At 54.9% G+C, this 57,331-nt stretch carries 53 protein-coding genes (1 of these 53 cut by a window edge); 23 read left to right on the forward strand and 30 right to left on the reverse strand.

Annotated elements, in window-relative coordinates; translation table 11 throughout:
• On the forward strand, window positions 1-256 hold a 256-nt coding region (locus BM174_RS16545), incomplete at its 5' end, for an ATP-binding protein (protein WP_245766411.1).
• Between the two features lie 27 nt (window positions 257-283).
• On the opposite strand, the gene BM174_RS16550 is transcribed toward BM174_RS16545, so the two are convergent.
• Genes BM174_RS16550 through BM174_RS16615 form a run of 14 tightly spaced genes read right to left on the reverse strand, consistent with a single transcriptional unit; the run spans window position 284 to window position 11,393 of the window.
• Window positions 284-1,066 carry an ATPase, T2SS/T4P/T4SS family gene (locus BM174_RS16550; protein WP_425442383.1) on the reverse strand — a complete coding sequence of 261 codons (783 nt, stop codon included), beginning with the start codon at window positions 1,064-1,066 and terminating at the stop codon, window positions 284-286.
• A gap of 59 nt (window positions 1,067-1,125) precedes the next feature.
• Entirely contained in the window at window positions 1,126-2,559 is a 1,434-nt protein-coding gene (locus tag BM174_RS16555; protein ID WP_093924975.1) for a TraB/TrbI/VirB10 family type IV secretion system protein, read from the reverse strand.
• 2 nt (window positions 2,560-2,561) lie between these two features.
• Window positions 2,562-3,293, reverse strand: coding sequence for a TrbG/VirB9 family P-type conjugative transfer protein (locus BM174_RS16560; RefSeq protein WP_093924976.1), 732 nt, complete (start codon window positions 3,291-3,293; stop codon window positions 2,562-2,564).
• A 4-nt stretch (window positions 3,294-3,297) separates the two neighbouring features.
• A complete protein-coding gene (locus BM174_RS16565) occupies window positions 3,298-3,969 on the reverse strand; it encodes a VirB8 family type IV secretion system protein (RefSeq protein ID WP_093924977.1) in 672 nt (223 codons plus the stop codon).
• Between the two features lie 19 nt (window positions 3,970-3,988).
• Window positions 3,989-5,002, reverse strand: coding sequence for a TrbL/VirB6 family protein (locus BM174_RS16570; protein WP_093924978.1), 1,014 nt, complete (start codon window positions 5,000-5,002; stop codon window positions 3,989-3,991).
• Window positions 5,003-5,425, reverse strand: coding sequence for a hypothetical protein (locus tag BM174_RS16575; protein WP_245766413.1), 423 nt, complete (start codon window positions 5,423-5,425; stop codon window positions 5,003-5,005).
• A complete protein-coding gene (locus BM174_RS16580) occupies window positions 5,422-6,189 on the reverse strand; it encodes a type IV secretion system protein (protein WP_093924979.1) in 768 nt (255 codons plus the stop codon). Before BM174_RS16580 ends, BM174_RS16575 begins: the two co-directional genes overlap by 4 nt.
• On the reverse strand, window positions 6,186-7,298 hold the full coding sequence (locus tag BM174_RS16585; protein WP_093924980.1) for a transglycosylase SLT domain-containing protein: 1,113 nt from the start codon (window positions 7,296-7,298) through the stop codon (window positions 6,186-6,188). The genes BM174_RS16580 and BM174_RS16585 overlap by 4 nt, the downstream gene beginning before the upstream one ends.
• Window positions 7,295-7,501, reverse strand: a complete 207-nt coding sequence (locus tag BM174_RS16590; protein WP_093924981.1) for a hypothetical protein — start codon at window positions 7,499-7,501, stop codon at window positions 7,295-7,297. The genes BM174_RS16585 and BM174_RS16590 overlap by 4 nt, the downstream gene beginning before the upstream one ends.
• Window positions 7,498-9,888, reverse strand: coding sequence for a VirB4 family type IV secretion/conjugal transfer ATPase (locus BM174_RS16595; protein ID WP_093924982.1), 2,391 nt, complete (start codon window positions 9,886-9,888; stop codon window positions 7,498-7,500). Before BM174_RS16595 ends, BM174_RS16590 begins: the two co-directional genes overlap by 4 nt.
• Window positions 9,863-10,159 carry a VirB3 family type IV secretion system protein gene (locus BM174_RS16600; protein ID WP_342742074.1) on the reverse strand — a complete coding sequence of 99 codons (297 nt, stop codon included), beginning with the start codon at window positions 10,157-10,159 and terminating at the stop codon, window positions 9,863-9,865. The genes BM174_RS16595 and BM174_RS16600 overlap by 26 nt, the downstream gene beginning before the upstream one ends.
• A complete protein-coding gene (locus tag BM174_RS16605; protein WP_093924984.1) occupies window positions 10,146-10,427 on the reverse strand; it encodes a TrbC/VirB2 family protein in 282 nt (93 codons plus the stop codon). Before BM174_RS16605 ends, BM174_RS16600 begins: the two co-directional genes overlap by 14 nt.
• Window positions 10,428-10,441: 14 nt before the next feature.
• Complete coding sequence (locus BM174_RS16610; RefSeq protein WP_093924985.1) at window positions 10,442-11,116, reverse strand: lytic transglycosylase domain-containing protein; 675 nt, start codon at window positions 11,114-11,116, stop codon at window positions 10,442-10,444.
• The gene (locus BM174_RS16615) at window positions 11,079-11,393 is read right to left on the reverse strand and encodes a hypothetical protein (RefSeq protein WP_093924986.1); all 315 of its coding nucleotides are present in this window, start codon (window positions 11,391-11,393) and stop codon (window positions 11,079-11,081) included. The genes BM174_RS16610 and BM174_RS16615 overlap by 38 nt, the downstream gene beginning before the upstream one ends.
• A 131-nt stretch (window positions 11,394-11,524) precedes the next feature.
• Between BM174_RS16615 and BM174_RS16620 the strand changes: the two genes are divergently transcribed.
• Complete coding sequence (locus BM174_RS16620; RefSeq protein ID WP_093924987.1) at window positions 11,525-12,103, forward strand: hypothetical protein; 579 nt, start codon at window positions 11,525-11,527, stop codon at window positions 12,101-12,103.
• An 11-nt stretch (window positions 12,104-12,114) separates the two neighbouring features.
• Here BM174_RS16620 and BM174_RS16625 read toward each other — a convergent pair whose 3' ends face one another.
• Window positions 12,115-12,567, reverse strand: a complete 453-nt coding sequence (locus BM174_RS16625) for a helix-turn-helix domain-containing protein (RefSeq protein WP_093924988.1) — start codon at window positions 12,565-12,567, stop codon at window positions 12,115-12,117.
• Window positions 12,568-12,721: 154 nt separating this feature from the next.
• Here BM174_RS16625 and BM174_RS16630 point away from each other — a divergent pair, with 154 nt between their 5' ends.
• Both BM174_RS16630 and BM174_RS16635 read left to right on the forward strand, forming a co-directional pair.
• Window positions 12,722-12,976, forward strand: coding sequence for a type II toxin-antitoxin system HicA family toxin (locus tag BM174_RS16630; protein WP_093925042.1), 255 nt, complete (start codon window positions 12,722-12,724; stop codon window positions 12,974-12,976).
• Window positions 12,973-13,305 (forward strand): type II toxin-antitoxin system HicB family antitoxin, encoded by a 333-nt coding sequence (locus tag BM174_RS16635; RefSeq protein ID WP_093924989.1) that lies wholly within the window; start codon window positions 12,973-12,975, stop codon window positions 13,303-13,305. Before BM174_RS16630 ends, BM174_RS16635 begins: the two co-directional genes overlap by 4 nt.
• Window positions 13,306-13,763: 458 nt before the next feature.
• On the opposite strand, the gene choV is transcribed toward BM174_RS16635, so the two are convergent.
• Genes choV through choX form a run of 4 tightly spaced genes read right to left on the reverse strand, consistent with a single transcriptional unit; the run spans window position 13,764 to window position 17,487 of the window.
• Window positions 13,764-14,804, reverse strand: a complete 1,041-nt coding sequence (choV, locus tag BM174_RS16640) for a choline ABC transporter ATP-binding protein (RefSeq protein ID WP_093924990.1) — start codon at window positions 14,802-14,804, stop codon at window positions 13,764-13,766.
• A gap of 2 nt (window positions 14,805-14,806) precedes the next feature.
• Window positions 14,807-15,640 carry a choline ABC transporter permease subunit gene (gene choW / locus BM174_RS16645; RefSeq protein WP_093924991.1) on the reverse strand — a complete coding sequence of 278 codons (834 nt, stop codon included), beginning with the start codon at window positions 15,638-15,640 and terminating at the stop codon, window positions 14,807-14,809.
• A complete protein-coding gene (locus BM174_RS16650) occupies window positions 15,627-16,550 on the reverse strand; it encodes an alpha/beta fold hydrolase (protein WP_093924992.1) in 924 nt (307 codons plus the stop codon). Before BM174_RS16650 ends, choW begins: the two co-directional genes overlap by 14 nt.
• 16 nt (window positions 16,551-16,566) lie before the next feature.
• Window positions 16,567-17,487: a choline ABC transporter substrate-binding protein gene (choX, locus tag BM174_RS16655; protein ID WP_093924993.1), complete on the reverse strand. Its 921-nt coding sequence runs from the start codon at window positions 17,485-17,487 to the stop codon at window positions 16,567-16,569.
• A gap of 112 nt (window positions 17,488-17,599) precedes the next feature.
• Here choX and betI point away from each other — a divergent pair, with 112 nt between their 5' ends.
• A complete protein-coding gene (gene betI, locus BM174_RS16660) occupies window positions 17,600-18,250 on the forward strand; it encodes a transcriptional regulator BetI (RefSeq protein ID WP_093924994.1) in 651 nt (216 codons plus the stop codon).
• A 529-nt stretch (window positions 18,251-18,779) separates the two neighbouring features.
• Complete coding sequence (locus BM174_RS16665) at window positions 18,780-20,132, forward strand: DUF6880 family protein (RefSeq protein ID WP_093924995.1); 1,353 nt, start codon at window positions 18,780-18,782, stop codon at window positions 20,130-20,132.
• Between the two features lie 212 nt (window positions 20,133-20,344).
• Here the strand turns inward: BM174_RS16665 and BM174_RS16670 are convergent, their stop codons facing one another.
• The 3 genes from BM174_RS16670 to BM174_RS16680 are packed head-to-tail and all read right to left on the reverse strand — an operon-like array spanning window position 20,345 to window position 24,782.
• Window positions 20,345-20,935, reverse strand: coding sequence for a poly-gamma-glutamate hydrolase family protein (locus tag BM174_RS16670; protein WP_093924996.1), 591 nt, complete (start codon window positions 20,933-20,935; stop codon window positions 20,345-20,347).
• Between the two features lie 33 nt (window positions 20,936-20,968).
• Window positions 20,969-24,175 carry an AAA family ATPase gene (locus tag BM174_RS16675; protein WP_177209507.1) on the reverse strand — a complete coding sequence of 1,069 codons (3,207 nt, stop codon included), beginning with the start codon at window positions 24,173-24,175 and terminating at the stop codon, window positions 20,969-20,971.
• The gene (locus BM174_RS16680) at window positions 24,132-24,782 is read right to left on the reverse strand and encodes a hypothetical protein (protein ID WP_093924998.1); all 651 of its coding nucleotides are present in this window, start codon (window positions 24,780-24,782) and stop codon (window positions 24,132-24,134) included. Before BM174_RS16680 ends, BM174_RS16675 begins: the two co-directional genes overlap by 44 nt.
• Before the next feature lie 308 nt (window positions 24,783-25,090).
• Between BM174_RS16680 and BM174_RS16685 the strand changes: the two genes are divergently transcribed.
• The 7 genes from BM174_RS16685 to BM174_RS16715 all read left to right on the forward strand — a co-directional run bounded on the left by BM174_RS16685 (window position 25,091) and on the right by BM174_RS16715 (window position 37,195).
• Window positions 25,091-29,494, forward strand: coding sequence for a strawberry notch-like NTP hydrolase domain-containing protein (locus tag BM174_RS16685; RefSeq protein WP_093924999.1), 4,404 nt, complete (start codon window positions 25,091-25,093; stop codon window positions 29,492-29,494).
• Complete coding sequence (locus tag BM174_RS16690) at window positions 29,491-30,507, forward strand: DUF7146 domain-containing protein (protein WP_093925000.1); 1,017 nt, start codon at window positions 29,491-29,493, stop codon at window positions 30,505-30,507. The genes BM174_RS16685 and BM174_RS16690 overlap by 4 nt, the downstream gene beginning before the upstream one ends.
• A gap of 337 nt (window positions 30,508-30,844) precedes the next feature.
• Window positions 30,845-31,759, forward strand: coding sequence for a DUF2493 domain-containing protein (locus BM174_RS16695; protein WP_093925001.1), 915 nt, complete (start codon window positions 30,845-30,847; stop codon window positions 31,757-31,759).
• Between the two features lie 501 nt (window positions 31,760-32,260).
• Window positions 32,261-33,445: a plasmid partitioning protein RepA gene (repA, locus tag BM174_RS16700; protein ID WP_093925002.1), complete on the forward strand. Its 1,185-nt coding sequence runs from the start codon at window positions 32,261-32,263 to the stop codon at window positions 33,443-33,445.
• Window positions 33,445-34,416, forward strand: a complete 972-nt coding sequence (gene repB, locus BM174_RS16705) for a plasmid partitioning protein RepB (protein WP_093925003.1) — start codon at window positions 33,445-33,447, stop codon at window positions 34,414-34,416. The genes repA and repB overlap by 1 nt, the downstream gene beginning before the upstream one ends.
• A gap of 135 nt (window positions 34,417-34,551) precedes the next feature.
• On the forward strand, window positions 34,552-35,640 hold the full coding sequence (locus BM174_RS16710; RefSeq protein ID WP_245766414.1) for a helix-turn-helix domain-containing protein: 1,089 nt from the start codon (window positions 34,552-34,554) through the stop codon (window positions 35,638-35,640).
• Between the two features lie 202 nt (window positions 35,641-35,842).
• Window positions 35,843-37,195: a Fic family protein gene (locus BM174_RS16715; RefSeq protein ID WP_143092473.1), complete on the forward strand. Its 1,353-nt coding sequence runs from the start codon at window positions 35,843-35,845 to the stop codon at window positions 37,193-37,195.
• A gap of 601 nt (window positions 37,196-37,796) precedes the next feature.
• Here the strand turns inward: BM174_RS16715 and BM174_RS16720 are convergent.
• The 3 genes from BM174_RS16720 to BM174_RS16730 form a co-directional block, all read right to left on the reverse strand.
• Complete coding sequence (locus BM174_RS16720) at window positions 37,797-38,471, reverse strand: hypothetical protein (RefSeq protein ID WP_218152937.1); 675 nt, start codon at window positions 38,469-38,471, stop codon at window positions 37,797-37,799.
• 12 nt (window positions 38,472-38,483) lie between these two features.
• Window positions 38,484-39,890: a selenium-binding protein SBP56-related protein gene (locus BM174_RS16725; protein WP_093925007.1), complete on the reverse strand. Its 1,407-nt coding sequence runs from the start codon at window positions 39,888-39,890 to the stop codon at window positions 38,484-38,486.
• A 65-nt stretch (window positions 39,891-39,955) separates the two neighbouring features.
• Complete coding sequence (locus tag BM174_RS16730) at window positions 39,956-40,714, reverse strand: IclR family transcriptional regulator (protein ID WP_093925008.1); 759 nt, start codon at window positions 40,712-40,714, stop codon at window positions 39,956-39,958.
• 89 nt (window positions 40,715-40,803) lie between these two features.
• Here BM174_RS16730 and BM174_RS16735 point away from each other — a divergent pair, with 89 nt between their 5' ends.
• The 3 genes from BM174_RS16735 to BM174_RS16745 are packed head-to-tail and all read left to right on the forward strand — an operon-like array spanning window position 40,804 to window position 44,044.
• Window positions 40,804-41,916 (forward strand): S-(hydroxymethyl)glutathione dehydrogenase/class III alcohol dehydrogenase, encoded by a 1,113-nt coding sequence (locus BM174_RS16735; RefSeq protein WP_093925009.1) that lies wholly within the window; start codon window positions 40,804-40,806, stop codon window positions 41,914-41,916.
• Between the two features lie 3 nt (window positions 41,917-41,919).
• Window positions 41,920-42,792, forward strand: coding sequence for an MBL fold metallo-hydrolase (locus BM174_RS16740; protein ID WP_093925010.1), 873 nt, complete (start codon window positions 41,920-41,922; stop codon window positions 42,790-42,792).
• A gap of 37 nt (window positions 42,793-42,829) precedes the next feature.
• Window positions 42,830-44,044 carry an NAD(P)/FAD-dependent oxidoreductase gene (locus BM174_RS16745; RefSeq protein ID WP_093925011.1) on the forward strand — a complete coding sequence of 405 codons (1,215 nt, stop codon included), beginning with the start codon at window positions 42,830-42,832 and terminating at the stop codon, window positions 44,042-44,044.
• Window positions 44,045-44,501: 457 nt separating this feature from the next.
• Here BM174_RS16745 and BM174_RS16750 read toward each other — a convergent pair whose 3' ends face one another.
• Both BM174_RS16750 and BM174_RS16755 read right to left on the reverse strand, forming a co-directional pair.
• Window positions 44,502-45,818, reverse strand: a complete 1,317-nt coding sequence (locus BM174_RS16750; RefSeq protein ID WP_093925012.1) for a type II toxin-antitoxin system HipA family toxin — start codon at window positions 45,816-45,818, stop codon at window positions 44,502-44,504.
• Window positions 45,808-46,140 (reverse strand): helix-turn-helix transcriptional regulator, encoded by a 333-nt coding sequence (locus BM174_RS16755; protein ID WP_093925013.1) that lies wholly within the window; start codon window positions 46,138-46,140, stop codon window positions 45,808-45,810. Before BM174_RS16755 ends, BM174_RS16750 begins: the two co-directional genes overlap by 11 nt.
• 714 nt (window positions 46,141-46,854) lie before the next feature.
• On the opposite strand from BM174_RS16755, the gene BM174_RS16760 reads away from it, so the two are divergent.
• From BM174_RS16760 to BM174_RS21755, 7 genes are all read left to right on the forward strand, one after another.
• The gene (locus BM174_RS16760) at window positions 46,855-47,193 is read left to right on the forward strand and encodes a DUF736 family protein (protein WP_093925014.1); all 339 of its coding nucleotides are present in this window, start codon (window positions 46,855-46,857) and stop codon (window positions 47,191-47,193) included.
• A gap of 507 nt (window positions 47,194-47,700) precedes the next feature.
• Window positions 47,701-48,321: a DUF6088 family protein gene (locus tag BM174_RS16765; protein WP_245766415.1), complete on the forward strand. Its 621-nt coding sequence runs from the start codon at window positions 47,701-47,703 to the stop codon at window positions 48,319-48,321.
• A 548-nt stretch (window positions 48,322-48,869) separates the two neighbouring features.
• Window positions 48,870-49,046, forward strand: coding sequence for a hypothetical protein (locus BM174_RS21130; RefSeq protein WP_245766416.1), 177 nt, complete (start codon window positions 48,870-48,872; stop codon window positions 49,044-49,046).
• 513 nt (window positions 49,047-49,559) lie between these two features.
• The gene (locus tag BM174_RS16770; RefSeq protein WP_093925016.1) at window positions 49,560-50,282 is read left to right on the forward strand and encodes a helix-turn-helix domain-containing protein; all 723 of its coding nucleotides are present in this window, start codon (window positions 49,560-49,562) and stop codon (window positions 50,280-50,282) included.
• The gene (locus BM174_RS16775) at window positions 50,275-52,203 is read left to right on the forward strand and encodes a relaxase/mobilization nuclease domain-containing protein (RefSeq protein ID WP_093925017.1); all 1,929 of its coding nucleotides are present in this window, start codon (window positions 50,275-50,277) and stop codon (window positions 52,201-52,203) included. Before BM174_RS16770 ends, BM174_RS16775 begins: the two co-directional genes overlap by 8 nt.
• A 15-nt stretch (window positions 52,204-52,218) precedes the next feature.
• Window positions 52,219-54,015 (forward strand): type IV secretory system conjugative DNA transfer family protein, encoded by a 1,797-nt coding sequence (locus tag BM174_RS16780; RefSeq protein WP_245766417.1) that lies wholly within the window; start codon window positions 52,219-52,221, stop codon window positions 54,013-54,015.
• Window positions 54,008-54,139 (forward strand): hypothetical protein, encoded by a 132-nt coding sequence (locus tag BM174_RS21755; RefSeq protein WP_281244864.1) that lies wholly within the window; start codon window positions 54,008-54,010, stop codon window positions 54,137-54,139. The genes BM174_RS16780 and BM174_RS21755 overlap by 8 nt, the downstream gene beginning before the upstream one ends.
• A gap of 266 nt (window positions 54,140-54,405) precedes the next feature.
• Here BM174_RS21755 and BM174_RS16785 read toward each other — a convergent pair whose 3' ends face one another.
• The 3 genes in view from BM174_RS16785 to BM174_RS16795 are tightly spaced (at most 12 nt apart) and all read right to left on the reverse strand, a layout consistent with a single transcriptional unit that may run on beyond the window.
• Entirely contained in the window at window positions 54,406-55,008 is a 603-nt protein-coding gene (locus tag BM174_RS16785; RefSeq protein ID WP_093925018.1) for an amino acid synthesis family protein, read from the reverse strand.
• Window positions 55,009-55,020: 12 nt separating this feature from the next.
• Entirely contained in the window at window positions 55,021-57,132 is a 2,112-nt protein-coding gene (locus BM174_RS16790; protein WP_093925019.1) for a CoA transferase, read from the reverse strand.
• On the reverse strand, window positions 57,129-57,331 hold the end of the coding sequence (locus tag BM174_RS16795; protein ID WP_093925020.1) for an alpha/beta fold hydrolase. The gene runs 598 nt beyond the window's last position; 203 of the gene's 801 nt are visible here — the last part of the coding sequence; the start codon falls outside the window, past its right edge; its stop codon occupies window positions 57,129-57,131. The genes BM174_RS16790 and BM174_RS16795 overlap by 4 nt, the downstream gene beginning before the upstream one ends.

Here is a 57,331-nt window from a genome sequence, read left to right on the forward strand (position 1 = left end):
GAACAGGGTCTTCCCCGATCCCGCCATGACACTCGCGGCCGTCGACAGGCTTGTTCATCATGCGACCATCTTCGAAATGAATGTCGAGAGCTACCGGCGGCGATCCGCGCTCGAAGCCAAACGCAAGCGAGGCAGGCCTGCCACATACGCGACAATCAACAACACACCGCTGATTGACGCGGAGCGACAAACAACAGACGAAGAAAATCTTGCCGACGGCAATAACGATGATATCGTCACAGATGCCGCGACATAGAATCTCATCATGATTGTCGCCGCCGTCTCACCCAGATTGTCGCGCTATAAACTCCGCAGTTTCCGCATGGATGGTTGAAACCGACCCTCCATGGCCGGTGTTAATTGCTTCAAGATAGGTCAAGGCTTCGTCCCCGCGCAGTTCCCCAACGACGATCCGATCCGGGCGCATCCGCAACGACGCTTGCAGAAGCGCTTGAGAGTTTCTCTGTGATCCAGTGCTGCGACTTGCCAATAGGGCTACCGTATTGGGTTGGCTAGGGAACAGTTCAAACGCATCTTCAATCGTGATCAGTCGTTCGCCATCATCGACATGAGTAAGCAGATGTCGGGCAAATGTGGTCTTCCCTGTCGACGTGCCACCACTGATCAATACATTGAGCCGTTGATGAACTAAGGCCTCTAACGAGGCTTCAAGATTCTCTTCAGCTTGGCTGGCAATGTCCTTCATCTTTTCAGCCCTCAGTTGATCCAGCGAGACAGCTTTGCCAAAAAGATATGACGGTTTGTACCCCTGCACGCCCGCCGTGGCGAACAGACGGATCGTAATCGAAGCGCCCTGTTCGATGGCAGGTGGAACTGCGACCTGAACTCTCAGCGGCCGGCCTGCATATTCAACTTTGCCAGACACCAGCGGGTTTTTCTCTGACACGCGGGCATTGGCATCACCGACGATTGTCTGTGCCATATTAAATGCCGTGGCGCGATCAATGGTTTGACCTTCATGTCGCATTGCCGCGTCACCTGCGGCTTCGATCCACACTTTGCCATCGGGATTGATTGCGATTTCGACGACATCGTCGCGTATCAGCAAATCGCGAAACGGCTCAAGATATCGCTCTAGGTAAGACGCAGGCAGTGGAGGTTGGCTCAATAGATCACCACATCGCGGTCGACGAGGACGGTCACGGATGCACCTTGATCGATATAAATAGTGGGCGAGATCGAGACCTGCTCAGCGATAACAGATCCTACAGCGTCTTCCAGATCTCCGGAAACCCCCTGAAGGACTTCGCTGGCTGTCTCATTGTCGGTACTGTTTGCGGCGATAGCGGGTGCAGCACCAATGAGCGAGATGAGCGCCGCGCCTCCAAAGCGTTCAGTGAACTTGGTGTCGACGATCCCAGTTAACCCAGAGCGTCCAAGCTGGTCACCGCCGACGGACGCGATTTCAATGGACGTCCCGTCTGGGGTCAGAACGCGTGTCCAAAGGATCAGGATGCGTTTTTGGTTCAATTCAATGCCAGAACGATATTGGCCAAAAAGGCGCGAGCCACGCGGGATCAATATCTGATCGCCAGAAAACGCAGGCACCGGTTCAGACACAACCGCCACAACAGAGCCCGGCAGGTCGCTGTTGATTGCTGTTTGCAGGGCGGCTTGGATGACAGAGCCTTGTGACAGCGTTCGCTCTGGGAAGGCCAGCTGGGATGCTTCTTGGACTTCTAAAGGTCGCGCACCTTGTCGTAAGTATTGCTCGTTTTCAGAAAGGGCTGGCCCATCCGCTCCTGCCACAGCAGCATTTGGATTTGTACCGCCAGTGGATGTGGCCCGCGGACCGTCTGTATAGACTACAGAAGGCGAAACGATCTGTGCGGTCAGTAATTCTTGCGCCACCCGTTCCACTTCACGCTGACGTTGTTCGTCCTCCTGACGCTGGCGTTCTTCGAGCAACCTTTGATCAGCTATCAATCCATCGCGCGCCATTTCTGCCTCAAGCCCTTCGCGCTGCGCGCGTTCGGCGTCCAACATCGCTTGTAGTCCAGACAACCGTGCATCGTTCTGCCGCTGCGCGTTTTGCAACTCGGTGTCTTTGGCCGCAATCGACGCTTCAAGCGCATCGGTCTGAACTTGAAACGCTTCTCGCAGATCAGACACGGCTTCTTGGATTTCAGCGTTGCGGGCAGACTGGCTTGCAGCCAGCGCTTCTCTCAGCTTTGCGATCTCTTCAAGCACCGCGGCGCTGGGTTCTGCTGTTGTTGGGGCAGGGGCTGGCACATCGAGGGCCTCTTCAACCGCGATCAATGCATCATTGACCCGCTGTTCCACTTCATCCGGCGGGAATTCCAACCGACCACCATTTCCGGTACGTTGGTCCTGGAAGGTCTCAACATCAGACGTTTCTAGGCCGTCTGTTCCTTCTTGCAGATTAGTTGCCAGAAAGAAGGCCGCACCACCGCCGCCAAGCGCAAGGGCGATCGCCAAAGCCCCAACACCGATATTACCGCCACGGCGTTTGGGTTTGCCCTTCTGGCTGAATGTGCTGAGGCGGTCCTGCAGGTCGGGTGTGTTTTCATCAGCCATGATCAGTTGCTCACATAAATTGCGCTGTCATCGCGCAAAGCGCAGATGGCCTCTTCGCCAATACGCAGAGTCCAGAACTGGTTCACGCCAAGTACGCGCACAATTTTGCCTTGTTGTGTCCAGTTTACGGTGCGCTCGCGGCCTTGATCATCAGCCTTGAAGACTGCGGGTTGGCGTCCGTTTTCAGGGAAGGCGAAGTAAGTGTACCGCCCGTCGTCGTAGATATGGGTTGGACGGAAATCCGCTTCACCCGCAACGCGGTAGCTGTAGTTGCGCGGCGCCTCAAAGCCCTTGGGTTGGGTGTTGGCCGCTGCCGCGCGACGTTCATCCTCTGGATAGCGAAACCGCACCTCGAAAAACATGCCTGAGCGACCCGGAATGGCCCCTTCGCGCAGATGGAAGGAATAGGTCCGGCGGTTGGTGATTACTGTCATGTTGGTTGAGGCACCTTGCACATGCGGCTTGATGGTCAGGACATTGCCAAGCTCTGGGATCGGATCGACTTGGAAACTCTCGGTGTCGCCGACAATGACGGCGTCAAACCGTTCGCCTTGCCCAAGGTGGATGGTCGTTGAATGGCGCAGGTCCGTTTCAATCACGAAGACTTGGTTTTCAACATAAGTCGCGGTGCGCACGCGGTTGTCGAGCGACCCACTGCGTGGCACGGCTTCGGATAGAGCAGGGGATGCCGATAGCAAAGCGGCAGCACAAATCAAACGGGCAGCGATATTCAAGGGATCAGTTCTCCAAAGTCTCGGCGTCGACGCGGTATGAGGTGACCACGAAGCCCAAGGGGTTGGCCCAGACGTCTTGCAGGCGCTGGCGTGTTTCAGGTTCAAAGGCATAGCCAACAGTGGCCACGTAGCTTCGTGTAATGGTGCGGGTGTCGCGCGCGCGGCGTAGGGTGCGGGTAAAGCGGATCTGGGCGACGCCAGGTTCGATCTGGTTTACAGATTTGATCACAACTTCGATCACGGCGTCGCGGCCATAAACGGCGATCGGATAGTCTTCGTTGGACGAGGTCCAAAGATCGCGCAGGGTACGTGCAGCATCGCCGTCCGAGCGCTCAAGAACGGAATTGATCCGTTGCTCACCGTCGGTCAGATCATAGGTCTCACGGTCATCCACATAAGCCACAAGGTTGGCCTGAATAATGGCATCGCTCTCGGATAACGACAGCGCTTGGACAGCTGCAACGCGATCCATTTGGCCGGTTTCTTTGTCGACAACGACCACGAATGTCTCGATTGATTTCAGGGGAAACAAGCTTGCACCAGCGACAATTCCTGCCAACCCGACCAGAACACCAGCTGCCGCCACAAAATATGCAAAGCGTTCGCGACGGCGCGGGCCGTAGATAAAATCCACTGCAAAGGCGTCGCTTTGGTCTTGGCTCGATTGGCTTTTCATTTTCGGTGTTGGTCTTTCATTACGAGGTGCGGAAGGATTTGACGGTGTTGAGGGCTGAGGCGGGCGTTCGCCGGATCGCTTCGCCGGTTTTGACAACGCCGCTGTTCACGGCTTGCTGGAGTTCTTGCGGTGATTTGCCCGTTGCAAGGCGCGTGGCACTGCCCGTGCCGTAATCGCTTGTGTTAACGATGCCGCGGCGTGCCAGCCCAGTTAGCCCAACAGCGTTGGAGGCGATGCCCATCACGCCCGTAAGGTTGGAGGCGATGTAGGGGACGGACGCCATAATCCCGGCGCTCAGCAGCAGAATGACCAAGAATGGCAGGATAAGGCTGACGGTTTCGACATCGACGGGATCGGCGGAGGCATCGCCAATGGCTTCTGCGATTGCTACGATGATACCAGCAGCACCTGCAGCGGCGACGGGCATCAAAGCATAGCCAATGGTTGCGCGGCTCCAAGCCTCAAAGAGGGATTGGGTTGGTTTGAAGAGCGATGTGATGATCATGAACGGCGCAATTACGATCATCAGTGCGAAGACTATTTTGGCGAATGCGATGATCCCGGCAGTAACGGCTGCGAAGAGTGCTGAGAGAACAAAGAAGATCGCGCCGAGCACAGCGCCGAAGACCCAGCCTGCTTGATCGCCAATCGTGTCGCCGTAAGCGGTAATGCGGGCCACCATGTTGTCGAGGCTCTCATAGACGCCAGCCTCATCGCCGGATCCTGTGAGGGCGAGAATGGATGCGCCGACGGAGTCCGGCACTTGCGTTACAATCCCGTAGATGACGCTAAAATTATCCCAACTCTGCGCAAAGATGGCGACCAGTGAGATTTTGATCCCAAACGCAAATGCGCTGCCAAAGGTCATGGGCTTGAGTTGCATCACAACATTGATGCCCAGCAAAATCAGCAGCAGGACTGCACCTGATGTGATGACATTGCCCACTGCCGCAGCCGACGAGATGAAGCCATCTTGTGCGACGCTGTCGACAGCCGCATCGACTTGGTCGAGGATATCACTAATGATCCCCATCTACTCGGAACAACCCTCGGCGTGCTCGGCCTCGAGCGCATCAGCCATGGCATAGAGGTCGAGGACTTTGAACGGGAGGCGCGGGTTGTCCGACGTCTGAAAACGCGGCAGTTCTGCGAGAGCCATGCCCCATGTGAATTCGCCCAAGAGGCAGTCACAGGTCTCGGCTTTAAGGTGCCGCTCGGCGACAAGGATGCGCAGAATAGCCCGATACCCGTTGCGCAGATAAGCGGTTTCCGCAAGATCTGCTGGAGGACGCGGAACGCGGCAGGCCTCCCCAGCATCAGGAGCAATGGCCATCCAGCTAAATGGCTTTGGCTCACCGGATGTTGAGCCCGGTGTTTCAGCAGAAGCGGACAGAGGCAGCACAATGAGAAGCGTTGCAAAGACCGTGCGGAGCGCATTTGGGGCATCCTTCATCATGGGTCCACCGCCATGGATCTAAACCGCCGCTCGTCAGCCAAGGTAGCTGCATCAACAACACCAAGCTGTCCCGCACTGACGCCTTGCGCGGCTTCCAAGCGCCAGATTTGGGTCAGGATGATCCCAAGTTCGACAGTGACCCGCGTGTTCAAATCAACGGCCGCTTTCAATCCGTCCTGATCGTCGATGAGGCCAACCATCGTCTCGAGCCGTTCTAGACTTTGACCAGCCTCAGCATGGCTTTCTTGGGCGGCCACCGACAACATGGCGCTGGCGCCTGCGGACGTCGCGATGCGGTTGTCAGCAGGTTGCGGCGATGCCGAAAGGGTGCTCAAGGTCTCAGGTGTGAACCCACTTCCAGACAGTACACGTTCTACCGATGCTTCAAGTTCCGCGCCGGGATTAAAGCCACTCAGAAAATCTCCGCTCGCCAGTGAGCGTGCTGTATTTAACGGGCCAACAAGTTTGCCCCGCAAGGCGCGGAATTCTTCAACCGATGCAAAGAGATCGCTCAGCCCGCTGCCTTCGATAAGAGAGGTCAGCTGGGCCTCCAAGTTAAGAAGCTGGGAAAGCTGCGTCTCAAGTTCCAGCCGCATGGTGGCTAGCTGTTGCAGCTGCACATTCAGGTCTTCCGCCATGTGCTCAAGCTGCGCGACTAGCTGGCCAAGTTGTGAACCGTCAAACGTCGGAACGCCTTGTGCGCGGGCGGGGGTGGATAGGCCGAGGGCGGCTATCGCCGCGACCGAAAGAAGAAGCTGTTTCAATTTGGCACTCCCATTTGCATGAATTCACGCTCGGATAGGCGGTCCGCGACCAGATGCTGGGCATGGGCCGCTTCGCGCTGTTGGTTGGCTGCCATCAGCCTGACGCGTAGATTTAGAATGCGGGCGATTTCAGTTTTGGCGTAGGTGTTGAGCTCCCACGCGGCTTTGGCATTCGGTTGCGCATCGATCTGCAGAATGATCGCGCGCAGGCGGTTGATGACCTGCATCGTCGTGGCGTGGCTGCTTGCCGCATAATAGACCCCTGCATCCGAGATGTTGGCATATTCAGCGAGGGCAAAGTCTGAGGATGACAATGTGCCGAGCGCGTCTGCGCCGCCCACAACGGCGAGGTATTCGTTGTAAAACTTAGAGATATTGCGCACGTAGCCTTGGGTCTCTGTGAAGGGCGGCACACCGCCATACTCAATCACGCGTCCGGGGCCTGCGTTATAGGCGGCGAGCGCATGAGGAATGTTGCCAAACCGGTTCAGCTGGGTCGTGATGTAGCGCGCGCCACCACGCAAGTTGTCCATTGGGTCATAAGGATTTACGCCCATGTCTGACGCTGTCCCGGGCATGAGTTGGGTTAGACCATAAGCACCAACATGGCTTTCAGCGGTGATATTGAAGCGGCTTTCTTGTTTGATCAGGGCCTGAAACAGGCAGCGCCATTGCGTGGCGGAAAGGCCAGCCCGCGCCACGCCCGGCGCACCGGCATATTCGCCTGCAACCCGCACAATCATCATCTCGACGGTTTCGCGCCCCTCACCAAAGAGACGGCTGTTCATCGGGCTTGTATCGGAGTTGGGGTAGACCGAGGCGACACCAAAATCAGCGTTACCTTCAAGGGCGCTGATATCAAACCCTGGACCGGTCATCGCGGCAGAAATGGCTTCAAGCGTGCGCAGCTGATCTGCTTGTACGTCGGCGATGGAAGAACGCTCGGCTTCTTTGTTGCCTTGGGTGCCCAAGTCCTGAACCAATGCGGTCACGCGCGCGATGGTTTGTCCGATCGCGGCATTGTCTTGCGTTGGTACACCTTGGGCGAAGCCCGAGGTTGCATGCAGGCAGAGGCAAAGCCCTGCAGATATAATGACGGCGCGGATCATTCTGGGCGCGGCAGGGCTTCGAAAGTGCAGTCTTTGCTGCTTTCGTCTGAAACTATTGCTGCCGCCGCGAAGGATAGCGTTGCGCGTGTCACCACAGGCTCACCATTGCGACCAAAGCAGGGCGACGTTTTCTCGGTGTATTGCTCGCACGCCGATAGCAGCGGCACCGCAGCTACGACGAACATAAGAGGGAAGTGTTTCATTGGGATCTCCAAAAATCAGGATTTGAGCGCCAGTCGGCTGGCACGCGAGCCTCACCCGTGGCACCGCCGCCAAGAATTGGCAGCAAGTCGCCAAGGGCAGAAAGATCAGCATCGACAAAGACGCTGTCGCCTGCGGAGCGCACCAGCGCGATGCGTTGGCCAATTGTCGGTTGGACGAGCAATGCGGCTTCTTTGGCGTTCACGCGCAGGAAGTCGTAATCAGCAACTGTGGCGCGGTCGTTAGGGAACAGAATCTGCGTTGGGACAGTTTCAACAATGGTTTTACCAACACGGCTGTCGCGCAGCTGGCTGGGATATTGCGTCATCATGATCACGACGCAGTTCATTTTGCGCAGGGTCACGAGCCAGTTTTCCAGACGTGTGGCGAAATAGGGGTCATCAAGCAGTTTCCACGCTTCGTCCAAGACGATGATGGTGGGGCGGCGGTCCTCAACTACGCGTTCGATTTGACGGAAAATGTAGGAAAGCACCGCCATGCGCTCGGTTGTCATGTCGAGGATCTCTGTCATATCAAACCCGACGATGTCGCCGGAGAGATCGAGGCGTTGCCCGCGATCGGGTTCATCAAACACCCAGCCAAACCGACCGCCCGGCGCCCATTCTGCGACGCGGGATTGTAGTTCACCATCATCATCTAGGGACTGGAACAGTGTCTTAAAGCTGGCAAAGCGTTGTAGAGCTGCGCCCGCATCCGCGTTCTGTGTCACAGCACCTTGGATATGGCGGGATTGCTCTCCCGAAAGGGCACCACTGCGCGTCAGCAAGGTCGCCAACCAATCAGACAACCAAGCGCGCCCGCGTTCGTCGATTTCCGAGGCGAGCGGGTTGAGGCCCGTCGGCACGCCTGCGCGGATTTCATTGTAGCGACCACCCAAAGCTCGGACTGCCATTTCCAAGCCGCGATCTTTGTCAAAGAAGAACAGGCGCGCGCCGATCCGTTGCGCTTGGGCCGTCAGAAAAGCTGTGGTGAGTGTTTTGCCAGTCCCTGTCCGGCCTAATACAAGCGTGTGACCGACCGTCGGTTCTTTGCCGGCAGCACCCGCCTCGTGGAAATTGAAGCGATAGCCTGATGTCCCGACCGTTGGCAGAACCGCAATGCTCTGGCCCCATGGGCTTTCGGCGTTGCTGCGCCCTTCAACGCTGCCGTGAAGGGCTGCAAAATCAGCAAAGTTGGTTGAAGAGATTGGCGTCTTGCGGGCGCGGTAGCCAAAGTTGCCCGGGCTCTGTGCAAAATAGGTGGCTTTGAGGGCCATATTCTCGCGCACGATGACAGCCATGATTTCTTGGCCGACCCGTTTGATCTGGGCCGCGGCGCGTTCCAGCGTGTCACGGTCAGGGGCATAGACGGCGATAGAAAGGTGGTGGTCGCCAAACGCGATACGTCCAGCTTCTTGATCGTCTGCGGCCAAGGCCAGCTGGTCGCGCAGAGATACCGCCGCATCATCTGACGCATGCATCTGTCTGATGATGCGCTGGATGCGCTCGGCCATGATGTTGTTCGGGATCGGGCTGAAAGAATTGGTCAGCACGATATCGAGAGGCAGATCCAACGCATCAAGCAAAGTCACGTCTGTCAGCGCGGGATAGGTCTTAATGCTAAAGAGCGCCCCATATTTGACAGCACCCGTTGTGGCGCAAGTAATTGTCATCACATCACCATCAAACGTCGCGCGGCAATCGCTGATAGTATGGGAAAGGGGCAGGGGGCTTTGACCAAAGGCGATGGGTGAAAAACTGCCCGCGTTAAGTGTGTTCAAATACCCCAGCCATTCACCGCCCGTCTTTGTCAAACGAACGGGGTTTGCAGACGACAGGGCCACCGCAAAGAAACCCATGACTTCATTGAGCTCTTGGACACGCGCTGCGCGGTCTTTCACCCAGGCTTTGCGGGCGAGTGCGCGCAAGAACGGGATGCGGGCCGCGAGATTGGGACGGCGAATGACGCTGAGATACATCTGCCGTTTGGAGGGGCGCAGGCCTTTGATATGAGCTGCCCATCGGGCATCAACATGGGACGCGAAGGTATCGCCCTCGACGGGCTTCAGGTCCAAGTCTTGTGGCACAGAAACACGGTGAATGTAGAAACCGAACGCGTTCCCGGTTTGGGCCACGATCGCGGCAACCGCGCGCTTGAGTGCATCAAGGCGATCGTCCTCGGTGGTCATGGGGTTCAAGCCATCAAGGCGGAGCGTCGCGAGGAGATCGCCCTCTCGCAGCACCATTACATCGTCCGTCGCCAATGCAAAATAGGGCAGGTGCTCTGCAAGGTAGCTTTCACGGGCAAAGTCTGTTCCGCCTGCTTCATGCACCGCCGGGCCGATGCTGCTCAGAGTTCCACCATCAAGCGCCAAAGCTGTCACCCCCATGATGCGCGCGGTTTTTGGTGGAACGCACAGTGCCGAAAGAGATGCGTAGCACCTCAAAGAAATGAGGTTCCTTGTCCGCGACAAACCAAAGAACGGGGTAGGCGATGATCCCGATCAGGAAAAAGATCAGGGATTTCGTCCAGATAAACGGCAGAACGACCCCCATGGCCAACATCACCAAGTATCCCACAGGGAGCCCTAGGTATTTGGGTGGCCGTGCGAGGCCGAGGAAAAGGGGGGAACGTTCTGCCATCGGTTCAGGTGAACCCATCAACGATGGTGCCGGCCGAGAAGATCAGTACGATGCCGATGATCACGGAAGCGAACCACCCCCAGTTCAGCCGTCCCATCATACACATAAAGCCGGTGCCGATGACCGCGAGCGTAGACACGGCAACGCCAATCGGGCCTGTCATGGCCGCCTCAACAGATTCAAGCATTGTAACGATGGGCGACAAGTCTTGCGCGAAGGCAGGGGAAGCAACAAGCGCCAGGGTTGCGGTCATCAGTGGCAAGTATCGTGAGTGGTGTCTTGGCATGAAAATGTCCTTGATCAGTTCAGGTCGATAATGACGGGCGCGCGTGTCGGCGCAGTGCTGGCCACACGAATTGAAGGCGTTGGTGATGATCCACCCAACAGCCGTTCACGAATGTTGTGGATACGCGCGATGTAGCCTCGCGTTTCTGCAAATGGCGGGACGCCTGCATATTGCACGACACGATGCGGGCCTGCGTTATAGGCAGCCAAAGCAAGATCAACGCTGCGAAACTCTGCGAGTTGTGCCAGCAGGTACCGTGCCGCGCCGTCGAGATTCTGGGAGATGTCGCGGGGGTCCACACCAAGCTCACGTGCAGTAGCTGGCATCAACTGACCCAAACCATAAGCGCCTTTTGGGCTGATAGCGGTTGGATTGTAGCTGCTCTCCGCTTCAATCATCGCCTGAAACAGAATGTGCCAGTCCCGAGTAGAAAGGCCTGCTCTGGCAACGGCCCAATTGTCTTGGTGGCGGCTGGCCGTCTGACGAATGAGTGCAAGAACTTGGGAGGTGGCTCCAGCAGTGGGCGCAAGGCGTGCCACTACGATGGGCTGACCCTCGACGGCGTCATCGGAACTGGCCCAGTTCGGCCGTGTTCCGTGAAACGTCCAGCCAGACGCCGTGGCCGATCCGTCAGCGCGAAACGCTAAAACGTCAGCCGTTGCCCTCAAAGGCAATGCCGTAGTCAGCATCAAAGCGCAGATCGCGCCCGTCGCCAAATTCAAGATGGTGTTTGAAGAGCCCCGGCCAGATGTTGAAATACCGCGCTTCCGGGCCGAGCGGTGTGATGCGTGTGGACACAAGAATGGCTTCAGGCTCACCGTCACGGAGGTAGATGCACTGGTAGCGCGGTTTGCCATCGTCCGTGAACCCCACGAGTTCATACCGGCAGCGGAACGCAACTTCCCTCTTTTGAAGGTCTTTGACCCCATCAAGTGTGATCAAGATTTGATTGCGCGCTATCGGCATTTGGACTCTCCCCCTGAGAGCCCTTCTAGTCCGCCCCAGTACAAGCGGAAAGACACATTGAGTCAATATGATATATTGCAGAAAAATACAAAATGCTGAAACATGGATGAAATCCAGTAAAGGAGACTTTCATGAAACAACTTATTTTGTCAGCATTTTTTGGTATTTTAGCCATGTTCAGTACACCTCAGAAAGCGCAGGCCTACGATATTGATTGTGCGATTATGCTCTGTATGGCGGGTGGATTTCCTCCGAGCGCAGTCTGCGCGCGGGCATATCAGACGATGATCCGGCGCATTACGCCGTGGCCCAGTAGACCGCCATTTGGGATTTGCACCTTCGCCGCAGTACCCGTTGAACTTGGTGGCCCGGGCGGGGAAGGGGAGGTTGATACGGCGTTGCCAGAGTATGAATGGCTCAACCGTACCCATGTGATTTGGTTCACAGGTCGATCATACACGCCGCGTGATGATCCAAGGCAGTGGGACTGGAGTATTCGGTCTTGTGACCGCGAAAACAGAACCTGCCGCTACATCGCGCGGGTTTATGGGTCTCACAGCCGTTGGCCGAGCTCATTTGTTTCCGAGAGCGGCCAGACAATTTTGCTGCCCATTGGGCGTGGATTCGGGAACTTTTACTCGCGCGATATCATGGTAGAATATGGCGACTACGAAGGCAACATGGGCCATTCAGACTGGTTTTCGTACTGAGAGCCAGTTTTTCAAAGTTCTCCACAAGGTTTCAGGACAACGGCCGATTGTTTTACCTTCTTCGGATCGACTAGCCAGCGGCGAACAGTTGATCCATCATTCCAGAGATAGTCGATCAGGACGAGAGTAAGGTCACCTCGCCGGTTCTCAAACCCTTCTTGAAAAGGCGCAGCAAGCAGCTTTGTTCCAATAGGACCTTTTTGTTCGTCGAAGGTTTCATGATCGGTGATTCTTGACGTTTTACCGAGGGTTATCAGAACCGGCTCGATTAACTCGATTGGGTCCACATCGAGCGCGAAAGCAAGCTTTTGCACGGTCGCCATAGAGGTATAGTATTGTGAGCGTTCCAGTCGGCCAACATAGCCTCGTTCAAGTCCTGCCTTGAGCGACAGGGCCTCTTGGCTAAGGGATTGAAGCCGCCTTAGTTTTCTTAAATTTGCACCAACGCGATCTCGTAAATCCATGAGAGATCAATGGCTTGATTTTGGTAAATAGTGCGACGGAGTATACTACAGATTCTGTTGTTTCGACGTTTCGTGCGGCGCGTCATGAGAAACCCGCTCATACCCAAGGGAGCAACTTGCTTGCAATATGTGCAAGCATGATCTATATAACCTCATGAATAGTAAACACCGCAAGGTTCTGGCCGTTGTCTTTACCGACCCAGTGTCGGGAACAGTCGAATGGTCAGCGATTGAGCGATTGCTTGTCGCAGCTGGTGCGCAGGTTATCGAAGGGCGCGGTTCACGAGTGCGGTTCGAAAAGGATGGCGAGGTCGAGACGTTCCATCGTCCACACCCTGCCAAGGAAGCCAAACGCTATCAGGTGCGCGCCGCCCGCGCATTTTTGGAACGGATCGGAATAACGCCATGACCAATACCATGACCTACAAAGGCTACTCGGCCCGCATCGAGTATGATGATGAAGACGGCATTTTCACAGGACGTCTCGCCGGTATCAGCGATGGTGTCGGCTTTCATGCTGACACGGTTGAGGCGTTGCGGGATGCCTTTCAGGAGGCAGTAGAGGATTACGTTGAGACTTGCGCAAAGATTGGCAAAGAGCCGCAAAAGGCATTCTCGGGTCAGGTCATGTTCCGTGTCGATCCGGAAGTTCATCGCAAGGCGGCCCTCGCGGCAGAGCTGTCTGGCAAAAGCCTAAACCAGTGGGCCGAAGAAGTTCTTGGTCGCGCGGCGGGGTAGACTGCGGCCAATACACGCGACCAAGACATTCGGGTTTTTTGCTCAAAAGGGGGCCATTGCCGGAAGGTTTGGAATCCTAAGTAGGTTGGATAGCAGCCATTCGACCGTGTTGCGGCGAAGGTGTCTGAAGAGCCCAGACTGTGAATTCGATTTTTGTGTTGCATGCGCTCGTAGCAAGAGAACCTGCTGCGCTGCCGCGAACTCGCCGCCGCAGCGCAAAAGTGGAAGCGGTCTTTCGCCAGATGTGTGCAGTTGTTCCGCTGTGCTTCTGGAAGAAGCCAAGCGATGCAGTTATAATTACACTCACCGATCGATATTTTAATGCGTCCTGCACTATAACTGATCCAGGGATGGCGCGAAGCACAGCGCTTTTTGTCAACGTTTCGGGCGTCTCTCCAAGACCAGTGAACCAGGTTTTTGGCGAGACGCTTCAATTCGCTGCCTCGCCAAATAGACCGTTAAATTTGTTGGGTCCGAAGCAAACAGGAAAGTGCGGCCTTCGTGTCGATCAGACCAACTGGACCGTTTTTACCGGTGACCACAATATCACTCAAGTCATCCAACAACATCGCAATGATGTCCCGAAGCGGTGTTATATCAGGTATCGTGCGAGCATCAGCGGCGATCTGCTGATTTGGCGGGATCATGATCTCTATTGCACGCAGCACATTCAGCGGGTTCATATGTGCCACGAATTCGGCAACGTAGGGCGTCGCAGGATTCAGAACGATATCTTGCGGCTCGGCACATTGTATAATTCGCCCACCTTCCATGATTGCGATGCGCGTCCCGATTTTAAGCGCTTCATCAAGATCGTGACTGACGAATATGATCGTGCGCCCCAGTTTCTTTTGCAATTCAAGAAGCTCGTCCTGAAGCTTGTTACGGATCAGGGGGTCAAGTGCGGAAAACGGCTCGTCCATTAACAGGATCGGGGCGTCGGTTGCGAAGGCGCGCGCAAGTCCCACGCGTTGCTGCATACCCCCGGACAATTCGTCAACCTTGTGATCTGTCCATTCTGACAGATTCACCAAATCGAGCTGCGCGCGGGCGCGGGCATAGCGTTCGGGTGCAGCAACACCCGCCACCTCCAGCCCATATGCCACATTATCGATCACTGTCCGCCATGGCAGCAGTCCGAACTGCTGAAACACCATGGCGACACGCTCGATGCGAAGCCTGCGCAGTGCGCGGGCTGATGCGCCCACGACATCCACCATACCGTCGCCTGAATTGACCTTTACCTTACCGCGCACCACCGGATTCAGCCCGTTGACGGCGCGCAAGAGCGTCGACTTGCCAGAGCCTGATAACCCCATCAAGACGAGGATTTCACCGTTTTTAACGTCGAGCGAGCAATTGTGAACACCCAACACTTGTCCGGTCCGCTCTTGTATCTCGGCACGGGATAGGCCTTCGTCCATAAGGGGCAAGGCTTCAGCGGGCCTTTTCCCAAACACGATGTTGACGTTGTCGAACTGAACCATTGTATCAGACATTGTTACGCCCCCCGCCGTCTGAACATGCGATCTGAGATGATGGCGACAAGGACGATGGTAATGCCAACCTCAAATCCTTGCGCGATGTTGACTGAATTGAGTGCACGCAGGGTCGGGACGCCCAAGCCATCTGCTCCCACCAATGCTGCAATCACCACCATCGACAATGATAACATGATGGTCTGGGTCAGCCCCGCCATGATCTGCGGCAGGGCATAGGGCAGCTCAACCTTCCATAACAGTTGCATTGGGGTGGATCCAAAGGATTTGCCTGCCTCTATCAGCGCTGTTGGCGTTGACGTAATACCAAGCTGGGTTAGCCGGATTGGTGCGGGAAGGGCAAAGATTACCGTCGCGATCAGCCCCGGAACCATGCCAAGACCAAAGAGGATCAATGCAGGGATCAAGTAGACAAACGTTGGGATCGTCTGCATGAGGTCCAAAACAGGTTCCATTGCTTTGTAGAGCCACGGACGGTGCGCCGCCGCTATCCCTAGCGGTACGCCCAGACCCATACAAACTGTCGCCGCCGCAATAACGAGGGCGAGTGTTTCTGTGGTTTCTACCCAATATCCCTGATTGATGATCAGGAGCAGACCAAGCAATGTAAACACCGTAAAGCCGATAGAACGCCGGGATACCCAGGCGAGCAAGGTAATCGCTGCGACAACGACAAACACATTTGGAGCCTGCAGAAGCCAGAGGATTGCAAGAATTACGGCCTCCAACACGTCGGACAGGCTGTCAAAAGCCCAATAGTAACTATCGGTGAGCCAGTCCACAAAGCGTTCCGCCCAAGCTCCAATCGGGATCTTGTTTGCCTCAAGCCATTCCATGGTCTGTCCTCCGGTTATCTTTTTGAGCCACTGCTGTCGCTACATTGCAAAGCCATGATGTCAGATAGTCGAGCGCCGCTGGTTCAAGACTGTGTCCCATGCCATCGAACACTTTGAATTCTGCGTGCGGTATAAGCTCAAAAGCCCGGTTCGACCCATCCAGACTCAGGCATCTGTCCTGTCTTGCGCCGATGATGATGGCCGGTGCCTGAATGCTGCGCAGGTCATCGCTGCGGTCGCCGGAACATTGTATTGCCAATAGTTGTCGTGCGTAGCCACCCGGTGTGAACCCTGTTTCCAACATCATCGCAGCAAGGTCTTTTGCCTCATCCTTGGATAGGCGCGAAGGTGCCAAGAACCAGATTAGATCACGTGCAAGCATTTCAATCAGCTCTGCCTTGCTGTTGCCGACCTGTGTCACGGCAAGAAGTCGTGCATAGGCATCGGGCGAAAATGGTGCCGATGCCTCGCCACCAGAGCTGCAAATCTGTGCAAATGCCGTGACGCGTTGACCTGGTTGCGCGGCAACCAACTGAGCGATCATCCCACCCATTGAAAAACCGACGATTGCAAATTTCTCCACCCCAAGGCGGTCGACAGCGCGCAACACGTCATCGCGCATGTCAAACAAGGTATAAGGGATCTTCGCATCATCGCTGCGTGGCTTATCGACCAAAAAACGCGCAAGCTCGGGTTCCATGTCAGGTCCGCATCGTCCCGACCGGCCCATATCGCGGTTTTCGATACAGACCACATAAAACTGCTCTGATAATTTCTTGATAAAGCCGGTCGGCCACTCAACCACCTGCATACCCAGCCCCAAGACCAGCACGACACACGGCGCTTTTATGTCGCCGTGTGCCTCGATATGGATGGGACACACTCTTTGGATGGTTGGATGCATTCCCATCTTCCCTCCTTGAAGCCTATTCGCCCAGATGCGCGCGAACGGCGTCCAAACCGTTGCCACCGTCTCTTGCCTCGACGCCGTCAAGCCAAGCCTCAAGGTATTGCGGTTGCTCTCTCAGCAGACGGGCACCAGCCTCTTTCGGATCGTCCCCATCGTCGAGGATATAGGCCATACCCGCGCTTTCCATAGGCACATCAAAGGTCATCTGGGTCAGGAGCCTACCGACGTTGGGACATTCCTCAAGATAGCCCTTGCGCACCTGCGTATGGACGGTTGCCCCGCCAAAGTTGGGGCCATAATGATCGTCGCCGCCAGTCAGATATTCAATGTCGAACGCTGTGTTCATCGGATGCGGAGCCCAGCCAAGAAAAACAATCCACTCTTCACTGCGGGCGTTACGCTTGACCTGAGCCAGCATTCCTTGCTCCGAGCTTTCCACGACTTTCCAGCCGCTCAGCCCAAAAGCGTCAGCTTCCACAATCCCGAGCATGACGTCATTCGATCCCGGCTCGATCCCGTACATCTGACTGCCGAACTTATCGGCATGGGAGGCCAGGTCGGCGAAATCAGTGACACCGGCGTCATAAACATATTTCGGCACAGCAAAGGTAAACTTTGCACCCTCAAGGTTTTGGTGAACGGTCTCGATGTTGCCGGATTCGCGATATGCCTGAAAATAGCTCTCCATCGCCGGGTCCCAATAGCCAAGGAAAACGTCAAGATCGCCGCCAACCATGGATTCGTAGATTACAGGAATGCCCAGAACGTCGCTCTCCGCGGTATAGCCCAAGCCTTCCAACACCACGCTGGCAACCCCTGTCGTTAATGCCAAATCAGTCCATCCAGGCTCTGCCATCCGTACTGTGTCGCAGTTCGCTGTGGCCTGATGGGCGCACAGCACCAGCGCAGTCGTTGTGAATATCAGTTTTCCAGTCATTATCAAATTCTCCCATGAATAGTAGATTGACCCATTGGTCAATAAATAGACCCTACGGTTCAATTGACCGCCGAGTCAATAAATTATACTGCTGGTCTCCGGAGGGCCTGATATGGGAAGACGCAGCATCGCGCACATTCGACGCGAAGAATTCGCACATGCAGCATTTGAAGTGCTGGCCCTTCACGGTATGCAAGGCACGACCTTGCAACGGGTTGCCGATCACACGGGTGCATCGAAGGCTAGTGTGCTGCATTATTTCTCGAACAAGCAAAACCTGATCGAGACAGCTCTTCGGCAATCCAACGCGACGCTCCGAAAAGAAGCGGTTGCGATGATGAACATTGCAACGACCCCGTGGGAGAGATTTTACGCGATCATCGAAGCGAACTTTTCACCAACAACTTTTCAGCCGGAAATCGCCCATGGTTGGATAGCAATGTGTGCAGAAGTGCCCCACGTCGCGCAGTTTCAAAGGATCCAGACGGTTATTTACAGCAGACTTCACTGCAATCTATTCACCGCCCTTTTGGCCACCGGCATCGACCGGACAGCCGCCGATAGCGGAGCCGAAACGATCAGTCTGCTAATTGACGGCCTTTGGCTGCGTTGCGGCTTGCAGATAGGTGGTTTAAACCGGCAAGAGGCGACGGCGCAGATCGAACGGGTCGTCGAGACCCTTTTTGGCAAAAGCGCTGAGAGACAATCCGCCAAAACGAAGATGACTGCATTAGCCGCAGCCTTGACATCAAGAGCGCAATAGCGTGACCGACCTCCGACGACAGACGCAGTGACTGTCAACCGATTGAATTTTCAAAGGCGGTCCTTGGCACAAAATGCAGCAAAAAGTCGGTTTGAATCCAGCGAACTTCGATGTATTCGATCGACCGGTCCGGGAAGGTCTGCTGCGCCCCGAACATCTGACGCTGCGCTTGCATAGTCTCTCTGAACCTGCATCCTCTGCGTACGCGAAAGGCGACTCTGTCCCGTGAACTGATTGTTGAGCCAGCGCGCAGCAAAAAGGTCGTTTTGAAATTGTCGTTTAATGCCCAAACTGAATGGCTGGTTCGGTGAGATCTTCTGCGCTGCAGAATGTGAGTCGCTGCACTTGCGAGGAAATACTGCGTCAGCACTCGCTGCACCAGCAAAAGGCGGCTTCGTCCCGCGTTGTGTCAGTTGATACTGCGCGCAGCGAAAGGCAGCTTCCCAAATCTACGTTGGCGACAAGGTCTTGGGTAAATTTGGCAGCAGGGGACTGGCATTTAACCAGCTTATTGATCTAAAATTTCTACATGACATCGAAGACCACATTAAATGCAAAAAACCTTGCGGCCCTTGGCGCAGATCGTTTGGCCGACCTTGTTCTTGAGTTAGCCAAAGGCAATGCAGGGGCCAAGCGGCGCCTTAGGCTCGAGCTGGCGAGCGAAGCTGGCTCAGACGATGTAGCGCGTGAGATCCGCAAGCGGCTGGGAACAATCGCTAGGTCGCAGTCGTTCATTGACTGGCAAGGTCGCAACGCTTTTGCAGCCGATCTGGATATGCAAAGACGCGCCATCGTTACCCAGGTTGGGTCACTCGATCCAGCAGAGGCGTTTGATCTGATCTGGCGGTTCGTGGCCCTTGCGAATGGAATCTATGAACGTTGCGATGACAGTACAGGCAAGGTGCAGTCAGTTTTTCACGAAGCCTGTGAAGACCTGATCGATCTGGCCGAGGTTGCCGCGCCTGATCCGCTCGCACTTGCGGATCAATTGCTTGAGGCCCTGGCTGATGATGATTACGGGCATTATCCAACTTTGATATCAGGCCTTGCGCCAATCCTGGGTTCTGAGGGTTTGCAGCGCCTCAAGGCGGGGATTGCCACTTCGGAATTTAATCTGTCGGACAACTACGCGCTGCGCATGGCGCTCGAACAGATTGCCGATGTCGAAGGAGATGCAGACGCCTACATTGCTCAACAAAGTGATCAGGCACGGAAAGCACCACAGGTTGCGGCAGAAATTGCGCGTCGTCTTCTCGAAGCAGGGCGGATTGAGGACGCATGGGTCGCCATAAATGCGCCAGACGAGAAAGATCGCGGATGGATACCCTATGAGTGGGAAGCGACACGGATCAGCGTGATGCAAGCGATGGGACAAACCGAAGCGGCGCGGGACTTTATGTGGACGTGTTATGCTCGCAGCCTCAATCCAGGTCATCTGCGCGCATGGCTTGGCGGGCTGCCAGATTTCGAAGATATTGAAGCCGAGACCCGCGCCATGGAACACGCGCTAGGTTTTGAGAGTTTCACAACATCACTCCATTTTCTGATAACTTGGCCCGCGATTGAACAGGCTGCAGTTCTGATAACAAACCGTGCCGCCGAAATTGATGGACATCATTATGAGCTTTTGGGGCCGGCGTCCGATGCCCTCGAAGATCGCCATCCACTGGCTGCCACACTTTTGAAACGCGGCCTGATCGATTTTGCGCTACAGAATTCGCGGGTCAAACGTTACCGCCATGCAGCGCGTCACTTACGCGAGTGCAAGAACCTCGCGGTTAGAATTGACGACTTTGCACAATTCGAAACGCATGAGGCTTATCTCGATGGCTTGAAACAGACCCATGGGCAGAAGACGTCATTTTGGGGGGCGGGTGCTTAGTGTTCAGTTAGCAAAGTTGAACGGAGTAGAGCAAGTGTTCATTTTTTGTTCTTGTATCGCATAATAAGGTTTATGTTAAATATATAGCATGCCAGTGGGTATTTGCGCTTCAAAGGTTAAACGCAGCATATTGAATTTTATGCAAAAAGGTTTTCGGCCGAAAGCAACTGTAAAAAACCCTAATAGTGAGACTCTAAATTTGAGACTCTCGCCTACTTGAGTTCAGTTTCCATCACATCGCGTATCGCTATGACAAGAACTTCAAGTAAACCTTGGTCAGCTTTGAGCATATTTCGGAGCGATGTTGGCAATTCGAATTGGACGCCCTTTCCTGAAGAACAACGATTGCACGTATTTGTTCGATGAGAACCTGGAAACTTATGACCCTCTGAGCTCACCTCGAAGCCAACATCACGCAACGCAGTAGAAATACTTGAGATCAGCGCCTTATCTAAACCACCCAAGAAGATGGTCTCCAAGTCTCCGTCATCACGTCGGCCATGAAATGCCATTGCCCTGCGATGCTCGTTCAACAATGAATCAAGTGCAGGCTCAAAAAAAGCATGTGACGTGATATGCAAGTCTCTATTCTTGGACTTCATGCAGCCCTCAAACAAATACAAGCTATGATTAGCGCCTGCCACTCGCGCCGCTAGCTCAGAAGTAAGCGGTTCGATCTTCCCGCCATGTGGTGCCATCACGAGTAAGTTACTGCCTTCGACCGGTCGAGATCTAATCGAAAAATCCACTCCTTTAGCATACTCTTTGCTAAGCTCTTCAAAGGAGCTAAATCGATCCGACATTGTTAAGCATCCTTATTCTCAAGATTGGATAAGTCATATTTCGTGAATGCGGACATCATCACCGCATACGTCTTTCGCGATTTCGACAACGTGTCGATGATGCGTCAAATATACGGCTTGTCCCATTTGGCCAATCCGGCGCATCAGTCCGCAGGCAGCGCGCGTGCGATCTTCATCAAACGTCTCAAATACGTCGTCGCAGAAAAAGGGGAGAACGGTACCATTTGCTGCCATCTGCTCGTATGCCGCAGCCCGCAGAGCGAGGTAAAGCTGAAAACGTGTTCCTTTCGACATCGCATGAGCTTGTTTGGCTGCACCGTCCGAAGATTGGATAGCAACGAGGGTTTCATTTGTACCTTCAATTTGCGTGGTAAGGCCACTATACGCTCCCTTCGTAAGCTCCGTGAAGGCGGCTTCGGCCGCTTCCATCATACCGCTACGATGTTTGTCCCGGTAACGGCGAATAGCTTGATCAGCCATTAGATGCCCAATTCTCAATTTGAGAAAATCACGGATCACGCTTTCCATCTCGAGTTCGATTGTCTGCCGACGAGCAACAAGCATTGCGACATCTGAATCACCAGTAATTGAATCAAGATCAGACTTCGCACGAGTTCTATTCTCGATGGCTGGTGTCAAGTTTTCTTCTAGACCGATGAGATCCCGTTCGACCTCAAGTATCGAAGCCTGAACCTCAAGCAAAGATTCTCCCTCAAGTAAATCTTTGGCGTCTGACTTGGATGGAACATTGAGCAATGAACACAGTTCGCTCGACAAACGGGCAATCTCATCACGCAATTCGACCGCACGCCTTCCTTGCAGAACAGCTTTTCGAAGCTCTTCTACTGTGCCGGTTGGTATGGCGGTATGGAATATCGCCGCTGCAAGTCCTACCTGCGCATCGACGTTGTCTAGATCACCTTGGGCAGACTGACGATTGCTTTCAGCGGTGTCGATCTCGCTGGATAGTTCTTCACGCATACCGTCGGATTTGATTGCGGCTTCAGATTTCGATACTAGGGCATCATAAGCGTCTATCGTTGGCATGTCAGCCAGATCTGGATCATTTGGGATCACCGAAACTAAGGCAATTTTCAACGCCTTCTGATCAGTTTCCATGCCGTTTATTTGGCGCTGTAAGCCAAGCAGTTTTTCATTAAGTTCACGTATTTCCCGAAAAATCTCGAATGCCTGGGGAAACAGAATGACTTTGCCAGCATCGTCAAACGCGTCTTCCAGTGCCTTGGCCCATGCCGTTTTCGCCTCATCTCGCGCTCCTGCCGCGTCCCGCTTTCTTTTTGCCCTTTTTGAATGCTCCATCTCCGTATCATCTACGGTCCGTTGCGCCGCCTTCCGCTCGATTTTCGTCTTTTCACGCTCTGCCGCTATCTTGCTTGCCATGGAGACCAAAGCGTCAAGTGTTGCTTCGGGAGCATTTAGTGCCCTGGCAAGTTCTTTTCTCAACCGTTCAGCCGCCTCAAGAACCGGTGCGACTGTGACTTGTTCGTTCTCTGCGGCAATCGCCTGCTCGCGTGCTGCTTCTACCTTACGCACCCAATCGGTGAAGCCGGTTGGTGATAGATCAAGTTTCAATCCAGCGGCAGATAGATGCCTCAGCAATCCGGATTGCAGAGAATCTAAGCGACTGGTAGCCGTCTCAATCGCGGACTTCTTCGCCCGGGATTTGCTGTTTGCTTCAGCCAGTGCGACTTTGAGTTGTCTGACCTCAGCTAGTTCCTTGGCTTGGCTATGACGAGCGATGCCCTTTGCGTCGTCCACGCGCATGGCGGTCTCGAACAAGTCCGCCGAAGGTTTGGACAGGTCGCCGAGATGCTCATTCCAGAGGCTGTCCCGCTTGCTGCGCAACGCAATCGCCTCATCATCTGTGATAAATGCACCCGAATCTTCTAAGGCATCTATACGAGACACAAGCTGTTCCGCGGCTTCTTCCGTACTGGCAAATTCATCTTCAGCCCGGCTGACGGCACCCTTTGCGAATTCAATGTCGCGCGCCAAAGTTGATGCGTCTTCGGAACTCAGTGGCAACTCAGGCACGGATTCAAATTTTTTCCCGTCGAGAGAAAGTGGCGGAAGAGCCGTGCGCGCAGACTGTTGCACCAGCCTCAGCGCTTCTATTGCCTTGGTAGCTTCTGTGACGATGCGAGACGCATTTTGAAGATCTAAAATCTTCTGTATATCCTGAACATCTCCAGTCTCTTCGGGCAGACCGGAAAGTGTCTCTCCAGCCGCCTCAAAGTTTCTAAGGGCGTTTTCTTCCTCTTCCTCTGCTGTACGAAGCTCTGCCTCAGCATCGGAAACAGCCTGAAATTTCAGCTCAAGTTCCCGCAGATAAGTTAGATCAAAGACAAATTGATCGGGCACATCCACGGACTTCAACCCAATATCGACGAGGCTCCGTTTCATGTCCTCGATAACCTCATCCCGTTGGACTTTCCTCCGCGGAAGATCGGTCGCGGCGGTTCCGCACCTATCTCTAAGCTTGCGCAAATCATCGAGTTTTTTAAGATTTTTAACCATCTTCGGTTGCGACACGATTGCGTCGCGACCTTCTGTCTTTTCGTCGATCAAGTCACTGAGACGTTTCTGCTCAGCTTCGAGCAGGACACGACGTTTCGAAAGTTCGACGAGTTCTTCCGGATCTATGTCCAAATAGATCGGGAAATGCTGCAAAGGATCCAATTCATGCGCCAGTTCCGCAATCTTAGTCGACACTGGAAAAGCTTTGGCAATTGCCTCCAGGCTAGCTTGCGAGGTTAATTTGTCTCGGCGCTCTTCCCGCACCTTTTTCTCCAAGGCTTCAGCATCTTCCAAGGTCTGCTTTCGTTGGCGGTAGTCAGAGACGCTGATATCCGTTTCCCTGATTTGTGCCGTGACATCGTCCAAATCGCGCTTAAGTTGGGCAAAGACAGACTTACTACCACCTTTTTTGTAGAGATCGCCGCAGCGTTTATCCACCGTATCTAGGACTTCGGACAAATCGCTTACACCAGCAGCGGCTGAAAACAGCAGCCGCCCGATATCACCTTTGCTGTTTGCAATCTCGTCACCACCACCCTCTATCGTGGCATCGTCGAGGCAAAGCAGCTTTCGGTAATCATCAATAGCAAGGCCCGAAAGCACGCCTTGAAGTGCAGTTTCCGGTATCGTAGTGCCAGATTGATCGACTAGGCTGTTGTTACACCCCGGTGCTTGACGCTGCAAGAGCAGGAATGCTCGCACCAAAGTCGTCTTTGAAATTGACCTCTAGCTTTTCCCTTGTCTGTCCAGAGGTCTCGTAACGTTGGAACCGGTTAAGGTCCCAAATATTGTAGGTAACTGGGATATCAGTAATATTTCCAGCAAGAACAGCGTCTGTTCGTGCGCTGTAAATAGCATTTGTAACTAGAATGAGCTTTATCTTGACGATTGACGACCAAGCAGATGAAATTGCTTTTGCCGCCCCTGCTTCGGAACTTCCATCTATAAGTTCATCACGGAAGGCCGTTCTACGGGAAGCTGCAACAAAATTGATTAGGTGACTAAAGGCCTTTTTTGCAGCCTGCGCGTTGATTTTGACCGGGTCGCGATCCTCGTAGAAATCGCAAATTATAACGCTTAGGACACCGTCAGATTCACGCGGATCACCACCCATACCATCTATCCGGACAGTCTTCCCTGAATTTTGACCAGAAAACCCTATTCGGTCACTTGTCGCGATCTCACCTTCGTACTCGAGAAGGCCAGTCATGCGCTCAAAAAATGCCTCGTCGAGGGAAACACCGCTGTCAGCGTTTTCCTGAATCAGTTCTTTTAATACTGCATCGTGGAAATTGTTTAGTTGATCCAATTAATCCGACTCCAAGAGATAAGTAACACAACCGAAGCCGATAACTTCAATACTACAAATATTTTCTTAGAGATATAGGTGCAGCGCGCAAATAGTGCGCCACCAAATTCTTAACTAACAAGAAATTAGCCGGTGCAGATGACTGAATCTGCCCTGGTGATACTTCTGACAGGGGCAGCCGACCATGAATATGGTCTAGGTTGGCGCCAAAAGCTAAAAAAGAGCAAGAGACAGGACGGGAGGGATGACCCCTCCCGGGCGAGAGAGAGCGCACGGGTTGGGGATAATCCTCAACTTGGAGACCGCCCATGAATGCTCACCCCAAAACGGCAGCACTTGCCACTCAACTCGAAACCGCTGATCCGGCAGCAAACCTTCAACCAAATTTTGCAGAGCTTCTCGTTCATGCTGCATCAATGCTTTTCCCCTGTTTTGAAACTGGCAAACCGATCGATGCCAAGACGCTTCGCGCAGCAATGGAAGGCGCTTTTGGTGCAAGTGACACAAGCGGCGCTTGGGTTTGGAAAGACGCCTACGATGCTGTCGAGATCGCGCAAATCATGATGATCACGCGCTATGGCGCATTGATGCGAAAGCAGGCCGCATCACCTGCACAGTTTCTTAGCATGATCGAACGCCTGTCCTCGCTTGCGCCCTCCCACACGCGACGCTCGGAAGACAGCGTCCGTCTGCAGCAATTCTCAACCCCCCTGCCCCTCGCGGCGATTGTTGCTGAGGCCGCAGGGTTTCGCGCATCTGACCTCGTTCTGGAGCCGTCGGCGGGAACGGGCATGCTTGCCGTATACGGACAGATTGCTGGCGCGGACATCGCCCTCAACGAACTGGCTGAGACACGGCGTGGTATTTTGCGTGCGCTCTTTGCAGCTGCTCCGGTTTCTGGACACGATGCTGCGTCCATCGACGACAGGCTTGATCGCGCGATCATACCTTCTGTCATCGTCATGAACCCGCCCTTCTCGGCCGCCCAACATGTTGATCGCAAGTTCCGCAAAGCAACCAGTCAGCACGTTCTATCGGCCTTGGCACGGCTTGCGCCTTTTGGACGGCTCGTGGTGATCACGGGCGAAAGCTTCGCCTCAAAAACCAAGAGTCATCAGTCGACCTTTAGAAGCATCGGTGAAGTCGCGAACGTGGTCTTTTCGGCAGCCATTGCTGGAAAAGTCTTCGCGCGGCACGGCACGAGCATCGATACGCGGCTGACTGTCATCGACAAGAAACGCGCTGGCGACAACGTGGCAATGGTTAACGTCGAGGACGTCTATCATCCGCTGTGCGAAACCACCGGTAATCTGTTGGCTGCTGTTTTGGCCCATTGCCCGGGCCGTGCCGATGGCGTGCCCCCCTGCCCCACCAACGCGAGTCAGATCGCACCAAAACCTGCGACGCGGCTCAATCTACATGCACTGCGCGATGCTGCCCGCCAAGAAAGCCGTGACCTCGCTGCAGAGCGCGCCAAGCATCCCTTCGACAGCGTTGATGCCTGTCCGCTTGTATATGAACCAAAGGACTGGACAGACCCTCAAGGCACTTTGCAAGACGCAGTTTATGAGGATTACACGTTGCAAGCCTTCCAGATTGCAGGTGCTGCAACCCACCCAACATCACTGGTGCAGTCAGCTGCTATGGCGTCTGTACCGCCGCCGCTGCCAACCTATCAACCCCTCCTCCCCACAGCACTGACACGTGACGGCGTTCTGTCTGCACCGCAGCTTGAGAGTGTCATTTGCGCCGGCCATGCCCATGCCAGTCATCTTAAGGGCTGGTTCAAGCCAGGCGAGATCGCAGGGCAGCTTGTTGCAGCGGCTGAAACTGATGAAGGGGCCTTTCGTCTGCGCAAAGGTTGGTTCCTCGGGGATGGCACCGGCTGTGGCAAAGGACGGCAAGTCGCGGGCATCATTGTCGACAACTGGCTGCGCGGCCGGAAACGTGCTGTCTGGGTCTCCAAGAGCGACAAGCTTATTGAGGACGCCAGACGCGACTGGATGGCGTTAGGTGGGCGGGAGAGCGATATCGTCCCGCTGTCAAAGTTTCGCCAAGGCGGCGACATCCGACTGACTGAGGGCATCCTCTTTGTCACCTATGCCACGCTGCGTTCCGCCGAGCGTGAAGGCAAAGCCTCTCGCCTTGATCAAGTGGTCACATGGCTAGGTGAAGGCTTTGACGGCGTCATCGCATTTGATGAAAGCCACGCGATGGCGAATGCCGCTGGTGAAAAGTCCGCACGTGGCGACAAGAAGGCGTCACAACAAGGTCTTGCGGGACTTGCATTGCAAAACGCCGTTCCCGATGCACGCATCCTCTATGTCTCAGCCACTGGCGCGACAGTTGTCGGCAATCTTGCGTATGCGTCCCGACTTGGCCTTTGGGGCACGGGTGACTTCCCTTTCGTGACTCAAGCCGAATTTGTGTCATCAATGGAAGCTGGTGGCATTGCAGCCATGGAGATGATTTCGCGCGACCTTAAAGCCCTCGGGCTCTATCTCGCGCGGTCGCTGTCCTATGCCGGTGTGGAATACGACATGCTTGTTCATGACCTGACGCCAGCGCAGGTCGCAATCTATGACAGTTATGCCGACGCGTTTCAGATTATTCACAACAATCTTGAAGCAGCGCTTGAAGCATCGGGTATCTCATCAGAGGGTGGCACATTGAACCCGCAAGCGAAATCCGCAGCGCGATCAGCCTTTGAGAGCAATAAGCAAAGGTTTTTCAATCACTTAATCACGGCCATGAAATGTCCGTCGCTGATCAAAGCCATTGAGGCGGATCTCGCTGCAGGTCATGCAGCAGTCGTGCAGGTCGTCTCAACCAGTGAAGCGTTGATGGAACGCCGTCTTGATGAAATCCCCCCTTCTGAGTGGCACGATCTGCAAGTCGACATTACTCCGAGGGAATATGTGATGGATTATCTGGCGCATTCCTTCCCGACGCAGCTGTTTGAGCCCTACACTGACGAGAATGGTGATCTGCGATCTCGCCCTGCGGTCGATGCAGGTGGTACGCCGATCATCTGCCGTGAGGCCGAGCAGCGGCGCGATGGCCTCATCGAACACCTTGGGGCGTTGGCACCCGTGCAAGGTGCGCTGGATCAGATCCTCTGGCATTTCAGCGGTGATGTGGTGGCAGAGGTCACGGGGCGCAAGCGCCGGATTGTGCGGACGTCTGAGGGGCGCCTGAAGGTCGAGAATAGACCCGCCTCCTCCAATCTCGGCGAAACCCAAGCCTTCATGGATGATACCAAGCGCATTCTGGTCTTCTCAGATGCAGGTGGCACGGGGCGTTCCTACCATGCGGATCTTGGAGCGAAGAACCAGCGCTTGCGTGTGCACTATCTGCTGGAGCCCGGTTGGAAGGCCGATAACGCCATTCAGGGTCTTGGACGCACCAACAGAACCAACCAAGCGCAGCCGCCGCTGTTTCGCCCCGTTGCCACAAACGTCAAAGGCGAAAAGCGGTTCTTGTCGACGATCGCCCGTCGTCTCGACACGCTTGGTGCGATCACTAAGGGCCAACGTGAGACCGGCGGGCAGAACATGTTCCGCGCTGAGGACAATCTTGAAAGCCCCTATGCGCGCGCGGCACTGCGTCAGTTTTTCTACAAACTGCGCGCAGGTAAGATCGATGCCTGCTCCTATGCGCGATTTCAGGAGATGACGGATCTGACCCTTGATGATGCCGATGGCTGCATGAAGGAGGTCTTGCCGCCCATCCAGCAGTTCCTCAACCGCTGTCTTGCGTTGAAGATCAGCATGCAGGACGCAATCTTTGACGCTTTTGGTGAATTTCTGGCCGCGATCATCGAAGATGCGCGTCAGGCAGGTACACTTGATGTTGGTCTCGAAACCCTGCGGGCTGAGCGGTTTGTGATTACAGACCGCAAAGTCATTTTTGAGCATGAAGCGACGGGAGCCACGGCCACAGCGCTGACAGTGGAGCGGACTGATCGCAACGCGCCGCTGACGCTCACCAAAGTGAAATCTATTTGCGCTTCGATGTCCGATGCGAAGCTCTATTGGAACGCCGCGTCCAAGCGCGCGGGTCTGATGACCAATGCGCCCGCCTACATGGACGAGGATGGTGTCCCGATCCGGCGCATCAAATTACTTCGTCCAATGACCTATGATTTGTTCGAGCTCGGTGAGTTCGCCAAATCAAACTGGCAGGAAGTCGATGATACCACCTTTGAGCAGCTTTGGCAGGCTGAGGTCGACGCCGTCCCGGAGTTCACGACTTCCAAAATCACGCTGATCTGCGGCCTCCTCCTGCCGATCTGGGATCGATTGCCCGCCGACAATATGCGGATTTACCGCCTGCAGACCGAAGATGGCGAGCGCGCGATTGGCCGCTTGGTCTCGCAAGAACAGCTGATCAACGTTTATGCGCGGCTTGGGCTTGATACGGACATCCAAATGGAACCAGACGACGTCCTACGCGCTGTTATGGAGACCCGTGCCACGCTCAGTCTTGTAACCGGGTTCCAACTGCGTCGCTCGCTTGTCATGGGTCAGCCACGGCTTGAATTAACCGGTGCCACTGGTGCGATACTCGCCGAGTTGAAAACCATGGGCTGCTTTACCGAAGTGATCCAGTGGAAGACGCGTGTGTTTCTGCCTTCAGAGGCACCTGATGTTTTGGCGTCCCTCCTGTTGCGCTTCCCCGTTGGCACAACCATGAGTGGCGCGGTGCAATGACGAGGGATGTCTCGGTTGCTGAGATTTCAGCAGATCTTGGGGCGCGTGCAGAGAGTTTCTGCCGCGCCTATTTCTCAGAAGGCTGCCGTCAGGGCGATTATTGGCAGGTTGGCGACACGTCTGGGGCAGCAGGTCGCAGTCTTGTCATCCGTTTGCAGGCACAAGACGGTCGTAAAGCCGGTCGATGGACAGATTATGCCACTGGTGAATTTGGCGATCTCATCGATCTGTTGCATGCCAAACTGGGATCAACCTCTCTCAAGGAAACCATCACCGAGGCTCAACATTTTTTGGGCAATGCACCCATCTCTGCGAACCCCGCGCCAAGTCGGACCTTGAAAAGCCCTGCGGCATCCAACACCACGCGAATGGTGTCTGCACGCCGGCTCTTTGCCGCTGGCAAGCCTGTCTTGGGCACCGCGGCCGCCGCGTATCTGCACCAGCGCGGCATCGCACGCTTTGGGCCAGCCTTGCAGTACCACCCTCGGGTATATTTTCGTGGCGCGGACACAGATTCAGATCAGCCAAGGTACGCCCCTGCCCTTCTGGCAAAGATCACGGACAATCAGGGCAACATCACGGGATGCGCCCGGACGTATCTCGACCCGAACACGGGTCGCATTGCCGACCTGAGCAGCCCCAAACGGATACTGGGCCAGCTCCATGGCAACGCTGTTCGGTTTTGGTCTGCTTCAGATCCCGATGATCTGATCGTCGGCGAAGGTCTGGAGAACACACTGTCAGTTGGCACATCCCTCCCAGAGTTCAACCTCGCGTCTTGTCTGACAGCCACGCATCTTGGCCTTTTCATGCCACCGTCAGGTATCAAGCGCATCTGGATTGCGCGCGACGACGATGCGGCAGGGGAACGGGCCGCACACATTCTGTCTGCCAAACTGGGCACAGTCGGCATAGAGTGTCGATGTCTCGTGCCAAAGCTTGGCGATTTCAACGAAGATCTGTTGGCTTTTGGCAAGGATACGCTTCGCCGCACTTTGCTCTTGGCCATGTAAAAGGAAGGTTCTTCGGATTGAGAAGATGACCTGAACATCGGGTTCGATCGCTTCCAGTGGCAGGCGTTCCAAGAGGTTTAATCTGATCACGTTTGGATAAGGGGAGCGATGGGCCAACGGGTCGGAGCTGAGTGCTCCTCGCCCAAACCGCAATGCGCCCCCAACTTAAAATTCCCCTGCCCCGCCAAGAAAAAAGGCGGGGCATTCCTCGCGGGTCAATTTTCTGCCGTGGCCGCATTCTTCGCTGCGCTGCGATCCCAAAGGATGCGGTCCGGTCGCCGTCGGCCCTGTTATCGCCCCATCCAAATCGGGTCAGATCAAACAGAGGAACAAGACCATGCCCCTTCAAGACAAAACAAACCCCGAAGACAGCGGCCTCACGTCCGCAATCCTCGACCACCTCGCCCTACATGGCGCAAAGCCCGGACCAGATGAAACCGATCATCGCCCCCTGCCCCAGCCAGATCAGGTCGAACTCGCCATGGCGACGCTCTTTGACACCACCGTCAGCCTGCTCGACGACAGCCAGTTGGAAGACAATCTCGAAGAAATGCTCTGGTCCCTCACCTCCCTTTTTCATCGCCGCCTGACCCATCTGCAAAGACGCCTTGATGACAATGAATGCGAGGTTCGCGAAAGCTTGACCATTCAAGACGGCTCAGAGGTTGCCTCGGTCGAGCTGGAGCGCCTGCAAATGATTGGGTTGAAGCTCTGGGACCACCGCGACGCCTTCGAGCAGATGCGAGATCTGGCTTGTGAACACTTTTCCGCAGCGACCGGGTCGCCTTGGATGCCCCGCACCGGATCGAAGGTTTCGCACAGAGGTCTGACATCAGCCGTGGTGGACAGTCGGGCCTTTCTTTCGGCCAAGCGGCGCAAAGAGATCGAAGTGCATTGCCCTGAAGGCACCCGTATCGCCTTCTCAGGTGGGGACTATCAAGCCTACGATCTCATCTGGTCTGTCCTTGATGCCACGCATCAAAAATACCCTGATATGGTTCTGCTGCACGGAGGGACGCCCAAAGGAGCCGAGATGATCGCAGCGCGATGGGCAGATGCACGTGGCGTGACGCAAGTGGTCTTCAAGCCCGATTGGAAAAGCCACGGCAAAGCGGCACCATTCAAGCGCAACGACAAGATGTTGGAAATTCTGCCTCAGGGTTTGATCGCAACGCCAGGGTCGGGGATCACCGAGAATATCGTTGATAAAGCGCACAAGCTGGGAATCCGAGTGAAGAGGATTGGGGTGTAGCGTTGCGTGGCGTGACGGCGTAGGTGTCTTGCTTCGCTGGCAGCCGCAAACTTCTTTAGTCGCGTTGGCAGGTCACATTCGTTAATCTATGGCGCAACCTGCTGGCCTTGCCCTAAGACCACCCAAGGACGCAGAATCCAATCTCGCAAAGTTGAGCTGAAACCGCAGGGAACAGCCCCCAACATTCAAGGCATGGCGCTATTCGCGCGGAATCTCTATCGCAAGCTGCCGTTCAGTTGTCTGAAAATTTGTGACATTGGTCTTTTGCCCGACCCATATCGGCAAACAAACCCAATCGCCAATCAAGCGAATGACGCTCTCTGATGAGTTTACAGCTGTAAACTTCTACCGTTATGATCGATAGTCCGTAGTGTCTTATCTTGCGTGTTGCGCTGCAATAGACACTAAATGTGAGAAAATCGTTGACTTAGAGAGGTGAATCACACCTTTTATCCCCAAGTGGCGCGAAAAAGGCCACATTGAGCAAATTGGGGCAACCAGATGATTCCCGCGACACCGAGTATAACAGACCGACCATCAGAGTTAGCAACGGATATTTCCGAGCGGCTAAACCGCGCCATCCGCGAACATCTACTCTCCGCATTCGCGCCCGACAACACAAAATCACTGCGCCCCTTCTCGGCTCCAGAAGCCGCCGAATTGCTCGGCGTGTCCGGCCAGTTCATGCGTAAGGTCCACGGCGAAGGCACGATCCCGGAGCCAAAAGACATCCGCGCAGGCCGCCGCTACTACAGCGCCCATGAGCTGTGGGAAGCCCGCCAAATCCTTGAAAAAGTGTCTCGAACAAAGGGCAGATACGTCCCTGGCCGCATGGAAGGTGAGCGACTGCAAGTCTGGCAGTTAATGAATTTCAAAGGCGGCAGCAGCAAAAGTACATCGACCATTCACCTGGCCCATTATCTGGCACTTCATGGCTATAAGGTGCTTGTCGTTGACCTGGACCCGCAAGGGTCTCTGACGTCTATGTGCGGCATCAATCCAGAGATCGAGTTTGATGGCATGACCGTTTATGACGCCATCCGCTACGATGATCCAGTGCCGTTTTCTGACGTGATCATGCCCACATATTTTCCGGGGCTGTCACTGGCCCCGTCCCGCCTTCTCCTGTCTGAATTCGAGACTGAATCAGCGGTAAACTCGAATCCTGACCAGCCCTTCTTCCTGCGCATTCGCAATGCATTGGCCCAGGTTGAGGATCAGTACGACATTGTCTTGATGGACAGCCCTCCACAGCTGGGCTTTCTGACGATCTCCGGCATGGCCGCAGCGACGTCCCTGATCGTCCCCCTCACACCTTCAATGCTCGATGTGTCATCTACTGCGCAATTTCTCGAGCTTGCCGGTGCCTACATGGGCGTCATCGAGGATGCAGGTGCTGAGCTCCAATATGATCACTTCAAGTTTCTCATCACACGCGACGAGCCAACAGACGTGCCATCTCAACAATTGACCTCGTTCATGCGCGCGCTCTTTATGGATCGCGTCATGGCGGCCACGGCGCTCAAGAGCACCGCGATCAGCGATGCCACGATGCTCAAACAATCAATCTACGAAGTTGTCCGCTCTGAGATGACACGGGCGACCTATGACCGCGCCAAACAATCGATGGATGCTGTTGGCAGCGAAGTTGAAGCAATGATTCACCAAGCATGGGGGCGTAGCTGATGGCACGTAAATCACTTCAGGATTTAAGCGGCATTGCCAAGACAATTGCAAATTCCAGCCCGCAGCCCAAAGATCGGACCACAAAAACCACAGCACCCGCCTTAGGGGCGCTGCAAGGGTCGCTGTCTGCCATTCGCGAACTGGATCCATCACTCATTGATGACTGGGGCCCAAAAGACCGCCTAGATGGGTTTACAGCTGTAAACTCTGAAGATGACGGCGACGGCTTTGAAACCCTCAAATCCAGCATCAAGGACGGCGGCCAGCAAGTTCCAATCTTGGTGCGAAGGGCAGGGCCCGAGGGCCGGTTTGAAATCATCTACGGCCGCAGAAGATTGCGGGCCTGCCGAGAGCTTGGCCGGAAGGTGCGCGCCAACGTACAAGATCTAGATGACGCCACAGCGCTTCTCGCCAAGGGCCTCGAGAATGCCGCGCGCCGTAACTTGTCGTTTTATGAGAAGGCGCGGTTCGCCGCTGTCATTCAAGTAGCAGGCCACAACACCAAAACCGTCCGACAGGTTCTCAGTCTTTCCGCGTCAGGGCTTTCGCACCTGACCAAGGTCACCGACAATATTCCTGACGACGTTGGTGATCAAATTGGAGCCGCTCCAAAGTCGGGTCGGCCAAAGTGGACTGCCCTGGCCGAAGCCTTCGCATCCAAGAAGGTCAATGCATCATCATCCTTCGCAATCCTGTCAAAGTTGAATGCCGAGCTGTCGTCAGATGACCGCCTTGAGCAGCTTATGAGGGAGATTACGCGGCGCGGCGCGCGTCCAAGCGAGGGCAGGGAGGCAACACCGGTCCCAGGCGTCACCATCAAATCGGGACGCGCAACAATTGCGATGTCTATCAAACGGGCAGGAGAGAACGCAGCTTTCGCTGAGTGGCTCGACCGTGAGCTCGAGGACATCATCAAGAAATCCTACCAGGAGTTTACAGCTGTAAACCCTGCGGATGACACCAGAGGCTAGAGCAACAAAGGAGGACGTAAGCAAAGAGAAACCCCCGAAACCGAAGCTTCGAGGGCTGTAACGCATTTCTACGCTTCTCAGATTAGACACCTGAAACGTAGCAGCCACCGATTCGCTAAGCAACAAAAAACGCTCTTGGGCGAACGGGAAATCTTTGCCTACAGGCAAATTATGAGAACAATTCAAGGAATGGCTCCTGCTGGGGCACGCTCGTCGCGCAAAGCGACGGGGCAGGGAGGTATTGCCCAAAACAAATGGCAACTCCTCAAAACAATCGAAGACATCCGGGAACCCCTTGGCTTGAAAGGCACGTCCATCTCTCTTCTCAGAGCAATGATCTCTTTCCTACGTGTAGATCAAGTCGATGCCACGCGCGACGACGGGCATATTTGCTTTGCATCAAATGCCTCCCTCGCAAAACGCGCTCATGTTAGCATCCAAACCGTTGAGCGCCACATTGCGAAACTGGTGTCCTTGGGCCTGCTGACGCGGCGATCGAGCGGCAATGGCAAACGCTGGGCGCGCCGAGACCGCCACGGCAGCATTGTTCTTGCAACAGGCCTGTCACTCTTGCCACTCGCAGAGCGTTACCCTGAGTTCATGCGCATGGCCCAAGGCCACCAGGATCATCAAAACGAACTGGGACGTCTCAGAGACATGTGCTCGGCAGCCCTAAGCAACCTCAAAGCACATCTCATGCCCGCCAATTGGGACGAGAGCCTCCTATCAAAGGCACGCAACCTTTTGAGACGCCAGCCAGACAAGCAAGCTTTGAGCGATCTTCTGGATGAAATCACTGTGGAAATCTCGAAGATAACCTGTGCAGAACCAGATGATTTGAGGGGCGCTGCCCCCGAAATTGAGGGGCATAAAGAGACTTCCAAGACTCAGTATGTTAAAGAAGAAACTTCTTTTCAGATTGAAGTAGGTCAAAATCAGATGGAACGCGCCTACCCAAGGCTTTGCACAGAACTCAGGTTTGCTAAGAACCAAGAAGACTGCCGTCGCTTAATGGATGAACTTGCGGGCCATCTCAACCTTGGGAACACCTGGTTCTCGATTAAGGACCTTGGTCCGGCTCTCAGTTTCATGATCCTAGGGTATCTATTGGAGCGCACCGAGACGATCAACAATCACCGTGGTTACGCCTTCAAATTATGCCAGGACCTATCCAACAAGAGCCTTGATTGGCGTACATTGCTAAAGAAACCGAGGTCAAAATAGCACCGATTGCATGATTTCGTTCTGGTATTTGTACTATTTGCTTCGCAATTTGTTCAACTTGCGTTTCATACTTGCTGAACCGATTCAACTTTCTTCAGTAATAGATGTTCGTTCTCAATGGCTTAATCGTTTCACGCGGCAGATTGCACCACTCAACTGCATCCAATCACCTTAATCGTTTCATATATGGTAAAACGTAAACTTGATAGCGACGCAATACCTATATATTGCTGACGATAATCGTTTCATTTTCGCAGGCTTTCGTTTCATGGCCCTCACAGACCAAGCTATCCTCGATTTCATTGCTGCGCACCCAAGCGCAGGCCGTGAGGCAATCCGAAAAGGCACGACTCCGAATGCCGGAGAAACAACCATTTGGCGGGCTCTGAAGCGCCTTGTCGAGAGCGGGCGTTTGGAAGTTTTCGGGAAGGGTCGCGCGACCCGCTATACCATCGCAGGATCTGCAGTGGTGCGCGTGCATTTGGCCACTCCCTACAATCAGCGCCCGCCCGTCTTTTACCGCAAGGAATTCCTTGATGCCTATGTGCCGGGGAAAACTTGGTATTTGTCGGAGGCCGACAGAAAGCGGCTTCTGGAGGCGGGTCAGCCACGGGGCAGGGATATGCCCGCCGGGACCTATGCGCGACGCATTCTTGAGCAACTCCTTGTCGATCTCAGCTGGGCCTCTTCCCGTATGGAGGGGAACACCTATGACATCTTGCAGACAGAGCGGTTGATCCGCTTTGGTGAAGAAGTTGCGGGCAAGGATCGCAAAGAAGCTTTGATGATCCTGAACCACAAAGAAGCCATCCAGTACGTTGTCGACAATCTAGATAAAATTGGGCTTGGCCGTACGGACTTGTTCGCCATTCACGCGCTCTTGTCTGACGGTCTGCTGGCCGATCCTGCTATGTCTGGCCGCCTTAGGACTATGGCAGTTGGCATATCCCATTCAAACTACCGACCACTTGATGATGTTGTGACGATTGCAGAAGAATTCGATATCGTGGCCGCGAAAGTTGGGCAGATAACAGATCCGTTTGAGCAGTCTTTTTTCCTCTTGGTTCACATTCCTTATTTGCAGGCATTCGCCGATGTGAACAAGCGGACCTCTCGCGTGGCTTCCAATATCCCCCTTCTGAAGTCTGACCTTGCGCCAATGTCTTTCACCACAATGAATGACGGCGATTACATTGATGGGCTGATCGGCGTTTACGAGCTGAACAACATAGCTCTCCTGCGCGACGTCTATGTCGAGTCCTATTTAGCTTCGGCCGAGAAATATCGGATCTTGCGGGCCGAGGTAGAGCAACCTGAAAAGGCTGCACTGGCTTATCGTGATTTTGTGCGTGCGGCGGTGCGGCGATGCGTTCTGGAGTTCAAGGCCTTTCGCCCTGATGAGGTTTTGGAGATGGCGGAACAAGGCGGCATCCCTGAAGCGGACAGGGCCGCTGTCATTGACTATGTTGGGCATCAGTTAAGCGGCCTGCACGAGGGCAACGTCATTAGATACCGCCTGGCGCCTGACGACCTGATCGGTGTTGAGTTCGGCTAACGCGGGTGTCGAACTAGAGCGTAGTTTTTATGCCAGGCTTAGCGGATCGAATATCTAATGAGCAAATGGTGGTGCCTCACAGATGCAATCTGTTACAGAAATCAGGTCTCTGATATGGGCCAGGGCAGACCAATAGTTAGCGGGTAGGGGGTCTTCGAATTTGGTGACCAACCAAGCTAGTATTGATTTCAATGGCGATATGGCACGTGCTCCATTTCGTCGGTTTCAAGTCGCAGACAGGCCTGCCAAAGCGGGGTCTTCCAATAGGTGCGATCTGACACCCTATTGCCGTCAGGTGTTTCCTCTAGAAATCCAATCCAGCTAAGCGGCTGAAATACATGCGTGAATGATCGAGTACTGGATCGTCATCAGCAATGTCACGGAACTTAATCATGCGGTTGCCTACCACTTTAGCCGACCCAATGTCGATTGAAGCAAAATTTGAAGGTTGCTTACTGTAACCGTACACTGGCCGTTCGGGGCAGTCGCAACGAAAGGGAAAGAGGCGGACAAACCGGACTTGTGCAGTCGCGGCTATCGCTGACGCAGCAGTGCAATTTTTCAGCAATGCAATGGACTTCGCTAAAGCGGTCATTGCGCATCATTGATGACCTGAAAAGGCAGAATATATGCCAAACGCACCAACGATGATGAGGCTCAGTGCCCAAACCAGATCAAGATTAAACCAGCTTTTCGAAATGAATTTCAAACCGAACCAAGCATAGACAAAGATCGCAATCGCTGCGCCCGCAAAGGTCATAGCAAAGGTATGGGTTGCGGCCACTAGAAAGGCTGTCATCACATTGTTGGTCATCAGCGCTTGTGCCGCGGCGTGACCAGTCCCCGATATGCTTTCACCAGGTACTAACAGTCCGCAAATGCCAAGATAAATAGGGACCAACATCAGTCCCGCGCCATGCGCAGTGGCGGCCAGAAACGACCACAGACCCAGCTTGGCCGGATGCACTCGGGCAAGGATTTTCGGATGACGGCGGTTTATAAAAAGATAGAGCCCCATCGCGATTACCAGCACGCCTGCGCCGATGCGGATTTCGCGTTCGTTGTCGATCAGAAAAAACATCATCGAGAACGGCAGCAGGATGACGATCATTGCCAAAAAATGCCCAGTGGCAAGCATCGCCAGGGCTTTGGCAATCGCAGACTTCTTACGTTCAAACAGTGCGGCTGAGACAGCCAGAGGCCATCCCATTCCCGGATTAACGCCGTGGTATACGCCTGAAAAAATGACGGCCCACCAAAGGGCCGTCAATGTCATGTCTTCCATCAATTATACTGACGGATAGCAGAAGCTGTCAGTTGAACAGTCCCCACCTTCCAGACGTATCTGGTGGGCGCGGGTGTTCTTGGGAAAATCGATGTAGAAGTCGGGATCAAGCGCAAAACTGCCATCCTCGCCAACATTCGCCATGACCATCTGGCCGCCTTCTTGATGTGGATAGAACTGGTTGTCCCATGTGCTGTATAGCGAGTTCGTCCAGTAGACGCGCTTGCCGTCACGGCTGATCTCGACCATTTGCGGGCCATAGATGAAATCCTTGCCGTTGGGATGCTTGTGCTCGGTGGCGATGCCGCCCAATTGCACTTTGCCGTTCAGAAAAGGGTTCATCGGGTCGGACACATCGTATTGATGCATCTCGCCCAAACCCCAGCAGGCCACATAGAGGTATTTGTCATCGAGGCTGAGATCGATGTCTGTGACCAGTGGCGGCACTGCGCCAAAACCTTTTAGCAAATCAGGCAGGTTTTCAGGGTCTTCCGGGCGCGGGTCGATCGTGATCGTCTTTTTGGACTGCCACACACCGTTGTCATCCCGCCACCAGGTAAAGATCGCACCTTGCAGATTGGTTGTGTCCACCACCACGCCACAGAACCCGTAGGATTTGGACGGATCATGGGCCGGTCGAATTTCCAATGCCATCTGATAGTTTTCACCAAAGTCCATCGTTTGGATGTTCTTGCGCGCGCGCAGGTCCCAGAAGTGGATCGAGTGGCCGTATTTGTTGGATAGCAAATCTTCGGCGACGACGCCGTTCTCATATTGCGGCGGGAGACCCCATTCGGAGCTGACCATATAGTCCTGCGGCAGGTTCCACCAGAAATCATAGTGCTTGTCTTGTGCACCGCGGTCCATCTCGTAGCGGCCGATAATCTCGAACGTCTCGCAATCCATGATGAAAATGCCAGGAGGGCCGTCTGTCCCGTCCTTTCCGCCACCACCAAGGGTCGACACATAGATGCCCTCGGGTCCGCAGTGGATCGTATGGGGGCGCGAATAGCCGGTTTTAGCGAATACCTCTTCGGGCTCGATAATTTTGTGGATATGCGCCTTTAGCGGGTCTTTTACGTCAAAAATAAAGATGCGCGAAGACCGGATGCCCGGAACGATCAGATAGCGGCGTTCAAGGAACGCGTGACCTGACAGGGGCGACAGCGACGATGAACATGCGTTCCAGCCAAAGTGATGAAATTCGTCGCCTGTCGTTTCGGTCATGACGGTGTGAACAATCTCACCATAGGTTTCTGAACCTTTTCGCAGATCGATCACCGCAATCCCGTCATGCTGGTCCGCGTCTTTGCCCAGCATCACCGTAAAGGCGAAGTTCTCCGGTGGAGCTTCCATCGCGAGCTTGGCTGATGCGTGAAACGTTGGATCCGGTTTCATCGGTTTGTTCATTGGTCTTCCTCCCTAGGGTTATCCCCACCTCCATGGGGTTCGAAACAAGCGCAGGTGCGGTCTCCTCAAACCTCGCCAACGTTGCAAAGTTGGATGGCACCACTGATCTTAGTAGCAAGCAAGATCAGCTCACGGCCAATATTCTGTCTATACTCTGTGCCAAATCGACGGACCGGCCCGACGGCACCAACGCTAAACGTGGCCCCGATGTTTCCTATGGTAATAGGGGCCGCGACACTTGAGATGCCGACGTCAATTTCCTGATCGCAATCGGCGAAACCCTGACTGCGGATCACGTCAAATTCAGCTAGCAGATCGTCGCGCGTGGTTTTGGTGTGATCGGTGTAGGCCTGAAGGCTGCCTTGCATGATCGTGTCTTGGAATTCTGTTTCTGCAAAAGCCGCAATTGCCTTGGAGCATGAGCAGGCGTGTAGTGGACGTTCTCCGATGCCCGGATGAATAAAGGCACGGGCTGGGTCTTCTGGGGTTTCGACGTGGATAATTTCGACCTTGCTGTCGCGAAACCGCGCCAGAAACACGGTTTCGTTAAACGTCGCCGCCGCACCCTTTAGCAAAGGGGCCGCCACACGGCGCACATCAACATCAGATTTGCCCAAAAGCGCGATGCGGATCAACCTCTCACCGATCACATAGCGCCCGTCTTCATTGGGGTCTTCGATCAGACCTTGCTCGTGCAACGTTTGCACCAATCGGTAACACGTCGGCTTTGGCAACCCGCTTGCGGCCTGCACTTCAGTCGCAGAAACAGGGCGGCCGATCACAGCAATAATTTCGAGCAGACTGATGAGACGTTCGAGATGCATTTAAATGTGCGCTCTTGTATTGTGAGACAACTTCTCACAGAATGAGAGTGAATCAGATGAAAGATCAAGTAAATTTTTAGGAGACGCCCATGCGCACCCGTGCCGCCGTTGCTGTTGCAGCAGGAAAACCACTTGAAATCATGGAAGTGAACCTTGATGGGCCGCGCAAAGGCGAGGTGCTGGTCGAGATTAAAGCGACTGGCCTGTGCCATACGGATGAATTCACCCGCTCCGGTGACGACCCCGAGGGTATCTTCCCCGCTATTCTGGGCCATGAAGGCGCTGGCATTGTCATCGAAATCGGCGAAGGCGTGACTTCGCTGGAAGTTGGCGATCACGTCATCCCGCTTTACACGCCGGAATGTCGCGAATGCGAATATTGCCTGAACCCGAAAACCAACCTGTGCCAGAAAATCCGCAGCACCCAAGGTGCCGGGCTTTTGCCCGATGGCTCCACACGGTTTTCGATGCTCGATGGGACACCAATTCACCATTACATGGGTTGTTCCACTTTTGCTAACCACACTGTTGTTCCTGAGATAGCCCTCGCGAAAGTGCGCAAGGACGCGCCGTTCGATAAGATTTGCTATATCGGTTGCGGTGTGACGACAGGCATTGGGGCGGTGATCAACACCGCCAAGGTCGAAATCGGATCAACTGGCGTGGTTTTTGGACTTGGTGGTATCGGGTTAAATGTGATCCAGGGTTTACGTCTTGCGGGTGCCGACCAGATCGTCGGCGTTGATCTGAACGAAGGCAAGGTCGAGATGGCAACGCGGTTCGGCATGACCGATTTCGTGAACCCGTCCAAAGTTGACGGTGATCTGGTTGCGCATCTGGTCGAACTCACAGGCGGCGGTGCGGACTACACGTTTGATGCCACCGGCAACGTGAGCGTCATGCGCACGGCACTGGAATGTGCGCACAAGGGCTGGGGCGAAAGCATCATCATCGGCGTTGCCCCCGCTGGCGCAGAAATCAGCACGCGACCGTTCCAACTGGTCACAGGGCGAAGCTGGCGCGGCACGGCCTTTGGCGGCGCGCGCGGTCGCACAGACGTGCCCAAAATTGTGGATTGGTACATGGACGGCAAGATCGAGATTGACCCAATGATCACCCATAAATTGAAGCTTGAGGACATCAATCACGGGTTCGACTTGATGCACGAAGGCAAATCGATCCGCGCCGTTGTGGAGTTCTAGAATATGCGTCAGACCGTCCCCGAGGTTTGCACGTTCTTTGACGAGGCCACGAATGCGGCCTGTCATATTGTTAAGGATCCAGCCTCAAACGCCGTGGCGATTATCGATTCCATTCTGGATTTCGACGCCGCGGCAGGCCGCACCCATACGACCCACGCCGATATGCTGATCGATGAGATCACGCGAAATGGCTGGCAGGTCGCTTGGATATTAGAGACCCACGTGCACGCGGACCATCTGTCAGCAGCCCCTTATCTGGCCGAAAAACTTGGGGGCAAAATTGCGATTGGAGCCAATATAGCGGCAGTGCAAAAGGTCTTTGGTAAAATCTTCAACGCGGGCACCGAGTTCGAGATGGACGGCAGCCAGTTCGACCGATTGTTCGCGCACGGAGATGTCTTTGCCATCGGTAATCTTGATGTCACGGTGATGCATACGCCGGGGCATACGCCTGCCTGCGTAACCTACGTCATCGGCGATGCTGCATTTATCGGTGACACATTATTCATGCCCGATTTTGGTACCGCGCGTGCGGATTTCCCGGGCGGGTCTGCAACCGATCTTTATGCTTCGATCCAACGCATTTTAGCACTGCCCGACGAGACGCGCTTGTTTTTGTGCCACGATTACAAAACCAAAACGCGCGATACGTTCTGTTGGCAAACGACTGTCGCGGAACAAAAGGCAACAAATGTTCATGTCGGCGGTGGTAAATCCGAAGAAGAGTTTGTTGATTTTCGCACCAAGCGGGATACGCAATTGGCAATGCCGAAACTTATCATTCCGTCCATTCAGGTGAACATGAATGCCGGAAAAATGCCCGCGCCTGATACGGATGGGGACGTTTACCTGAAGGTGCCAATCAACAAACTTTAAGGCTCGTCAGAGCAAGGGTTGGGAGGCCCATATCATCATGGCAAATCATCAAATTCTCATCGTAGGCGGCGGGGCTGCCGGGATTGCAACGGCAGCCAGCCTACACAAACGGGACGCGTCGCTGAACATCGCAATCATCGAACCCTCACCGACCCATTACTATCAGCCCGGTTGGACCATGGTTGGTGCAGGCATCTTCAAAAAAGAAGAAACCGCACGATCCACAGCAAGTGTCATGCCGTCCTACGTGACCCACATCACAGGGGCGGTTGCGTCGTTTCAGCCAGATGCGAACACTGTCACACTCGAGGATGGCGAGACGCTCACCTATGAGTATCTTGTGGTTGCGGCGGGGCTCAAGCTTGATTGGGCCGCGATTGAGGGATTGGAAGCGGCACTTGGTAAGAACGGCGTGACCTCGAACTACCGGTATGATCTTGCGCCTTACACATGGGATCTGGTTCAGGAAATGCGTGGGAAAGAAGCGATTTTCACCCAACCACCTATGCCCATCAAATGCGCAGGCGCGCCGCAAAAAGCCATGTATTTGTCGTGCTCCAACTGGACAAAGGCGGGTAAAATCAAAGACATCAATGTGTCATTCTGCAATGCGGGGCCGGTCCTGTTTGGTTGCGCGGATTATGTGCCTCCGTTGATGGAATACGTAGACCGCTACGGCATCAATCTCGACTTTGGGTACAATCTGGTAAAGGTCGACGGCCCCAATCAGACAGCAACCTTCATGGTGACCAAAGAAGGCGAAGATCCGCAGTTGGTAGAGCGCAAATTTGATATGCTACATGTCTGTCCGCCCCAATGCGCGCCGGACTTTATCAAGAACAGTCCTTTGGCCAACGCCGGCGGCTGGATGGCCGTTGATCAGGCAACGCTGCAAAGCACAGTCGCCCTGAATGTCTTTGGCCTTGGTGACGTGACCTCTACCCCGAATGCCAAAACCGCCGCGGCCGCGCGCAAACAAGCACCCATCGTGGCTGCCAACCTGATCGCACAGATGAAGAACGCCGCGATGCCGCAAGCCTATGATGGATACGGATCGTGCCCGCTTACGGTCGAACACGGTAAGATCATTCTGGCAGAGTTCGGTTATGGTGGAAAACTCATGCCGAGTTTTCCGTGGGACAGCACAAAGCCAAGGCGCGCCGCATGGTTCCTGAAGAAATCGGTGCTACCTTGGGTCTATTGGAATGCCATGTTGAAAGGCAAAGAGTGGTTGGCAAAAACGACGTCTTAGATTGGTCCTGTTAGGGTCTTTATGCTCGAGTTAGTCTGGAAAGCGCTATGACCGCTTCTAATGCCGCAATGCGACATGAAAAACAGCACGAAGTCAGCATAAGCCGTGCTGCGCTCGCTCGCAGCAAAATATTGTCGCTTCCGCAATGGGCGGATTGTGTTGAAAAACTCGGAAATTCAGCTTCCGTAATTTTCGGGCAAAAGCCCGTCAAGCCAAGAAGTCAGATGAGATCGTTCCAGAGGCGGCGAGAGCTGACAAATGAGTGGTGAAAGGCCAACTTGTCCGAACCCCTCGCCACCAAAAGCTGGTCGGCCTGTACGGCAAGCAATTTCACCAATTGGAGCCAAAAACGGAGTTTTTCAACACTATCGGCTCTTCTGTAGCATTCGCTGCGGAATATACGAACGGCTGGTTTCGCTTGCTGTAAATGCCAAATACCTATCGAAATGGCCCCTGACTAAGCTAACAACTGCCCTCGCGCGCCCTCAAATTGATTGGTCAGTGCACCATGATCCGAACTCAAACCTTCGATGCTGTACGGATTCAGAAATTGCCGCCCCCCAAACAGAGCTTTGTCGGTCGCGCTTAGGTTCGCCAAGTCACAGACAGCGTCCCATTCGCCGGCGATTGTAATAATCTGCTGTGTGATGATGTCGACGGCCTCTTCGTCCGTGAGCAAGAAGTCAGGGGCTGCGGCAATGCTGCTGGCCAAAGTGCTCATCCGGTTGTCGCCCTTGATCAGCATCGCCTGCGTCGCTTCATTTCCCGTGCGGCCCTGCGGACAAATGTCATAGGCTGGGGAGAGCGTGAGCATCTTGCCATCCCAAAAGGCCGCGTGGTTACGAGCATGGTCATCCGTATTGCCGCAAAGCACGTTAAAACAGATCCGGCCAAAGAGTTCCCGGAGCGTCTCTTTGGGCTTGGTGAACCGGTGGCGAATAATTTCGGCCAGATCTTCGTAAGAAGCGTAGCGCGCCATCATTTCATCCAGCCCCAAAATTGTCAGCGCAGATACCATCGCTTTGCGATGCCAATCCCCGCCTGAGCGGGTGCGGTCAAAGCGTTCGATCAACAGCACGTCTTTACCGCCCGCGTTAATCATCGAGACAGGGGCTGCGTCCAGGCCGCAAGCGGCTGCCAGTCTCATCGCGATGAACTCGGCCTTTACGACGCTATAAAGGTCTCCACTCGCCGAGAATTTGGCGATCATCTTGCAATCACCGCGGTCGATGAGCGCTTTCGGACGTGCGCCACCGATTGACGTGCCGTGGTTAAGAGCTTGATCAAGGCCAGGTGTGAGTGGAACGCCTTTCTCAATGAGGCTGGCGGCCTCGATAAGTTCCTCGTATGTCGCTTCGGATTTGTGGCGGGGAACATAGTCTGTCGCAGAGGCTTGGAAATCGAGGGCACCAATGCGGTCAGAACCGGAGGCAAGCAGGTAGGAAATTTCGCTGATGTTGCCAACCTCTGGCGCGCTGGCCTTTGCGCCCACCAGACGATTGATGATGACACGCCGGCCCCAAGCGTCTGGTGAGCCGTCGCGAATGCAGCTGGCCATTGAAAGTCCGGCCTCGGGCTCGATAATGCCGCGACGCAGGGGCAGTTCGGGCGCGTAGATCGGCATTGCATCGGTGCGGTCGAGGTAGCTAGCACCGTAATTGAAGATGAACCGGTCCGCGTCTTGTGTGAGACGGCCCGCGACAACAGGCTCTGCGTTTCCGGGCAACCATATCCAAACAAATGCTTCTGAGGCCTGAGCAAGTTTAGAAGTCATCGTCGATCTCCTGCTTGGACACACGGACGCTCTTTGGCAGGAGTGTTAGCTTCTCATCAAGACGGGCGTTCTGGACCGTCAGCGTGCTGTCATCAGCATCAAACAACCTTACGCCAACAAGCGCTGCGACCTCGAAGACCGTGCCGATTTCAGGGCCGGGAGCCCCTTTCTCGATGTTGTGCAATGTCGTGCGGCTAATGTTTGCGCGATCTGCAAGGTCTTGTGCTGTCATGCCGCGTGTCGTGCGGCCGACGCGGATCAGCTTGCCGAAGACTGATAAAGCCTGCTTGGTTACCCGTGAGTAGCTTCTCTTGCGCTTCATGTGACACCGCCATTGTTCAGCTAGATGGACATGAGGGGTCTTATGTCCAATATAATGAACGAATACAATTCATGTGGTGCTGAGTCAAGTTTTGGTCCAGTAATCTGAACGCAGTGGAGCTTTATGTACAGATAAATGGACGAGCGAGCCATGAAACCTCTGACTCAAAGGTCCCTTTTTCGGGCCGCGGAAATTTTGACCTAAAGCCAAACTGGAGGCGGCGCAGATCAAAAGTCGGTCAGTGTTTTGACAGCGCGCAAATATCATGAATGAACGAAAGCAGGTCTTTGTATTGCACCAAGATACCCCGATCTCGCCAGGATGTAATATGACGGGAGGGCAGGGGGAGCGTGCTGTGCCATGATCAGGACTAGCAATGATGGCTTGTTTTGGCGGCGACTTTTGTCATTCAGATTGAAATCGCAGCTGCCTTCTGGAAGTTTCTTTGGCGACCGTTCACATTCAGCGACGTGGCCATGGGCTTTCTCCTGATGTGTTGAGTTGCTCGATAATGCTGGTCGCAGCTGTCGCCCCATCCACAAAGGTTGTCCCCGATCTTTTTCCCCTGTCCCACCAAAGAAAAGAGGTGGGCCATTCCTCGCGAAACAAAAAGAGCGGCGCCTGCCCCTCTCCGCTGCGCTTCGCCTTCGGTGTGTAAGGGTCTTAGCCAGCTGCAAAGTGACCATCATTGCAACGCAAACAAGGAGAAAAGCAATGACCACGAACTGCATCAAATTCACAAGCGAAGACATCGAAACAGCAAAAGGCGTAGGGTCCATTTCAACCCTGAATTTCGACCTCGACATCACAGTCGAACCCATCGCCAGCAGCAACCCTATGGCACCGACGCACCGCGTTCTTGGCCGCTCCCCTCGCGGCAAATTGGTCGAATGCGGTGGCATCTGGAAGAAGCAGAACAAAGATACCGGCTCTGATTACTTCACCCTGACGGTCCGCGATCACGCCTTCAACGCCAACCTTGGCAAAGCCGCAAGCCAGGATGACATGTCCCTGCAGGCCATCATCCCTTGGGGCCCAAAAGAGGCGGCTTAACAAACAAGCCAGACCGCTTCGGCGGTCTGGTTACGTTATCCTCACCACAGTGAGCACTGCCAGTGTGGAAGAAATGGCCAATATGCCAGTGCATTTCTGTTTGGTACGCAGTAGCTGAATGGCTGAAGTGATGTTTGATTATTGTCTCCAAGCACGCTAAAAAGTGATCAGACAGGCGACTGTCAGCGACCCGTAATTCTGTGTGCAGTGCGAGCGTTGCGGTGACCCAAACCCTAAAGGGTAAGGTTGCAAGCCGCACCTATAAGCCAACTTCGGAGCGGCTTGCTTTGATTCAGATAACAGGATGCTAGGTAAGCCGCGATGTCAGCCAATTGCACCAGCTGTGGCATTGTGGAGCAGACGTAGCTGATCAGATTTACCGCTTTCGACCGGCAATCGTAGTTGAGCGCGGCCTGTTCGTTCGAACTCGCCTATGTCTGAATTTTGTGGTATATTTCGGACATGATAGGACCCGCACAATCGAAAACTCTGCCAAACCGCCTTTGCATGCGCATCGAAGATTCGCCGCGACAAGTGTGGACCCCGGCTGATTTTGTTGACATTGGCAGTCGTGCTGCCGTCGACAAAGCGCTGCAACGTATGGTCACGTCCGGCCAGCTGCGCCGCATTCAGCGCGGGCTTTACGACAAGCCGTCCCAGAATGTGCTGACAGGCAAACCTACCGTACCAGATTACCGCGCCGTCATCGACGCGATCGCGCGTCGCGATCAAGTTCGCTGGTTGATCGATGGTATGACAGCTGCGAATATGCTTGGCCTCACGAACGCTGTACCTGCCAAAATCGAGGTGCTCGTAGATGCGCGGTTAAAGCCAGTCACTCTGGGTAATCAAAAGATCGTCTTCAAACAAGCGGCACCAAGTCGGCTGTATTGGTCAGGTCGACCGGGCATGTATCTGGTGCAAGCGTTGCACTGGCTTCATGACGTCATGTCGAGCGACGCAGAAAAGGCGGCTGCTCAGAGCGCAGTACGCCGCAAGCTTGCAGATAAAGAAACGGGTCTGGCACTGTTGGATGATCTGAAGGGCGGCTTGTCAGCCATGCCAATCTGGATGCAGGATATTGTGCGTGGGCCATTGTCTGATGCGGCCGAGGTTGATCAGGCTTGAGCATGGAAGGTTTGAACGCTTCGCTCGTATCAGTTGCACACTTGGCTGAGCGTGTGGGTGGCTACGGCAAAACACCGACACGATGATCGTCGGTGAAGCTCCACCCTTTGATGCAATCTTGGCGTCGATTGAGGCTCTCGAGGACCAATTGAACCGAGCCTGATCTTGTGGCTTTGAAGCTGCTGTTCGGTTTCTTGTAGCGGATTGGCTGACGTGTAGCTTGCAGCGAATTCGCAATTGAGCGCGTGATACTGTCCTCTGTCGCATGCAGGTAAACTGGTGGACGACGTTCGATTTATCACCGCATTGTGCCCCTTCCCATCGACCTGTTGGCCCATCAGATCGCTAGCCCGGAGGCGAGCGGCCCGCAACGCTTGGGCAAGGTTTCTGGACGGCTAGCGCCTTGCGCGCTGCGGTGCATCGCGCCCAACAAACATCGCCCTTTACGTGCTCCATTTCATTGCGCCCCAAATTGGGTGCAGCCCGCTCTGATGCCGCCGGTCTTTTTCACGATCCGTCCAACGACGATCAATGGAAAGGATCACAACATGACATACGAACAATCCCTCGACCTCGCAGAACTGCAAGCTGACATGGCATTTGAAACCTACCTCTCAGCCTTTGAAGAGGGTGACCATCCCGAAGTCATCGACAGCCTCGCAACCGAGGCTCTGATCGCACAAGATCGCTGCGCGGATTTGCGCTCTCAGGATCTGGCTCATTGAGCCAGATACCCCTGCGGATTGAGTGATCCGCAGGGGAGGGTGACCTCCTCTCGGAGGGCCCTGACAGGCAGTTGCAGAAGCTGACACCGACGCGGTCGGGCGTCAGCTTTCTTGCTGTTGTCATGTTGATCACTTGATGCGCCTTGCGCGGCGCAAATCCTTGCGTGTTGCTTTGTAGGTGATGGCTCGCGCTCGCTTTACGCGGGCGGCGAACAAGCTCTGCCAGAATGGGTCTGATGCTCTCTGTGGGTTTTGGCAGGCGGCGTGAAGTGCATAGAATTCAATCCCATGCAAAAAGATAAATTGCGCAATATATATTATTGATATACAAAGGAAGGAGAAGAGAAGGACGTTGGCAGGATATGCCACTTGTCTGCGACATTTGTCCGAGGGGTCTGAGAGCGTGCCACGCAACAGTGAATCCGCCACCACTTTGAGGCGCGCTTGCAAGCAAACGCTGCCTCGCACGCGCCGTCGGATATTTGATTTTGGATGTAACGAGGTACGCTTGTAATGAAGACAGGAAGACCAAAACGCCTCAAGCTGGAGCAGCGCATTGAACTGGCGCGGCGATACCATGCAGGTGAAACCCCAAAGGTGTTGTCCGAGGCTTACGGCGTCTCTCGCAGGCATGTGACGCGGCTTGCCAAGGAAGAGCAGGGCGAAGGTCTGGCTGTGCGTGATCCCTCTGAGCGGGTCAGTTTCCGCGCCTCAGCATCCGAGCTCGAAGCCTTTGATGCAGAATGGCAGACACGTGGTTTTGCCAACCGTTCCCAAGCCCTCAATGCAGTGCTGCGTGGGCGGTGTGGCTTCCTTGATGTACCGCGTGATTTGGTCGCTGAATTCTGTGCCAGTTGGCGGCAAGCCAAGGATGTCAGTGATGCTGGGTTGGTGCTCGCAAAAGCGGTGCATCGCGGCAAGGTGTCTGTGTCATCTGAGGATCGTGCTTTGCTCGTCTCACTGCTTGATCTGGCGCAGTGCATGCGCCGTGAGCTTGGCCAAATGAAAGACGCGGCGCAGGTCCGGCGCAAGCAGGATTGGCCGTTAAAGGAAGAAGGGGATGTAGCCTTGCTGGCTCACCCAGCAGAGCTTGCGCGCGTGGCATCTGGGCTGCGATCGGTGGCGGGGAAGGGCGACCACGACGCAGCTCGGGCACCGGCGGCCTCGGCTCCGCATGGAGGGGCTGCGCTGCAAGCGGGCAGAGCGGTTATCGATTGGAACACCTCCAATGGCTGATCCGCTTGCCCTCTACAGTTCCGTCATGGGCAAGCTCTGGGAGGATGAGCGTATCCGAGGCAAAGCGGCGGCGCGGATTGATGCGCGCATCGCCGGTCGGCGGCAAGGGCGCAGCTTCGCGCGTGTTGGATCGATGTCGGCGCGCAACGTCGCAAAGGCTGCCAGTGGTCAGAGCCGTGCGGCCGTGTTCAAGCGGATCAGGGCAGGGGGCTGCAAGACGCAAAGCGCACTTGGTAATCAGCTTGCCTATATCAATGACAAAGCCGTCTACACCTATTCGACCATGACCAATGCGCTGACAGACGACGCGGTGCTGTCCGAAGATCAGAAGTCCGATATCATCGAGGCTTGGTCTGAGACCTGGCGCGGATCGACCAAGCTTGGGTTCACCTCGCACATGTTGTTGTCGTTTCCGACCGATGTGACCGTCGATCAGGTCCGTGACATCGCGATGGACTGGACAGAGCATTTCTTCGAGAGCGGCGAATACGGCGATCAGTGGGATTACGTTCTCGCCGTGCATGACGATCGCGCGCACAAACATGCCCACATCATTCTGAACAATCGCGGGCTCGATCAAGGCACATGGTTTTCTTGCTGGGCCGAAGGCGTGATGTCGCCACAGCTGATGCGCGAAAAGCAGGCTGAGATCGCGGAGGGCTACGGCGTCATGCTCGATGCTACCACACGGCTTGAGCGGGGTATCTTTGAGAAACCCGCAGGCCTCGCTGAAATCTACCGCGCCAAAGAAGAAGCGCGCCTGCCGCGCGAGATCATCATGACGGCTGAGGAGTCTGCGGTCGCGCAGGCTCAGGTCGTGGGCTTTGCCAAAGACTACACAGAGTTTGCCGACCTGCTGGACCGCATGGACCAGCGCCATCTGGCCCGCGCCGTGCGTGGCATGGCTGCCAACCTTGGCACAGGCACACCTTGGAAATTCACCGAAGGAGAGATCGATATGAAAGACATCAAAACCGTCGGTGATGCCATCGACTATTCTGAGCGCACAATTGAGGCGTTGCGGCTGAAAGCCGAGGAGCTTGACGTGACCGAGCGCGCGGCATTCGAGGCCAAGGCGGCACCCGTCATTGCGGATCTGTCACAGATGGTGCCCGATCCAGAGCTGCGGGCGCGGTTTGGCAAGCAGCTCGAAGAACCCTATCCGCCCGGTGCCGGAAACGAGGTGCTGATCGCAGCGCTGCAATCAGGCAATGATGACGCCCTGAAAGATGTTCTCGCGCAGGCGGACGGCGTGGGCATGGACAGCAATGAGCTGGTGGCGCGGATCACCGCAGGCGGCACAAAGAATTACGGCATGGCGCAGGACTGGGTTGAACGTGACATGAATGCTGTCCTCAGCAAAGACGGGCTGACGGTTGATAGCGCGAATGATGAACAGCTTGATGGGGCCTTGGAGCGTGTGGACGGGGTTATGGAAGCCCTGACCGAGCGGGCCAAAGAATTGGGTGTCGCAATTGGACTCAGCCTTGCAGAGGAAGAAGCGGCGGATCTGCCTTTGATCGATGAGGATGATCGCGCGCCAAATACCTATCTACAGGATCTGGCGGATATGCTGCGCGATGGCCAGTTGTCGGAAGTCCAGGAAGAGACGGTCGAGCGCACCTTGCAGGCTGAGCTGTTCAAAGAACTTGGCGAGGAAGGTTTGTCCGAGCTGCGGCGCGGCAATTACGAAGTCCTTGATGCCGTGCTGCCCAACAAGATCGATCAGATCACCGTCACACAAGAATTCTTGGAAATGACCTTTGAAGAAACCGGTGACCAAGTCTTCACCGATCGCGCATCCAGTCTGCAGCAGGACAAGGCCACGGAGGTGGCGCAGCTAAAAGGGCAGCAAGAGGCGCAAGCTTTGGGCAAAGATCTCGGGCGCGATCGTGGTCTCGACGATGAGATGGAATTCTAGAGCGAGGATGAACAGATGAACAAAGCATTTCCTCTTTGGGCCGCCCTGCCTTTTGGCGCAATCTGCGGCGCGATCCTCGGGACCATTGTCGCCAGCTTCTATTTGGCATTGGCGTTGCGCACGGGGTTTGGCAATTTTGACATGCTGGCGGTTTGGAACGCCAGCGCGGGATTGCGCGCGGCACACCCCGAAGCGTTCAAAGTGGCCTACGGTGCGGTTGGCTTTGGCTCTATTGGCCTAGGTGGTCTCGCACTTGCTTGGACCTGGAAGAAGGAACGGGATGACTATGGTTCGGCCCATTGGCAGACCAAACCCGAGCTGATGAAGAACGACATGCTGCATAAGCCGGGGGAGGGATTTGTCTGTGGCAAGCTTGGGCTGCCAAAGTCAAAGGGCGAGTTTATTTCTTCGGCAGCCATCCCGCATGTGATGATGGTGGCGCCAACGCGGGCTGGTAAGGGTGTGGGTTTCGTCATCCCGAACTTGATGGCCTTCGCGGGGTCTGTGGTTGTCCTTGATGTCAAAGGTGAGAACTTTGAGAAAACCTCCCGCTTGCGTGCGCTCAATGGCGACGAGGTTTATCGGTTCAGCCCGTTTGACTGGTCCAATGCCACGCACCGCTACAATCCACTGTCGCGCATCGCCAAAGCACCAACCTTTGCGCAGCGGTTTACGGAAGTCAGCATCCTGGCCGATCTGTTCCTCGATAAGGACAACAAGACGTTGGATACGTTCTCGGAGGCGGGCAAGTCGATCTTTGTCGCGGCCTGTCTGCTAGCGATCCAGCGCGGGACGGCAAACCTTGGCGAGGTGAACAAGATCGTCGCGGGTGGTGAATATAAGAACGCACAGTACAAAACCTATGCAGATGAGGCCGAAGAAGCCATTCTGCGCGAACTTTGGACCAACGCGGCCAGCGCATCTTCTCGATTGCTAACCTCGAATATTCAGGCGCTGATGACGGCGGGTCTGAAGCAGTGGGATAATCCGGCGGTACGATCAGCGACCCAAGGCAGCGATTTCGATTTTGCAACGTTTCGCAAGAAACCGCAGTCGCTCTACATCGCCGTGTCAGAGGATCACATCGCAACACTGGCACCGCTCTTGCGCCTGATGTTTGCGGATCTGATTGCGTCCATCCGTCTCAAAGAGCCAGGACCGGATGAGCCGTGGCCAGTCATGATGATGATTGATGAATTCCAGCAAATGGGGGCAATGCCGTATCTTGAGCGCGCCATCCACTCGCTGGCGAGTTACGGGGGCAGGGTTGCGATGATCGCGCAGTCCCTGGCTTCGCTGGATCGGATCTATGGACCCGAAGGCCGTGAAAGTTTGGAAAACGGGGCAGGGCTGAAGCTTTACATCACGCCGCGCGATCAGCGGACGGTGAAGGAGGTGTCGGCGGCTGTTGGTAGCACGACGCGGGAAGCGGTGACCCGGATGTACGGGCGCAATAAGGGGCTACTGGGTGCGACGTCGACATCGGCGCGGTTTGAGGAGCGGCCGTTGCTCTCTGAAACTGAAGCTCGGCTGATGGATCCGGACGAGGTGATTATTCTTGCGTCGCCGCAGCATCCGATCAAAGCGCAGCGCATCAAGTACTACGATGATCCGCTCTTTAAGGCGATGGACGCCAAACAGAAGGATAAGCCGTTTCCTTATCCGCCAAGCGTGGAAGGCGTTGGGCCGTGGGGTGTTGGGAATGACGAGGACAGAGCGCAGGGGGCGAATGATACTGGGGGCCATCCGCCGGCGTGCAGCGCGAGATCGTGCAGAACGGCGCGAGGCGCGGGGGATGCGGGTCATGGCTGAAGGGGTTGAGATGGAACAGCAGCCTGTGCCGGAGGCGCTGGAGCGCGAGGCAGATGTGCCGAAGGCTTGGGAGCAAACGCTGGATATGCGTGAGGATGTCGTCGAGGAGTTGTTGGGGTTGTAGAATCAGCTGTCGCGGGCATATCTGGTCGTGCGTGCAAGCTGCAGCCAGCCCGATACCATTTGAATGCTGCGAACCTCACTAAAATCCACTTTTTGTCGATCGCTTCAGTTGGTACATTGTGCCGCATCTTCTAAATTGGGCCCTCTCCGAGGGGCCACATACCGTTCTCGCCAAGAGAACGCGGACGAAGCCTTCTTCGAAAGGGAAAGAACCCAGAAGGTGGTATGAAACCAATCTGATCAGAACAGCGGGACCATTTTATGGTGCTAAACTCCTGCGGGATTGTCCACATCTCGCCCCATAGCTTCAAGATCAGAGTACCGATCCCCAATCCGGTGATGTGGACGGCCGCGTGTTGCTGCGCCAAGTGCCACGACGAGTTCATCAACTGCAGGAGCGTCATAGATCGAAAACTGGACGGTCAAATAATGCGAACGGCGCCCTGTGTCATGTTTATCCATTAGAGGAATTTGGATCTGCGTGTTTGCTGGGCCGCGTGTGTTTGTAAATCCAAGATAGCTTTTTGCGCCAACGGCCTCGCGGTAGAAATTGCCGAATTGCAATGTGTGGATCAGTGCTGACGCATGCTCTACCTCGCAGCTGGTGCCTGCGATGCATGCCTTTCCATAAGCCTCAATCGCGTCGCCGGAGCCTGCCAGAGTGATCAGCCGGTCTGACAACAGTTTGCCCAAGACGGGAGCCATTCGTTTGATTTCGGGGGAAAGGTCTTCGACAAATCCACGGCCAGCCCAAGGGTTCGCCACAACTGCAGCGACCCCGATCATGCGCAGAACGGGGTCTGAGGCACGGCCACCTTCGGAGTGGATGTCTTCGTCAAACGTGACAACTTTTCGTAATTCGGGAAGCATGTTTTTCTCCTGTCAAATGTGATATTCTTGGTGTCCGGCGAGCGTATGTACGACGCCTTTCACCTCAGTTCCGTGATAGATGCCAAAGGTTCCATGCCGGTTTTCCCGCGCATATCGTTGCAACATTGAGCGCTCGGCATCGTCCATAATTCGGTCAAAGGGGAGGGTGCACAGGTTGAAATACCGCATGTTTTCCGGCGGATCGCCATCAACTACGCCGTGATAGATCAACCGCTGTTGCCCACTTTGGGTGTTTTGATAAATGGCATAAAGATGATCGAGGGCGGGTGTCAGACCAAGGCCCTTCAAATGACCGACTAGCCCATCAACAGTATTAGCCTCGGGTGGTGGTGTTGGAACCGATAATTCGCCCTTCGCGTTTTCAAGCAACAAGACATGCTCGCCACGGGCCAGCACTGCGCCTAACGACACGCCCATTGTCTTCGCGGCAGCATCTGCCAGCGCGGTGTCCAGCCCAACATCAAAATAGGCACCTTTGTAGTAGCCCAGAGGCGCCCCCTCGTGTGTTTCGAAATTGAGGACACGTCCGATCAGGATCAGATGATCTCCGGCATCGACCAGCCTCTCACGTGCACAACCGAAGTTTGTCAAAGAACCTTCGATAAGAGGCATATTTTGCGCATTGGCGCTCCATTTCGCAATGTTGAACTTCTCGCTTGATTGAGAGGCGAACAGTCCCGAAATTTCCTTTTGTGTATCGGCTAGAATGTTAATGGCGAAATGCTCGGATTGCTCGAACGCTTCGCAAGACTGTGCTGATTTTGCGATGCAGACCAAGAGCAGGGGTGGATCAAGCGAGACAGATGTAAATGAGTTGGCGGTAAATCCGCGCGGTGTTCCATCAGCCTGACGTGTTGTCACGACGGTCACGCCTGTGGCAAAACTGCCGAAGGCATTGCGCAGGGCGCGTTTGGCATCCGCGTCCATTTCATTAGGTGTAACAAGTGTGTTCAGCAGATCATTGTCGGCACCAAGTGCGGGGGGCGAGGCAAGTGGGCTATTGCCATACGCGCCAAAGCGCAGCGGGTTAGCGGCAACTGTCCATGGCTTTTGGAGCGGGTCGGGACCTTGGATTGTGGACAACATACCGCGGGCGATCACATGCGGATCATTTACTATGTCAGCAATGGTGTTGAGCGGCCCGTAAGGCACTTCGCCGCCCAGCAAGGCGGTCAGTTCTGCTTTGGTATGTGCATTGCTCCAATCTGCGACGATCGAATTCAGCTTGGTTGAGTTCTCTGCACGTGCGGCGCGGGAGGCAAAGCGGGGATCTTCCTGCAAAGCGGGCAGGCCCATCAGGTTGGCCAACCGCTGCCAGAACGTGTCATCAACAATGCCCAAAGCAATGTGACCATCCTTGGCGGGAAACAGTCCGAATGGCGCAAGGAACGGATGCCCGTTGCCCTCTGGCCCAGGCACATTGCCCGTCATGTCGTGCAAATAGACCATTCGTTCACACAATGAGATCATCGCATCATACATCGCGACATCAACAAACTGGCCCTTGCCTGTCGCTTCGGCCTCACGAAGTGCTGCCATGATACCAAAGGCCATCATCATGCCGGCAAAGATATCGCCAACACCGGGGCCGGTCTTGGTCGGGGTTGCCGCATCTGGCCCTGTCATGGCCATTAAGCCTCCCATCGCTTGGGCGACGACATCATACGACGGCCAATCTGAATAGGGGCTTTGGCCCGTGCGCGGATCGCCAAAACCGCGGATCGCAGCATAGACCAGTTTGGGGTTGTCCGCAGCGAGGGTCTCATAGGCAAGACCCAGACGCTCCATCACGCCTGGTCGGAAGTTTTCGACAATTACGTCTGCTGTCGCCGCGAGTTTGCGGAAATTTGCTTTTCCGTCTGGAGACTTTAGGTCCAATTGGATGCTTTTCTTGCCGCGGTTCAGACTGATGAAATAGCCCGCCCAATCTTGTGATGGATCGTCATCGCTGAATGGCCCATTGCCGCGGCTGGTGTCACCGTCAGCGCCTTCAATCTTGATCACCTCAGCGCCGTGATCGGCAAGATGCATAGTGCAATATGGGCCAGATAGCATGCGGCTGAGGTCTAACACCCGCAGCCCTTTGAGGATCTGCGTGCTCATTCAGACGCTTCCAATGCATCAAGAAACTTCCGAAGCGGCACGTTTAAGGCCTCAGGGGCTTCGGCTAGTGCCATGTGTCTCAATCCCGATAGTACCAGCGTTTTGGCGCCTGTAATTTCGGCAGCGATAGCGTGGGCCATTTCCGGCCCGTTGCCGTAGTCCTCGTCGCCGGTGATAACGAGCGCCGGGCAGTTGATTG

It is taken from the genome of Sulfitobacter brevis (assembly GCF_900112755.1).
Lineage (GTDB): Bacteria > Pseudomonadota > Alphaproteobacteria > Rhodobacterales > Rhodobacteraceae > Sulfitobacter > Sulfitobacter brevis.

What these genes read in the sequence shown, in the direction of transcription:
- BM174_RS16590 (WP_093924981.1), bottom strand. Translation starts at nt 7,501, where the DNA reads ATGAAACACTTCCCTCTTATGTTCGTCGTAGCTGCGGTGCCGCTGCTA.
- BM174_RS16625 (WP_093924988.1), bottom strand. Translation starts at nt 12,567, where the DNA reads ATGGATTTACGAGATCGCGTTGGTGCAAATTTAAGAAAACTAAGGCGG.
- BM174_RS16600 (WP_342742074.1), bottom strand. Translation starts at nt 10,159, where the DNA reads ATGGGTTCACCTGAACCGATGGCAGAACGTTCCCCCCTTTTCCTCGGC.
- BM174_RS16620 (WP_093924987.1), top strand. Translation starts at nt 11,525, where the DNA reads ATGAAACAACTTATTTTGTCAGCATTTTTTGGTATTTTAGCCATGTTC.
- BM174_RS16615 (WP_093924986.1), bottom strand. Translation starts at nt 11,393, where the DNA reads ATGCCGATAGCGCGCAATCAAATCTTGATCACACTTGATGGGGTCAAA.
- BM174_RS16745 (WP_093925011.1), top strand. Translation starts at nt 42,830, where the DNA reads ATGGCAAATCATCAAATTCTCATCGTAGGCGGCGGGGCTGCCGGGATT.
- BM174_RS16665 (WP_093924995.1), top strand. Translation starts at nt 18,780, where the DNA reads ATGACATCGAAGACCACATTAAATGCAAAAAACCTTGCGGCCCTTGGC.
- BM174_RS16750 (WP_093925012.1), bottom strand. Translation starts at nt 45,818, where the DNA reads ATGACTTCTAAACTTGCTCAGGCCTCAGAAGCATTTGTTTGGATATGG.
- BM174_RS21130 (WP_245766416.1), top strand. Translation starts at nt 48,870, where the DNA reads ATGACATACGAACAATCCCTCGACCTCGCAGAACTGCAAGCTGACATG.
- BM174_RS16605 (WP_093924984.1), bottom strand. Translation starts at nt 10,427, where the DNA reads ATGCCAAGACACCACTCACGATACTTGCCACTGATGACCGCAACCCTG.
- BM174_RS16785 (WP_093925018.1), bottom strand. Translation starts at nt 55,008, where the DNA reads ATGCTTCCCGAATTACGAAAAGTTGTCACGTTTGACGAAGACATCCAC.
- BM174_RS16740 (WP_093925010.1), top strand. Translation starts at nt 41,920, where the DNA reads ATGCGTCAGACCGTCCCCGAGGTTTGCACGTTCTTTGACGAGGCCACG.
- repB (WP_093925003.1), top strand. Translation starts at nt 33,445, where the DNA reads ATGGCACGTAAATCACTTCAGGATTTAAGCGGCATTGCCAAGACAATT.
- BM174_RS16790 (WP_093925019.1), bottom strand. Translation starts at nt 57,132, where the DNA reads ATGAGCACGCAGATCCTCAAAGGGCTGCGGGTGTTAGACCTCAGCCGC.
- choW (WP_093924991.1), bottom strand. Translation starts at nt 15,640, where the DNA reads ATGGAATGGCTTGAGGCAAACAAGATCCCGATTGGAGCTTGGGCGGAA.
- BM174_RS16610 (WP_093924985.1), bottom strand. Translation starts at nt 11,116, where the DNA reads ATGCTGACTACGGCATTGCCTTTGAGGGCAACGGCTGACGTTTTAGCG.
- BM174_RS16735 (WP_093925009.1), top strand. Translation starts at nt 40,804, where the DNA reads ATGCGCACCCGTGCCGCCGTTGCTGTTGCAGCAGGAAAACCACTTGAA.
- BM174_RS16650 (WP_093924992.1), bottom strand. Translation starts at nt 16,550, where the DNA reads ATGGGAATGCATCCAACCATCCAAAGAGTGTGTCCCATCCATATCGAG.
- choV (WP_093924990.1), bottom strand. Translation starts at nt 14,804, where the DNA reads ATGTCTGATACAATGGTTCAGTTCGACAACGTCAACATCGTGTTTGGG.
- BM174_RS16760 (WP_093925014.1), top strand. Translation starts at nt 46,855, where the DNA reads ATGACCACGAACTGCATCAAATTCACAAGCGAAGACATCGAAACAGCA.
- BM174_RS16565 (WP_093924977.1), bottom strand. Translation starts at nt 3,969, where the DNA reads ATGAAAAGCCAATCGAGCCAAGACCAAAGCGACGCCTTTGCAGTGGAT.
- BM174_RS16595 (WP_093924982.1), bottom strand. Translation starts at nt 9,888, where the DNA reads ATGGGGGTGACAGCTTTGGCGCTTGATGGTGGAACTCTGAGCAGCATC.
- betI (WP_093924994.1), top strand. Translation starts at nt 17,600, where the DNA reads ATGGGAAGACGCAGCATCGCGCACATTCGACGCGAAGAATTCGCACAT.
- BM174_RS16725 (WP_093925007.1), bottom strand. Translation starts at nt 39,890, where the DNA reads ATGAACAAACCGATGAAACCGGATCCAACGTTTCACGCATCAGCCAAG.
- BM174_RS16690 (WP_093925000.1), top strand. Translation starts at nt 29,491, where the DNA reads ATGACGAGGGATGTCTCGGTTGCTGAGATTTCAGCAGATCTTGGGGCG.
- BM174_RS16765 (WP_245766415.1), top strand. Translation starts at nt 47,701, where the DNA reads ATGCGCATCGAAGATTCGCCGCGACAAGTGTGGACCCCGGCTGATTTT.
- BM174_RS16555 (WP_093924975.1), bottom strand. Translation starts at nt 2,559, where the DNA reads ATGGCTGATGAAAACACACCCGACCTGCAGGACCGCCTCAGCACATTC.
- BM174_RS16730 (WP_093925008.1), bottom strand. Translation starts at nt 40,714, where the DNA reads ATGCATCTCGAACGTCTCATCAGTCTGCTCGAAATTATTGCTGTGATC.
- BM174_RS16630 (WP_093925042.1), top strand. Translation starts at nt 12,722, where the DNA reads ATGAATAGTAAACACCGCAAGGTTCTGGCCGTTGTCTTTACCGACCCA.
- BM174_RS16780 (WP_245766417.1), top strand. Translation starts at nt 52,219, where the DNA reads ATGAACAAAGCATTTCCTCTTTGGGCCGCCCTGCCTTTTGGCGCAATC.
- BM174_RS16685 (WP_093924999.1), top strand. Translation starts at nt 25,091, where the DNA reads ATGAATGCTCACCCCAAAACGGCAGCACTTGCCACTCAACTCGAAACC.
- BM174_RS16575 (WP_245766413.1), bottom strand. Translation starts at nt 5,425, where the DNA reads ATGATGAAGGATGCCCCAAATGCGCTCCGCACGGTCTTTGCAACGCTT.
- BM174_RS21755 (WP_281244864.1), top strand. Translation starts at nt 54,008, where the DNA reads ATGGCTGAAGGGGTTGAGATGGAACAGCAGCCTGTGCCGGAGGCGCTG.
- BM174_RS16695 (WP_093925001.1), top strand. Translation starts at nt 30,845, where the DNA reads ATGCCCCTTCAAGACAAAACAAACCCCGAAGACAGCGGCCTCACGTCC.
- BM174_RS16570 (WP_093924978.1), bottom strand. Translation starts at nt 5,002, where the DNA reads ATGGGGATCATTAGTGATATCCTCGACCAAGTCGATGCGGCTGTCGAC.
- repA (WP_093925002.1), top strand. Translation starts at nt 32,261, where the DNA reads ATGATTCCCGCGACACCGAGTATAACAGACCGACCATCAGAGTTAGCA.
- BM174_RS16720 (WP_218152937.1), bottom strand. Translation starts at nt 38,471, where the DNA reads ATGACATTGACGGCCCTTTGGTGGGCCGTCATTTTTTCAGGCGTATAC.
- BM174_RS16670 (WP_093924996.1), bottom strand. Translation starts at nt 20,935, where the DNA reads ATGTCGGATCGATTTAGCTCCTTTGAAGAGCTTAGCAAAGAGTATGCT.
- BM174_RS16775 (WP_093925017.1), top strand. Translation starts at nt 50,275, where the DNA reads ATGGCTGATCCGCTTGCCCTCTACAGTTCCGTCATGGGCAAGCTCTGG.
- BM174_RS16585 (WP_093924980.1), bottom strand. Translation starts at nt 7,298, where the DNA reads ATGATCCGCGCCGTCATTATATCTGCAGGGCTTTGCCTCTGCCTGCAT.
- choX (WP_093924993.1), bottom strand. Translation starts at nt 17,487, where the DNA reads ATGACTGGAAAACTGATATTCACAACGACTGCGCTGGTGCTGTGCGCC.
- BM174_RS16770 (WP_093925016.1), top strand. Translation starts at nt 49,560, where the DNA reads ATGAAGACAGGAAGACCAAAACGCCTCAAGCTGGAGCAGCGCATTGAA.
- BM174_RS16755 (WP_093925013.1), bottom strand. Translation starts at nt 46,140, where the DNA reads ATGAAGCGCAAGAGAAGCTACTCACGGGTAACCAAGCAGGCTTTATCA.
- BM174_RS16635 (WP_093924989.1), top strand. Translation starts at nt 12,973, where the DNA reads ATGACCAATACCATGACCTACAAAGGCTACTCGGCCCGCATCGAGTAT.